Consider the following 42660-nt stretch of genomic DNA (forward strand, 5'->3'; position numbering starts at 1 on the left):
CTCACCCTCGTCCGCGGCGACCTGCGCTCCGCCGCCGACGCCATCCGCCTCTCCCGCCGCACCCTGACCACCATCAAGGGCAACCTCTTCTGGGCTTTCGCCTACAACGTCGCCGCCCTGCCCCTGGCCGCCACCGGACTCCTCAACCCCATGATCGCCGGCGCCGCCATGGCCTTCTCCTCGGTCTTCGTGGTCGGCAACAGCCTGCGGCTGCGGAGCTTCAAGGCCCGCTGAGCCGCTGGCCGAACTGACCGGTCCGGCCCGGGAAACCCCTCCCGGGCCGGACCGGTCAGTTTCCGAGAAGCCGCCGCAGCCGCTCCGTTCCTAGGATTGGGGACGTCAGCAGGGAGCAGGAACGGGAACGGGAGGACCGGTCATGGCGGAGAAGCACGAGGGTTTCACGGCGGACGAGCGCGCGGCGATGAAGGAGCGCGCCAAGGAGCTGAAGGCGGAGTCCAAGCGGGCGTCGGCGGCGGCGAAGGCGGCCGAGGCGGAGCAGGACCTGCTGGAGAAGATCGCCGAGATGCCGGAGGAGGACCGGGTGCTGGCCCAGCGCTTCCACGCGATCGTCACCGAGGTCGCGCCGCAGCTGGCCCCGAAGACCTGGTACGGCATGCCCGCGTACAACAACGCGGACGGCAAGCCGGTGTGCTTCTTCCAGAGCGCCGCCAAGTTCAAGTCCCGGTACGCGATGATCGGCTTCAGCGACAACGCCGCGCTGGACGACGGCGAGATGTGGCCCACCTACTTCGCGATCGCCGGCCTGGGCGAGGCGGAGGCGGCCCGGGTCGCCGACCTGGTGAAGCGCGCGGCCTCCTGAGACCGAGTGGCGATCAGCGCCCGGCGAGCAGCCCGTTGAGGGTGCCGTAGTCGAGCGAGTCGGCCAGCGCGCCGTACGTGCCGGGGCCGAGCAGTTCGGCGGCGGCCCGGTGCGCGGCGGTGTACGCGGCCTGGGCGAGCGCGGTGCCCAGGCTGATCCGGCGGACCCCGGCGGCGGCGAGTTCAGCGACGGTCGGGCCGCCCGGGACGGCCATCGCGTTGACCGGCAGCGGGGACGCGGCGGTCAGCTCCGCCAGCGCGGCGAGGTCGAGCAGGCCGGGGACGAACAGCGAGTCGGCCCCGGCCGCCGCGTACGCCTCGGCGCGGCGCAGCACCTCCGCCGGGCGGCCGTCCGCCGGACCGATCCCGAACAGGTGAACATCGGTACGGGCGTTGACCAGCAGCCCGGGCAGACCGGCCTCGGCCGCGGCCGTCCGGGCGGCGCGCAGCCGGGCGGACTGCTCGGCGACGGTGAACAGCGGCCCGCCGGGCGCGGCCGAGTCCTCCAGGTTGACGCCGACCGCGCCCGCCGCGACCACCGCCCGGACGGTCTCCGCCACGTCCGCCGGGTCCGGCCCGTAGCCGCCCTCGACGTCGGCGGTCACCGGGACGTCCACGGCGGCGGCGATCCGGCGCACCAGCTCGGCCATCGCCGCCCGGTCCAGGCCCTGCCCGTCGGCGCGCCCCGCCGACCAGGAGACGCCGCCGCTGGTGGTGGCGATCGCGGACGCCCCGGCCGCGGCGACCACCGCCGCGCTGCCCGCGTCCCAGGCGTTCGGAAGCAGCAGCGGCGCGTCGGCGGCGGCCAGCGCGCGCAGGGCGGCGGCGTGCTCGGCGGAACGGGCGGGGAGGGTGCGGTGCGACATGCGGGACTCGCTTCCGGTGCGGTGCTCGGGAGGGACGCGTCCATCCTGGCGGACCCGGTCGCGCCGGGCCGACCGATTAAGCTGGGGCCGAATCGACCGAGGGGGTGGCGGGGTGCGGACCGGTCTGCCGCTGTCGGTGGGCGACCTGGCGCTGACCAGGTTCGCGCTCTCGCCGATGTGGGAGGTGGTCGCCGCCTTCCGCGCGCTGGCCGCCGACCCGGTGCCCGCGCCGCACCGCCGCTGGGCCGCACAGGTCCGGCCGCGGCTGGCCGCCGCCGGACTGGACCGGGGGTGGCTGGCCGAACTGGTCCCGCCGCACGGGCACCTGCCGGACTTCCTCAACCCCGTCCCGGACGAGCCGGTCGCCGACCTGGCGACCGAACTGGCCGCCGTCCGGGCCACCGGCCCCGAGCTGCTCCGGCACGACCTGGACTGCCTGCGCGCCGACCGGAACGGGCGGGCCGGCGCCCGGCTGCGCGTGCTGGAACGCGCGCCGGAGCAGGCGCTGCGGCGGATCACCGCCGAGGTCGAGGCGTTCTGGCAGCTCGCCCTGGCCCCGTACTGGTCGCGGATCCGCGCGGTGCTGGAGGCGGACGTCCTGCGGCGGGCCCGGACGGCCGCCGAGCGGGGCAGCGCGGCGATGCTCGGCGAACTGCACGGGACGGTGCGCTGGGCGGACGGCACCCTGCACCTGTCCGAGCGGCACTGCGCCGTCACCCGGATCGCGACCGGCGCCGGCCTGCTGCTGGTGCCCTCGGTGTTCGCCTGGCCCCGGCTGCTGACCCGCACCGTCGCCCCCGACCCGCCGCAACTCTGCTACCCCGCGCTGGCCGCCGCGACCGTCTGGGAGCACCGCCCCGGCCCGCGCGCCGAGGCGCTCGCACCGGTGCTCGGCCGCACCCGCACCCTGCTGCTGGCCGAGCTCGACGTCCCCGCCTCCACCACCGAACTCGCCGCCCGCTGCGGCCTGTCCGCCCCGGCGGTCTCCCAGCACCTCACCGCGCTGCGCACCGCCGGCCTGGTCTCCTCGCACCGGGCCGGGCGCTGCGTGCTGTACGCCCGGACGGCGGTCGCGGACGGCTGGCTGGGCTCCCTGCCCTGAGCGCTAACTCCCCTCGTACGCGCGGAGGGTGAGCAGGGCGGACAGGGTGACGCCCGGGCGGGCCTCGTTCTCGGTGGCGGCGGACCAGCGGGCCCAGTTGATCGGCCAGCCGCCGTCCGGGAGTCGGCGGGCGGCGAGGTGGTCGAGGCCGCGCTCGACCTCCGCGTCGGTGAACCAGGCGCGGGCCAGGCTGTCCGGGCGGGGCGCGTAGTCGTGCGGGAGGTGGAACTCGCCGGGCGCGTAGCCGGGGGCGAGGCGGACCTGCTCGGGGCGCTCCGGGTCGAGCAGCACCAGCTGCTGGTCGCGCACCAACTCGCCGATCCGGACGGCCTGTTCGGCGGCCCAGCCGCGGTCGGGCACGGCGTCCAGGAAGCCGACGGCGGTGATCACCTCGTACGGGTGGGTCACCTCGATCGCCTCGATCGCGCGGCGGCAGAACGCCTCCGCGCCGGTCAGCCAGGGGTGCTGCAGTCCGGCCCGGAGCAGCGGGGCGGCGATCTGGCCGGTGGAGAGCAGTTCGGCGGGCGGGTCGTCGGCGATCGGCAGGAAGGGCGGGTGCGGGTAGCGGCGCAGGCTGGGCAGGACGGCCGGGACGCCGCCGTCCCCGGTGGTCAACGCGGCTGCCCAGTCGCAGAGTTCGGTGCCGCGCGGGCCGTTCAGGGCGCCGGCCTCGGCGAGGATCCGGGCGGCGGCACCGGCCGCGAGGGGCTGGGCGGCGGGGCCCCGGACGTCCGGCTCCAGGCCGTAGGCCCAGCCGCCGTCCGGGGTGCGGTAAGCGTCCAGGGCGGCCAGGACGCCCGCCGGGTCGGGGGCGGGGCCGAAGAGGTGGGCGAAGCGCCGCTGTTCGAGGACCCGGCCCGCCGTCCACAGGTAGTCGGCTGCCCGCTCGATCGTGCTGTCGTCGATGCGTGCCATGGCCCGACCGTACGGGCCGGGAAGAACTTTCGCGAGGACCGATGAGTTTCGCCCGGGCGGTCCGTCTTCTCCTGTGACAGCATCGCGCAGCACCCGCGGGGCGCGTGGAACGAACGGAGTCGCCAGATGAGCACCGAGCAGAAGGCCACGGGACCGGCCAGCTACTTCCCCTCGATCGAGAAGAAGTACGGCCGCCCGATCGCCGAGTGGCAGCAGCTGATCACCGACTCGCCGCTCACCCGGCACATGGAGCTGGTGGGCTGGCTGAAGTCCGAGCACGGGCTGGGGCACGGCCACGCCAACGCGCTGGTCGCGTACCACCTCGCCACCGCCAAGTGACCGCCGACATCCAGCAGGGAGTGGGAATGACCGAGTACGTGACCTCCGCCGACGGCACCCGCATCGCCTACCAGGTGGCGGGTGGCGCCGGACCGGCCGTGGTGATCGTGGACGGCGCGATGTGCCACCGCGCGTTCGGCCCCTCCGGCGGGCTGGCCGACGAACTCGCCGGGGCGCACCGGGTGTTCAGCTACGACCGGCGCGGGCGCGGCGGGAGCGGCACGGGCGGGCCGTACGCCGTGCAGCGGGAGGTGGAGGACCTGGCGGCGGTGGTCGCGGCGGCGGGCGGCCGGGCGACGCTGCTCGGCCTGTCCTCCGGCGCGGCGCTGGCGCTGCGGGCGGCGGGCGCGGACATCGGGGTGGAGCGGGTGGTGGCGTACGAGCCGCCGTTCAGCACCGACGACGAGCAGCGGGCCCGGTTCGCGGAGTACCGGGCGGGCGTCGAACGGGACGTCCTGGCCGGCGAGCCGGGCGAGGCGGTGGCCCGGTTCATGGCCTTCGTCGGCTCCCCCGCACCGGTGGTCGCGCAGCTGCGCGAGTCGCCGGCGTGGCCGGCCTTCCTGGCGGTGGCGCCGACCCTGGTCAACGACGCCGAGGTGCTGGACGGCGCGGAGGGCGCGCCGGTGCCGACCGCCCTGCTGGCCGGACTGCCGGTGCCGGTGCTGGTGGCCGACGGCGAGCTGAGCCCGGCCCTGCTGCGCGACGCGGCCGCCGCGACGGCCGCCGCCGCGGGCGCGGAGCACCGCACCCTGGCGGGGCAGACCCACGAGGTCGCGCCGGACGTGCTGGGGCCGGTGGTGGCCGGGTTCGTCGCCCGGGGCTGAACGGCCCGGGGCTGAGCGGCCCGGGGCTGAGTGGCCCGAGGCTGAGCGGCCCGGGGCTGACGGTGCGAGCATCCGGGCGAGCGGGCCAGCAGGCAAGCGGGTGGGCGTCAGGGTGCGTCGACCAGGCGGCGCAGCAGACGGCTGAGTTCGTCTCCGTCGAGGGCGGGCGAGCCGTGGGCGGCGGGGGCGAAGAAGGCCCGGTCGACGGCCTCGACCGCCGGGATGGCGGCGCGGGCGAGGGCGACGCCGCGCGAGGTGATGCGCAGGCGGCGGGCTCGGGTGTCGTCCGGGTCGGTGGTGCGGTCGAGCAGGCCCTTGGCCTCCAGCTTCCGGACCACCTGGGAGGTGGTCCGGACGTCGGTGCCCGCCTGGGCGGAGAGCTCCTGCTGGTTGGGGGTCTCGCCCCGCTCGTTGAGCCACCAGGCGCAGGAGAGCAGCACGAACTGCGGGTGCGTCAGGTCGTGCGGGGCCAGGGCGGCGGCGACCTCGCGCTGCCAGCGCAGGGTGGTGTGCCACAGCCAGAAGCCGGGGCTGTTCGCCGGGCCCTCGACCAGTCCGTCCATGCCGCTCTCTCCTTCGTCCTTCTGCTGCGTGCGCTTCGTCGTTCCGGCCGGGCGGCCGTGGTCAGGCGGTCCGTTCGGCGCGGGCGAGCAGGGCGGCCATCGCCTCCGGGAAGTCCTCGGTGATCATCGGGCCGAGCTCGGGGCCGAGCCGCCCGGCGTCCGGGCCGGTGATCTCCAGGCGGTGGACCACCCGGGTGCCGCCGCCGGGGAGGGCGGTGAGGGTGTGCGAGAAGTCCAGCACGGCACCGCCGAACTCGGTGCGGTCGGCGTAGGCGCGGCCGGGCTCGATCCGGGTGATGACGGAGACGATCGGGTCCTGCCCGACCGGGGTCATCGTGACCGTGCCGCCGACCTCGAACGGGCCGTCCAGGGCGACGGCCTCCATCGAGGTGTCCCAGTCCGTCCAGTTGTCCAGGTCGCCGAGCACGGCCCAGACGGCGTGCGGGGCGGCGGTGGTCTCGGCGGTGTACTCGTGCTGCCACATGGCGGTTCCCCTCGTTCGGCGTGCTGCCGACTCGTCTCCCGAATTCATCTACGCGGAGATTATCCCTGCAGGGATCATCTCCGCAAGGGAGCGGCGCGCACGGCGGGCAGCGGCCCGGAAAGGCACTGCACCGGTTTCCCCCGCCCTGCTACGGTCGGGACGAATCCGCCCCGCCCGAACCGTTGCGACCGAGGAGAACCGACTCCGATGCATGATGCCCGCGTCCTGATCGACCTGGGGGACGAAGCCGTCCGGCTCCTGGCACGTCGTGGCTACCAGCTCGACCTGTCCGCGCTGGAGGCGCTGCAGTCCCGCCGCAACAGCGGCATCCAGGCCGGTGACGAGCTGCGGGCCCGCTCGAAGCAGGTGGCCCAGGAGGTGCAGCGCACCGCCAAGCAGGGCGGGGACGTCGGCGAACTGAAGGAGACCGCCCGGGCGCTCAAGGAGCAGGTCCAGCAGAACGAGGCGGAGCTGGAGCAGGTCCAGCAGGAGCTCACCGACCTGCTGCTGACCATCCCCAACCTGCCCGACGACGAGGCCCCCGACGGCTTCTCCGACGCGGACGCCCGCGAGCTGCGCCGGGTCGGCGAGCCGCCGCGCTTCGACTTCGCCCCCAAGGACCACGTCGACCTCGGCGAGGCCATGGGCATCCTGGACTTCGGCCGGGCCGCCAAGCTCTCCGGTTCGCGCTTCAGCGTGCTGCGCGGCGCCGGTGCCGCCCTGGAGCGGGCCATCTCGTCCCTGCTGCTGGACGTGCACACCCGCCGGCACGGGTACGTCGAGCACGCCGTGCCGTACCTGGTGAACCGGCGCACCATGACCGGCACCGGCCAGCTGCCGAAGTTCGAGGAGGACCTGTTCAAGACCGGCGTCGCCGACCGGGACCTGTTCCTGATCCCGACCGCCGAGGTCCCGCTGACCAACCTGTACGCGGACGAGATCGTCCCGCCGGCCGAGCTGCCGCTGGCGCTCACCGCCTACACCCCGTGCTTCCGCTCGGAGGCCGGCTCCTACGGGCGGGACACCCGCGGGCTGATCCGGATGCACCAGTTCTCAAAGGTCGAGATGGTGCGGATCTGCGCCGCCGAGCAGGCCCGGGAGCAGATGCAGCTGATGGTCTCGCACGCCGAAGCCTGCCTGCAGGAGCTCGAACTCGCCTACCGCGTCGTCGCGCTGGCGGCCGGCGACACCGGCTTCTCCGCGCAGCTGACGTACGACCTGGAGGTGTGGCTGCCCGGGCAGGAGACCTACCGGGAGATCTCCTCGGTGTCGGACTTCGGCACCTTCCAGGGCCGCCGGGCCGGCATCCGCACCCGGGACGAGAAGGGCAAGCCGACCCCGGCCGCCACCGTCAACGGCTCGGGCCTGCCGCTGGCCCGCACCATCGCGGCGGTGCTGGAGCAGCACCAGCAGGCGGACGGCTCGGTGCTGCTGCCCAAGGCCCTGCACCCCTACCTGGGCTTCGCCCGGATCGGCGCGGACGGCACGCCCGCCGCGGAGTAGCGGAACGGGCGACCGGGCCGGGAGCGCCGGCGGCGCTCCCGGCCCGTGACGTTCACCCCCCGGCGGGAATCCGGGCGGTCACCCGCCAGCCCGGCCCGTCCGGACCGGCCGTCAGTTCGCCGCCGAGCGCGGCGATCCGCCCGCGCAGCGCGTCGAGGCCGGTGCCGCCGCCCGGGCGCGGGTGCGGGTGGGCGGGGCCGCCGTCGGTGACGGTGGCGGTGAGGCCGGTGCCGGGGGCGTGGGCGAGCACCACGGCGACCCGCCGGGCGGCGGGGGCGTGCCGGCGGACGTTGGTGAGCGCCTCCAGCACCGCCCGGTAGCCGGCGTCCTCGACGGCGGGCGGCAGCGCGGGCAGTCCGGCCAGGCCGTGCAGTTCCGGCGGGGTCGGGAAGTGGCCCAGCAGTTCCGGGAGTTCGGCCAGGGCGTGGTGGCGGGGCGCGGCGCCGCCGGGGTCCCGCAGGGCGTCCAGGGTGTGGTCCATCGAGGCCAGGGCGCGCTGCCCGGCGGCCTCCAGCCGGGCCAGCAGCCGGGCGTTCTCGGCCGGGTCGTAGCCGCCGCCGAACCGCGCGGCCTGCACCTCCAGCAGGATGCCGGTCAGCTCGTGGGCGACGTAGTCGTGCAGGTCCCGGGCGACGGCCAGCCGCTGTTCGCGGCGGGCGTCGTCGACCGCGCGGGTCCGGCGCTCGTCCTGCCGCCGCAGGTACAGGCCGGTGCCGACGGCGGCGGCGACCGGGGCGGCGGCGAGGAACACCCCGGCGACCGAGGCGTCCAGCGGGGCCGGCTGCCGGAGCGCGAACCGCAGCGGCAGCACCAGGGCCGCGCCCGCCCCCAGCCCGCCGCCCCACCAGGCCCGGCGGCCCGGCAGGGCGCGGACCGCGCGGACGGTGAGCGCCAGCAGCGCCGCGTACTCGACCGGCATCCAGAGCAGGGTCAGCCCGTTCCGGCCGACGTACGCCAGGTCGACGGCGAGCGACAGTCCGGCGGCGCCGAACACCGCCCGCGGGCGGCCCGGGACGGCGAGGGCGAGCACGGCGGCGGCGGTCAGCGCCGGGATCCAGGCCGGCCACGGTCCGAACGGTGCGGGCGCGAGCAGCAGCAGCACGGCGACGGCGAGCAGCGCCCGGCGGGTGGTCACGGCAGGTCCGTCAGGTAGCCCAGTTCGAAGGCCCGCATCGCCACGCCGACCCGGTTGCGGACGCCCAGCTTGCGCTGCACGTGCGCGACGTGCGTCTTCACCGTGCCCGCCGAGATGAACAGCGCGGCCGCGATGTCGGCGTTGGTGCGGCCCCCGGCGACCTCCCGGACGATCTCGATCTCGCGCGGGGTGAGCGGCTCCGGCAGCGGTTCGGCGTCCGGGCGGCGGCCGGTGACGTGGCGCAGCAGCCGGACCGTCACGGACGGGCTGATCAGGCTGTCCCCCGCCACCGCGGCGCGCACCGCCTCGACCAGCAGGGCCGGCCCGGAGCGCTTGAGCAGGAAGCCGGACGCGCCGCCGCGCAGCGCCGGGTACACGTACTCGTCCAGGTCGAAGGTGGTCACCACGACCACCCTGACCTGCGGGTCGGCGCCCGGCCCGCACAGCTGCCGGACCACCTCCAGGCCGTCCATCCGGGGCATCCGGACGTCGACCAGGGCGACGTCGGGGCGCAGCGCCCGGGCGGCCTCGACGGTGGCGACGCCGTCGCCCGCCTCGCCGACCACTTCCAGGTCGGGCTGGGTCTCCAGGATCCGCCGCAGGCCCCGCCGCACCATCTCCTGGTCGTCGGCGATCAGCACCCGGATGGTCACCCGGCGGATTCTGCCACAGGGATGCGGCGCGCCGGGCGGGGTAGCTGACAGGGCGTTAACGTCGACGGATGGGAGAGGCGGCGAGGGTGGAGCAGCCGGCGAGGACGGTGTGGCTGGCGCGGGCGGCGATCGGTTGCGGGCTGGCGGCGGTGCTGCTGCTGGCGGCGGGGGCCGGCCTGCGCGGGGCGCTGGTGGTGGCGGTCGGGGTGGCCGCGCTGGCGCTGATGGCGGTCGGCGGGTGGTGGGCGCTGTCGCGGCGCGGGCCGCTGCGCTGGCTGGGGGCGCTGCTGGCGGTGGCGGCCCCGGCGGGCGCGGTGGTGCTGTACGTCGGCGGCGGGACGTGGCCGTGGGTGCTGGGCGCGGTGGCGCTGTGGGCGGCCGGGCTGTGGCTGGGCCGGCTGGCGCTGCGCTCGGCGCAGCGGACCAGGCGGGTCCCGGAGCGGGAGGTCGATCCGCCGCGCAAGGCCGTCCTGATCATGAACCCGAAGTCCGGCGGCGGGAAGGTCGAGGAGTTCCGGCTGGCGGAGCGGGCCCGGGAGCTCGGCGCGGAGGTCGTGCTGCTGGACCCGGACGCCCACCAGGACGTGGCGGAACTGGCCGAGCGGGCCGTGGCGGACGGCGCGGACCTGCTGGGCGTGGCGGGCGGCGACGGCACCCAGGCGCTGGTCGCCCAGGTCGCGGCCCGGCACGGGCTGCCGTTCCTGGTGGTCTCGGCGGGCACCCGCAACCACTTCGCGCTCGACCTCGGCCTGGACCGCGACGACCCGGCCCGCTGCCTGGACGCGCTGACCGACGGCGTGGAACTGCGGGTCGACCTGGGCGAGGTCGCGGGCCGGGCCTTCGTCAACAACGTGTCGTTCGGCACCTACGCGGAGATCGTCCAGAACCCCGAGTACCGGGACGCCAAGACCGCCACCATCCTGGCCATGCTGCCCGACCTGCTGGTCGGCTACGCGGGCGCGCGGTTGAGCGCCGAGGCGGGCGGCGAACGGCTGGAGCACCCGCAGGCCGTCCTGGTCAGCAACAACCCGTACGACGCGGGTGACCTGCTCGACCCCGGGCGGCGCTCCCGGATGGACCGCGGGTGCCTGGGCGTGCTGGGCGTGCGGGTGGACGGCGCGGCGCAGGCCGCGGACCTGGCGCTGCGTGGTACGAGTGCGGAGGCGGTGACGGTGCTGGTCGGCCGCGAGGTGCTGGTCACGGCGGACGTGGCGAGCATCCCGGTCGCGGTGGACGGCGAGGCCCTGGAGCTCGACGTGCCGGTGCGCTGCGTCATCCGGCCCGGCGCGCTGCGGGTGCGGGTCCCGCGCGACCGGCCGGGCACGGTGGCCCCGGCCCCGAACCTGAAATGGAGTCGCCTGGCGCACCTCGCGTCGGGCCGGACGGAGACGAACGGCGGTGCGCGGTGAGGACGTTGACGCGGTGGGTGCTGGCTGGACAGCGCGTGGTCGCGGACCTGTCGGCGGTGGACGAGGCGGTGTACGTCGCGGTGGCCGCGACCCCGACGCCGACCCTGGACCTGCGGCTGCGGCAGCTCTCCACCACCGCGAACCACTCGAAGATCTCGATCGCGGTGGCCTGCGGGCTGGCCCTCGTCCCGGGACGCCCGCGGCGGGCCGCGCTGGTCGGGCTGGCCTCGGTGGCGACGGCCTCGGCGGCGGCGAACCTGCTCGGCAAGTCGCTGGCCCGGCGCCAGCGGCCGGACCGGGTCGCGGGCAAGGTGCCCGAGGCCCGGCACGTGCCGATGCCGGAGTCGGCGTCCTTCCCCTCCGGGCACACCGCGTCCGCCTTCGCCTTCGCCACCGGGGTCGCCTCCCGGCTGCCGTGGGCCGCGGCACCGCTCGGCCTGCTGGCCGCCTCGGTCGGCTACTCCCGGGTCCACACCGGCGTCCACTACCCGGGCGACGTGGTCGCGGGGGCGCTGCTGGGGACGGTCGCGGGGAGCGTGGTCGCGGGCATCGACGAGTGGTGGCCGGGCGGCTGAGACCGGCGGACGCGCGTTCGGGGGCCGGCAAGAACGGCGAGAAGCGAAATCAGGGGCCCGGGGAACGGCGGGGCCGTGCTGCTGACGGCCGGAGCCCGTCGAAGTGTTCGTGCTGCTGCGTGCCGTAAACAGAACCATGAGCAGATGCGCGCTCCGGCAGTGAACCGTCAGCAGACCGGGCCCCGCCGTTCCCCGGGCCCCTGGTGGTGGTCGCTCTCCGTCACTTGAGGTCGGCGGCCAGGGCCGTCAGGGTCTCGCCGAGGGGGCGGTCGAGGCGGACGGCGGCCAGGTCGTCGGCGCGGGTGGTGCCGCGGGTGACGATGGCGACCGGCTTGCCGGTCTTCGCGGCGTGCCGGACGAAGCGCAGGCCGGACAGCACGGCGAGCGAGGAGCCGAGGACGAGCAGGGCCCGGCCCTCGTCCACCAGGCGGTAGCACTGCTCGACCCGGTCCTTGGGGACGTTCTCGCCGAAGAACACCACGTCGGGCTTGAGGACGCCGCCGCAGGCGGTGCAGGAGGCGACCACGAACGAGGCGACCAGGGCGTCCGGGAGTTCGACGTCGCCGTCCGGGTTGATCCGCGAACCGGCGTCCCGGAAGGACGGGTTGAGGGCGGCGAGGCGTTCGTCGAGGGCGCTGCGGGGGGTGACGGCGGCGCAGTCCAGGCAGATCACCCGGTCGAGGCCGCCGTGCAGTTCGACGGCGTCGGCGGTGCCGGCGGCCCGGTGCAGGCCGTCCACGTTCTGGGTGATCACGGCGCTGATCCGGCCCGCGTCGCGCAGCCGGGCCACCGCGAGGTGCCCGGCGTTCGGGCGGGCCCGGGAGATCACCGACCGGCCGGCGTGGCTGCGCGCCCAGTAGCGGCGGCGGGCCGCCTCGCCCGCGACGAACTCCTGGTACGTCATCGGGGCCCGGTTGCGGCGCACGCCGTCCGGCCCGCGGTAGTCCGGGATGCCGGACTCGGTGGACAGCCCGGCCCCGCTCAGCACCACCACTCCGCCGCCCGCCAGCAGCCGGCCCACCTCGGGGAGTCCGTCCTCGTGCACGCTCATGCCGTCCATTGTGGAACGCCCGGAACGCGAACGGGGCACCCGCACGGGAACCCGGCGGCCCAGGCAGTACCCCCACGCACCGCCCGGGCCGCCCCGGGTGCGGACGCTCCGGCCCCCACAGCCCGAACTTCCGCTGCCTCCTTTGTACTTCCATTCACCACCTGCGCAGAAGACGCCTACGGACCTTTCTTGGGAGCGCTTCCACGCAGCCACCGCGCGCCGGGCGGACGCCACCGCCCCGCGACCGCCCCGGCCGCCCCGGCCGCCCGCCCGGCGGCCGCCCGCACCGAGCACCCCTGCCGGACGCCCCCGGGGGCACCTCCTCCCGGGCAGCACGAATCACCAACTCACTTTGTAGAGAAGCAAGTTGACTGCTCGACCGGAAGCGGTTCGAATGGTTCCGGAACTTGTCAGACCGAGTCCTCAGCACCGCCCCGGGAGCGACACCATGCACGTCACGCTGTTCCGCCAGGTCCGCCCGTTCGGCGGCCCGGTCACCGACCTGGTCGCCGTCGACGGCGTCCTGGCGGCCGGACTCCCGCCGGGCGCCGAACCGTCCGCCGTCGTCGAGGGCGGCGGCCGGATCGCGCTGCCGACGCTGGTGGACGCGCACGTCCACCCGGACAAGACCACCTGGGGCGAACCCTGGTACAGCCGCCGTCCGGCGCACGGCCTGCCGGAGTACGTGGCCGCCGACGTCGAGCTGTACGAGCACCAGCGCGCCCCGGTCGGCGAGCGCGCCCACCGCCTGCTGGCGCACGCGGTGACCCGCGGCACCCGGGCGGTGCGCGCGCACGTGGACGTCGCCCCCGCGTACGGCCTGGCCGGGGTCACCGGCCTGCGCGAGGCCGCCGAGCGGCTGGCCGGGAAGCTGGACGTGCAGTCGGTGGCGTTCCCGCAGCACGGCGTGGTGCGCACCCCCGGCGCGGCCGAGCTGCTCACCGAGGCGGCCCGGACGGGCCTGGTGGACGCGGTCGGCGGCATCGACCCGGCCGGGTTCGACGGCGGCGGCCCGGACGGCCGCGAGCAGCTCGACCTGCTGTTCGGCCTGGCCGAGCGGTACGGCGTGCTGCTGGACGTGCACCTGCACGACCGCGGCCCGGCCGGGCTGGGCCCGCTGCGCGAACTGGCCGCCCGGACGGTCGCGGCCGGGCTGCAGGGCCGGGTGACCGCCAGCCACGCGTTCTGCCTGCCCGAGCTGCCCGCCGCCGCGCTCGGCGCCACCGCGGACGTGCTGGCGGCGGCCGGGATCGCGCTGACCACCGTCGCCCCGTCCGCGCACCAGGTGCTGCCGTTCCGCGAGCTGCGCGCCCGCGGCGTGCGGGTCGGCCTCGGCTCGGACGGCGTCCGGGACTCCTGGAGCCCGTACGGCAACGCCGACATGCTGCACCGGGCCCACCTGCTCGGCTGGACCACCGACGCCCGCACCGACGCCGAACTGACCGACTGCCTGGAGCTGGCCGCGCACGGCGGCGCCGAGCTGCTCGGCCTGCCGAGGGCCGCCCTGGTGCCCGGCGCGCCCGCCGACTTCCAACTGGTGGACGGCGAGTGCGTGCCGCAGGTGGTGGTGGACCTGCCGCCGCGCGAGCTGGTGGTGAAGGCCGGCCGGGTGGTCGCCGAGCACGGGAGGCTGCTGGACTGAGACGCGCCGCAGCGGCGGTGGCCGCCCTCCGCCGGGGCCGGCCGCCGCCGTCCGCGCGCCCGCTCAGTCGCGTTCGACGTCGACCTCGGTCAGCCGGGCGAACCGCTCCGGGTCGGTGCGCCGGATCCGCCGGGCGACCTGCCAGCCGACCGCCGCGACCACCGGCAGCGGCACCAGCAGCAGCCAGTTCACCAGGCCGGTGCGCCCGGTCAGCAGGTCGAAGTTGAACAGCGCGAGCACGGCCAGGACGGCCAGTCCGGCGGCGGCCAGCAGCGGCGCCCAGACCACCCGGAAGGCCGACATGCCGCGCCGGTCCGCGCGGAAGAACGCGAACACCGCGACCGCCGCCAGCGCCTGCATCACCATGATGCCGAGCACGCCGACGCTGTTGGACCAGAGCAGCACCACCAGGTACGGGTCGACCGCGAGCACCGCGCCCAGGCCGATCACCAGCGCGTTGAACGCCGACTGCACCAGCACCGCCCGGCCGGGCGACCCCGTCCGCGGCGACACCCGGCCGAGCCCGCGCGGCAGCAGGCCCTCCCGGCCCAGCGCGTACAGGTAGCGGGCGGCGGCGTTGTGGAAGGCCAGCGCGGAGGCGAACGCCGACACGATGATCAGCACGTGCATGGTGTCCGACAGCCACAGCCCGACGAACCGCTCGGCGGCCCGGAAGGTCAGGTCGGGGCCGCCGTCGGCGCGGGCCTGCGCGACCGCCTCGTCGGTGCCGTAGGCACCCATCACGATCCAGGTGCCCAGGGCGTAGAACACCGCCAGGAAGCCGATCGCGACGAAGGTGGCGCGCGGCACGCTGCGGGCCGGGTCGCGGGCCTCCTCGGCGTAGATCGCGGTCGCCTCGAAGCCGGTGAACGCGCCGATGACCAGCACGAACATGCCCGCCACCCCGGCCTGGGTGAGCAGCGAGGGGTCGAAGGAGACCGGGTCGAGCGCGGCCGTCCCCCGGTCGGCCAGCACCCCGCCCTCCATCAGCAGCAGCGACAGCACCTCCAGCACCAGCGCCACGCCGAGCACCTTCGCCGACAGCGTGACCTTCAGCCAGCCGAGCACGCCGACCACGACCACGCACGACCCGGACAGCAGCCACCAGGGCACGTGCGCGCCGGTGCGCTGCTCGATGTGGTCGGCCGCGAAGTAGCCGAACGCGGCCGCCACGCCGGGAGTGATCAGGTTGTAGCTGACCACCGCCACGTAGGCGGTGACCACGCCGAGGGTCCGCCCCAGCCCGCGCGCCACGTACGCGTAGAACGCGCCGGCGTTGCGCACGTACCGGCTCATCGCGGTGAACCCGGCGGCGAACAGCACCAGCAGCGCGCCCGAGATCAGGTACGCGGCCGGGGCGGAGGCCCCGCCGACGCCGATCGCGAACGGGGCGATCCCGGCCAGCACGGTCAGCGGCGCGGCCGCGGCGACCACGAAGAACACCAGGTCGGTGGTGCCGATCAGGCCCTTGGCCAGCCGGCCCGGGGCGGCGGACGGGTCGGGCGGTCCGGCCGGGGCGGCGGCCCGGTCCGCGGAGGGGGTGAGGGTCACGGTGGGGGGTCCTTCCGGGGGTGCTGCGGATGTGCGTGGGGGAACTTCGCTACTGCGCAAGGCCGTTGACGCGGTCCAGCACGGTGCGGCCGCGGTGCAGCACCAGCAGCCGCTCGGGGTGCGCGGCGACGGCTTCGGGCACCGAGTGCGCGGCGACGGCGACCAGGTTCGCGGGCCGCCCGACGGCGATCCCGTACTCCTCGACGCCGAGCGCCCGGGCGGCGTGACCGGTGGCCAACTCGGCTGCCAGCAGCAGTTCCTGATCGGTCATCAGCTCGCCCTGCAGCCCGATGACCGTGGTCCGCTCCAGCATGTCGCCGGTGCCGTACGGCCACCACGCGTCGCGGATGTTGTCGGAGCCCGCGAACACCAGCACGCCCAGCTCGTGCAGCAGCTTCACCGGCGGCATCGTCCGGGCCGGGCCGTTGGTCAGCACGGCCACTCCGGCCGAGGCCAACGCCGAGGCGGTGCGGGTGAGTTCGGTCCCGGCCAGCTGTCCGAGGCAGTACGCGTGGCTGACCGCGACCTTCCCGCCCAGGCCCAGCGCGGCGGTCCGCTCGGCGATCGCCCGCAGCTGCACCGCGCCGACCTCGCCGCCGTCGTGCAGGTGGACGTCGATGCCCGCGCCGTGCCGCTCGGCCAGGCCGAAGATGACGTCCAGCTGGCCGTCCACGTCGTCGTCGAAGCCGAACGGGTCCAGTCCGCCGATCAGTTCGGCGCCCTCGCGCAGCGCCGCGTCCAGCAGGTCGGCCACCCCGGGCTCGGCGACCACGCCGCTCTGCGGGAACGCCACCAGCTGCACGTCGATCAGTTCCCGGACCCGCTCGCGCGCCTCCAGCACCGCGTGCAGGTGGTCCAGCCCGGTGTCCGGGTCGACGTCCACGTGCGAGCGGACGAAGCCGGTGCCCAGCGCGGCCATCCGGCGGGCCAGCGCCTCCGCCCGGTCGGCCACCGGGGTGTGCGCGGCGACCTCGCGGCGCAGCGTGCGCTCGGAGGCGATCTGCTCGCGCAGCCCGCCGGTGGCGCGGTGCGGCTGCCAGGGCGCGCCGAGGAAGGTCTTGTCGAGGTGGGCGTGCCCGTCGACCAGCGCGGGCAGCAGCAGCGCCCCGTCCAGCACGGCCCGGCCGGGACCCGGTTCGGGGCGCTCGCGGCCGGCCGGGGCGGGGGCGATCCGCGCGATCCGGCCGTCGGCGATCCGCAGGTCGGCCCGGGAGCCGTCCGGGAGGGTGGCGTCCAGCAGGAGGTGCGGGCCTGGCGGGAGGGCGGTCACGGGCGGGCTCCGGTGCTCGTGGGGGCGGGTGAGCCGCCAAGGTATCTGGTATACCGAATACCAGACAAGGGGACGGCCCGCATCGATCTGGAATGATCTGATCTACTGCCCGCGCCTCCGCCCGCTGCCGCCTGGAGCCACCCGATGACCGACACCCTCGGCGACGCCCACCAGTCGCTGGCGGACCTCGTCTACGTCCAGCTGCGCGAGCGGATCATCGAGGGCGAGTACCCCGCCGGGCAGCGCCTGGTCGAGCGCGAACTCGCCGACGGCATGGGCGTCTCCCGGATCCCGGTCCGGGAGGCCATGCAGCGCCTCGAACGCGAGGGCTTCCTCACCGTCCAGGCCCGCCGCGGCGCCGTCGTCGCCGACTTCGGCCCCGAGGAGGCCGAGCACTTCTTCGCGGTCCGCGAGTCCCTGGAGGCGCTCGCCGCCAGCCTCGCCGCCCGGAACGCCACCCCCGCCGGCGTCCGCGGCCTCGAACGCGTCCTGGCCCGCACCCGCAGGGCCGCCGAGGCCGGTCGGCTGCGCGAGACCGTCAGCCTGAACGCCGACTTCCACCGCGAGATCGTCGAACTCTCCGGCAACCCGCTGCTGCGCGACATGATGGCCCCGCTCGACGGCCGCCTGCGCCGGCTGTTCCGGCTCACCTCCGACGACGAGACCAGCCTCCCGATGTGCACCGAGCACCAGCAGCTGCTCGACGCCATCCGGGCCCGCGACCCGGAGACCGCCGCCGCCCTCGCCCGCCACCACGTCGCCGGCACCCGCGCCTTCGCCCGGCAGGCCCTCGGCGGGTAGCCCCCGGGGCCCGCGACGCCCACCCGAACTGCGCGAATGGCCGCGTAGTCCCCACCTCGGCACACCCCCTCCTCATATGATCGGAGCGACATGCGTCATCCTTGGTGGTGAGTAGCACTGCCCATGACACCAGCAGGAGGAAGCTCGTGGACGACGTTCTGCGGCGCGCCGCGCTGTTCGCGGCACTCGACGACGACCAGGCTGCCGAGCTCCGCGCTTCCATGACCGAGGTGACGCTCGCCCGCGGTGAGTCGCTGTTCCACGAGGGCGACCCGGGCGACCGGCTCTACGTCGTGGTCGAGGGCAAGGTCAAGCTGCACCGGGCCTCCCCCGACGGCCGCGAGAACATGCTCGCCGTGCTCGGCCCCTCCGAGATGATCGGCGAACTCTCCCTCTTCGACCCGGGCCCGCGCACCGCCACCGCCACCGCCCTCACCGAGGTCAAGCTCCTCGGCCTCGGCCACGGCGACCTGCTCCCGCTGCTGCACGCCCGCCCCGAGGTCTCGATCGCCCTGCTGCGGGCCATCGCCCGCCGCCTGCGCCGCACCAACGACGTGATGTCCGACCTGGTCTTCTCCGACGTGCCCGGCCGCGTCGCCAAGGCCCTGCTCGACCTCTCCCGCCGCTTCGGCGTCCCCTCCGACGAGGGCATCCACGTCGCCCACGACCTCACCCAGGAGGAGCTCGCCCAGCTGGTCGGCGCCTCCCGCGAGACGGTCAACAAGGCCCTCGCCGACTTCGCCGGCCGCGGCTGGCTCAAGCTGGAGGCCCGCGCGGTCGTCCTGCTCGACGTCGAACGGCTCTCCCGCCGCTCCCGCTAGCGCGGAGCCGCGGGGCGCGGGGCGCGGGCAACCGCGCGCACGAGCACGAACGCACCGCGAGGTCGCGAGGAACGGCGAACCACTGCCGTCGTCGCGGCCTCGTCGGCGTTCCGCCCCCGCTGCGCGCGGTTCCCCGCGCCCCGGTCTCACGCCTCCGGGATCAGGCCCCGGTCGGCCAGGTACGTGAGCTGGGCCCGGACCGAGAGCTCCGCCGCGGGCCACAGCGCCGGGTCGACGTCCGCGTAGACCCGGGCGACCACCTCGGCGGCGGTGCGGCAGCCGGCCTCGACCGCCGTCTCGACCTGGGCGAGCCGGGCCGCGCGGTGGGCCAGGTAGTAGTCGACGGCGCCGAGCGCGTCCGCCAGGACGGGCCCGTGGCCGGGCAGGACGGTGCGCACGCCGTGCTCGGCGGCCATCGCGTGCAGCCGGCGCAGCGAGTCGAGGTAGTCGCCCAGGCGGCCGTCGGGGTGGGCGACCATCGTGGTGCCGCGGCCCAGGACGGTGTCGCCGGTGAGGATCGCGCCGTCCGCGGGCAGGTGGAAGGTCAGCGAGTCGGAGGTGTGCCCGGGGGTGGCGACCACCCGCAGGTCGAGGCCGCCGACGTCCAGGCGCTGCCCGCCGTGCAGGCCCTCCTCGCCGAGCCGCAGCGCCGGGTCGAGGGCGCGGACGGGGGTGCCGGTGAGTTCGGCGAACCGGGCGGCGCCCTCGGCGTGGTCGGCGTGGCCGTGGGTGAGCAGGGTGAGGGCGATCCGCTTGCCCTGCCGTTCGGCGGTGTCGACGATCCGGCGCAGGTGGGCCTCGTCGAGCGGGCCGGGGTCGACCACGGCGGCGAGGTCGGAGCCGGGTTCGGAGAGCAGCCAGGTGTTGGTGCCGTCCAGCGTCATCGGGGACGGGTTGGGGGCGAGCAGGCACTGGGCGCGCGGGGTGGCGGCCCCGCCGACGGTGTCGGCGGGGTCGCCCGGAAGCGGGCCGCTCACGCGGTGCCCGCCGTACTGCGGCTGCCGGTCACACCGCGTCCCGTTCGGCGCGGCTGAGGCTGCGCAGCGGGAGCGGGCGGACCAGGGGGCGACCGGGCAGGTCGCGGGTCAGCAGGCGGACGGTCTCCCGGGGCGCGGCCTCGTCGCAGGCGGCGGCGCGGGGGGTGACGGTACGGGTGGGCGTGGCCGGGGTCCGGCGAGCCACGTCGTTGTGGGCCATCGGAGTCTCCTTCCGAGGTCAGGACGGTCGGTGCGGTTGTTCGGTCAACGGTACGGGCCGACGCGGGCCCGTCCCGGAACGGGTGGTCCGGCGGGGCCGGTGATCGTTCCGGGGGAAGGTTCTCACGCCGGGAACACTCCGTCGATAGTCAGCTCGTCATACCCGTTCCAGCGCACCGTCATGCGGTCCCCGGAGACCTCCGCCCGCCCCAGCACCGGCACCACCGCGCGGGCCGCCGCCGCGGCGGGCAGCCCGGCCGCGGAGCGCAGCGGCAGCAGCTCGCGCAGCACCGTAATGGTCGGCGGCAGCATCCCGAACCCGCCCGACTCGAACCCGGCCACCGCCTCGGCGGGGGTGAGCCAGGCGACCCGGTCGGCCTCCCCGACGGTGTCCGCGGCGCTCTGCCCGGTCGGCAGCGCCGCCGCGAAGAACCAGGTGTCGAAGCGCCGCTCCTCGAACTCCGGGGTGACCCAACGGGCCCAGGGCACCAGCAGGTCGCTGCGCAGCACCAGCCGGTGCTCGGTCAGGAACTCGGCCAGCGACACCTCGTGCCGCTCCAGCGCGCCCCGCTCGGCCGCCCAGTCCCGGGGCTCCACCAGGGTGTCCGGGTCCGGCCCGGCCAGCAGCACCCCGGCCTCCTCGAAGGTCTCCCGGACGGCCGCGCACAGCACCGCGCACGCGGTCGGCTCGTCCACCCCCAGCCGCCCGGCCCACTCGGCGGGCGACGGCCCGGCCCACGGCGGGCGCACCTCCCGGTCGCGCGGGTCCACGCCGCCGCCGGGGTAGGCGTACATGCCCCCGGCGAAGGCCATCGTGGTGCGCCGCCGCAGCAGGTACGCCTCGGGGCCGGCCGCGCCCTCGCGCAGCAGCACCACGGTGGCGGACGGCTTGGGCGGCACGGGGGTGAGCTCCCCGGCGGCCAGGGCGCGGATTCGGGCGGGCCAGGACGGCGGCATCTCCAGCATGTTCACGGATGTTAACCGCAGCCGCCGCCCGGGGACGGCCCGGCCACCGCGCGGGCGGGCGGCCCCCGCGGCACCGGCCCGCCGCCACCGCCCGGCGCGCACGCGAGGGGCCCGCCACCGCGAACGGCGACGGGCCCTGTGCGTCAGGGGGTCCGGGTCAGTCCCGGACCCGCACCGTCAACTCGACCTCGACCGGCGCGTCCAGCGGCAGCACCGCCACGCCGACGGCGCTGCGGGCGTGCACGCCCTGCTCGCCGAACACCTTGCCCAGCAGCTCGCTGGCGCCGTTGACCACGCCGGGCTGGCCGGTGAAGTCGGGGGCGGAGGCCACGAAGCCCACCACCTTGACGACCTGCTCGACCCGGTCCAGGTCGCCGAGCACCGACTTGACCGCGGCCAGCGCGTTCAGCGCGCAGACCTGCGCCAGCTCCTTGGCGTCCTCGGCGGTGACCTCGGCGCCGACCTTGCCGGTCACCGGGAGCTTCCCGCCGACGAACGGCAGCTGACCCGAGGTCAGCACGTGCGCGCCGTCGCGCACCGCGGGGACGTACGCGGCGACCGGGGCGGCGACCTCGGGCAGCGTCAGCCCGAGCTCGGCGAGCCTCTGCTCGACCTGGCCCATGCCCTACTCCTTCTCGCGCTTGAGGTACGCGACCAGCTGCTCCGGGTTCGGCCCGGGGACGACCTGGACGAGCTCCCAGCCGTCCTGGCCCCAGGTGTCGAGGATCTGCTTGGTGGCGTGCACGAGCAGCGGCACGGTGACGTATTCCCACTTGGTCATGGGGGTGACTCTAGCCGCCCGGGCCGGTGTGAGGTGGGACACAAAGCGGGCATGATTCACCGGGGTCGCCGGGGTGCTCCCGGCATCCGGTCCCCGCGCTGGTTACCCTCGCGGTGGGGGCAGCCCCGGACCGACCGCCGGGGACGGCGACGGACAGCGACGGACGGAGAGCGGGCGTGGCGGGCAGCAGCGGCACTGCGGGGCCGACCGAGCAGGCACCGCCGCGGGAACCCGACTGGGAGGGCGTCCGGCTGCACGTGGTCAGCGGGAAGGGCGGCACCGGCAAGACCACGCTGGCCGCCGCGCTGGCCCTGGCGCTGGCCGCCGACGGCCGCCGCACCCTGCTGATCGAGGTGGAGGGCCGGCAGGGCATCGCCGAGCTGTTCCAGATCGCCGCGCTGCCGTACGAGGAGCGCCGGATCGCCACCGTGACGCCCGCCCAGCTCGGCCTGCCCGGCAAGGGCCACGGCGAGGTGCACGCGCTGGCGATCGACACCGAGCAGGCGCTGCTGGAGTACCTGGAGATGTTCTACAAGCTGGGCCGGGCCGGGAAGGCCCTGCAGAAGGTCGGCTTCGTGGACTTCGCCACCACCGTCGCCCCGGGCGTGCGCGACGTGCTGCTCACCGGCAAGGCGTGCGAGGCGGCCCGCCGCAAGGGCCCGGACGGCCGCCGCCGCTACGACGCGGTGGTGATGGACGCCCCGCCCACCGGCCGGCTGACCCGCTTCCTGAACGTCAACTCCGAGGTCGCCGGCCTGGCCCGGATAGGGCCGATCCACTCCCAGGCGCAGGCGGTGATGCGGGTGCTGCGCTCCCCGGAGACGGCGGTGCACTTCACCACCCTGCTGGAGGAGATGCCGGTGCAGGAGACCGTGGACGGCGTCGCCGACCTGCGCGAGTCCGGCCTGCCGGTGGGCGGCGTGCTGGTCAACCTGGTGCGCCCGCCGATACTGGACGCGGCGGCGGTGGCGGCGGCCGACGGCGACCACCGCGAGGAGGTGGCGCTGGCCCTCGGCGAAGCCGGCCTGGGCGGGCGCTCGCGCAAGCCGGAGACCGTCCGGGCGAACGTGGAACCGCTGCTCGACCCGCTGCTGGAACAGGCCCGGGAGCACGCCGAGCGGGTCGAGCTGGAACGCGCCCAGCGCGTCGAGATCCAGCAACTCAAGCTGCCCACCTACGAGTTGCCGCTGATCAGCGAGGGCATGGACCTGGCCGGGCTGTACCGGCTGGCGGGCGAGCTGAAACGGCAGGGAGCGGCGTGAGCACGGACGGGCTGGAACGGCAGGGAGCGGCATGACCGGGCTGGACATCGACACCCTGATCGACGACCCGGCGACCCGGATCGTGGTCTGCTGCGGCTCCGGCGGCGTCGGCAAGACCACCACCGCCGCGGCGATCGGCCTGCGCGCCGCCGAGCGCGGCCGCCGCGTGGTGGTGCTGACCATCGACCCGGCCCGCCGGCTGGCCCAGTCGATGGGCCTGAGCGAGCTGGACAACACCCCGCGGGTGGTCGGGGGCACCCGCGGCGAGGGCGAGCTCCAGGCCATGATGCTGGACATGAAGCGGACCTTCGACGAGGTCGTGCTGGCCCACGCGGAGCCCGACCGGGCCAAGGCGATCATGGAGAACCCGTTCTACCAGTCGCTCTCGGCCGGCTTCGCGGGCACCCAGGAGTACATGGCGATGGAGAAGCTCGGCCAGCTCCGCGCCGAGGACCGCTGGGACCTGATCGTGGTCGACACCCCGCCGTCCCGCTCCGCGCTGGACTTCCTGGACGCGCCCAGCCGCCTCGGGTCGTTCCTGGACGGCCGGGTGATCCGGCTGCTGACCGCCCCCGCCAAGGTCGGCGGCCGCTCCGCGATGAAGTTCCTCAACGTCGGCATGGGGCTGCTCACCGGCACCCTCGGCAAGATCTTCGGCGCCCAGCTGCTCAGCGACATCCAGACGTTCGTCTCCGCGACCGACTCGATGTTCGGCGGCTTCCGGGAGCGCGCCGACCGCACCTACCAGCTGCTCAAGGCCGAGGGCACCGCGTTCCTGGTGGTCGCCGCCCCGGAGCGGGACGCCCTGCGCGAGGCCGCCTACTTCGTCGACCGGCTCGCCGCCGACGACATGCCGCTGGCCGGCCTGGTGCTCAACCGGGTCCACACCACCGGCGCCCCGCAGCTCACCGCCGAACGCGCGCTGGCCGCGGCCGAGGCCCTGGAGGAGAACGGCACCCCGCACGCCACCGTCGAGGCCGAGACCCTGGCCGCCGGACTGCTGCGGCTGCACGCCGAACGGGTGCAGATCATGACGAGGGAGCGGCGCACCCGCAACCGCTTCGCCTCGGTCTACCCGGACGTGCCGATCGTCGAAGTGGCCGCCCTCCCCGGCGACGTCCACGACCTGGACGGCCTGCGGGCCGTCGGGGACCGGCTCGGCTCCCCCACCGACCGCCCCGACGACCCGTCCGGCACGTGATCCTGACGAGCCGTCAGACCGCCTGGGCGTAGTCCCGCAGGACCACCCCGGTCGCCAGCGACTCCTCGTACTCGGTGCGCGCGGTCTCCAGCAGCCGGCGCCAGGAGTCCACGGTCGGCCGACGGCGCAGCAGCGCCCGCCGCTCGCGCTCCGTCATCCCGCCCCAGACGCCGAACTCGACCCGGTTGTCGAGCGCGTCCGCGAGGCACTCGGTGCGCACCGGGCACCCGCTGCACACCGCCTTGGCGCGGTTCTGCGCCGCCCCCTGCACGAACAGTTCATCCGGATCGCTCGTGCGGCACGCCGCCTGCGCGCTCCAGTCGTCCACCCAGCCCATCCCGGCGCCGTCCTCTCCCGATTCGGGGCTCCCCCACGGCGGCAACGGCATATTCACCGTTGCCAGTTGAGGACGTTACGGAAGAACGGGACGACGCAACAGCCCCTGTGTGCCCAATTCGCATGACCCGATCGGACTATGGGTGTCCGGCAGCTCACTCGTTGGAGTGACCGCAGGTCGGGGGCCTTGTCGAGGCCGGAAGGGGCGCTTTCGTCACGGTGCGCGACAGCAGCCCGCTCTGCACCCGTCCGGATCACGGACATAGCGCCGCGAATCGGACAAAGCTCATCACTCACAAGAGTGATGACGATGAACAGAGCGAAGCTGTCGCAGTTCTGTGACAAGCGTAGGCGAACACCTGCCCCCCTGTACGGGATTCCGCGACGTAGGGTTCTCCCCATGGCACCTTCGCGATCCACTGGCTCCTTCATGGACAAGGCAGGGCACGGCGTCAAGTTCCTGGGCGGCTCGGTCCTGGCCGGCGTCCTGGTCGCCGGAATGGCGCTGCCCGCGGTCGGGGCCTTCGGCCTGACCGCCAAGGACACCGCGGAGTCGTTCGACAACATCCCCGACGACTTCAAGCAGCCCACCCTGTCCCAGGCGTCGATGATCTACGACGCCAAGGGCGGCCTGATCGCCAAGGTGTACGACCGCGACCGCACCATCCTCACCGCCGAGCAGATGGCCCCGGTGATGCGCCAGGCCCAGGTCGACATCGAGGACGCCCGCTTCTACGAGCACGGCGCCATCGACCTCAAGGGCGTGCTCCGCGCCGCCACCAAGAACGCCGAGTCCGGCACCACCGCGCAGGGCGCCTCCACGCTCACCCAGCAGTACGTGAAGAACGTCTTCGTCGAGCAGGCCGGCGACGACCAGGCCGCCTTCCTCGAAGCCACCAAGAAGAGCCTGGGCCGCAAGATCCAGGAGCTCAAGTACGCCATCAAGCTGGAAGAGGACCTGACCAAGGACCAGATCCTCACCAACTACCTGAACATCACCTTCTACGGCCACCAGGCGTACGGCGTCGAGGCCGCCGCCAACCGGTACTTCAGCAAGAGCGCCAAGGACCTCACCGTCCCCGAGGCCGCGATGCTGGCCGGCCTGGTCCAGAACCCCACGGCGTACGACCCGATCGCCCACCCGCAGGCCGCGCAGACCCGCCGCAACACGGTGATCAACAAGCTGCTGGAGTACAAGCACATCACCCCCGAGCAGGCCAAGGCCGCGCTCGACGCCCCGCTCGGCATCAAGTACTCCGAGCCGCAGAACGGCTGCATCACCGCGCAGAACGGCATGGGCTTCTTCTGCGACTACGTGCGCCACGTGATCAAGCAGGACCCGGCGTTCGGCGCGACCGCGGCGGACCGCCAGAAGCTCTGGGCGCAGGGCGGGTTGAAGATCAACACCACCATCGACCCGGACAAGCAGGCCGCCATGTACAACGCGGTCACCAAGAAGGTCTACGTGACCGACCCGGTGTCCGCCGCCGGCAGCATGGTCGAACCCGGCACCGGCAAGATCCTCGCCATGGCGCAGACCCGCCCGTACGGCCTGGACACCTCGAAGAACCAGACCGTGCTGAACCTCAACGTCGGCGCGTCGATGGGCGGCGGCAGCGGCTTCTCCCCCGGCTCGACCTTCAAGCCGGTCGTGGCCGCGGCCGCCCTGGAGTCCGGCATCCCGATCAGCCAGGAATTCTCCTCGCCCAACGAGATGGTCTACCCCAAGATGACCACCTGCGACGGCACCACCAGCAACCCCAAGAAGGAAGCGCTGACCAACGAGTCGCCCAGCGAGGTCGGCCCGTACAGCCTCCAGGTCGCCATGCAGAAGTCGGTCAACACCTACTTCATCCAGCTCGAAGAGCAGATGGGCCTCTGCCCGGTCAAGCAGATGACCGACAAGCTCGGCCTGAGCACCCTGGCCAACGGCACCCAGATCCAGCAGATCGCCTCGATGACGCTCGGCACCCAGGAGGTCAGCCCGCTCCAGATGGCGAGCGCCTACGCGGCCTTCGCGGCCCGCGGCCTCTACTGCTCCCCGACCGCGCTCACCGCGGTCACCGCCTCCGACGGCAAGCAGCTGAAGGTCCCCGACGCCAACTGCAACCAGGCGATGTCCCAGACCACCGCCGACGGCATCAACACCCTGCTGCTCGGCGTCACCGAGAAGGGCACCGGCTCCGCCCTCGGCCTCGACGACGGCCGCCAGATCGCCGGCAAGACCGGCACCACCGACGAGCGGTTCGCGGCCTGGTTCACCGGCTACACCCCCGACCTGGCCACCTCGGTCTGGCTCGGCGGCGTCGGCGGCAACGTCTCGATGAAGAAGATCCGCATCGGCGGCCTCTACCGCCCCGCGGTCTACGGCGCCGACGGCCCCGGCCCGATCTGGCAGCAGGCCATGAACGACGCCCTCGACGGCAGCGCCCCGGTCAGCTTCCAGCGGGTCGACATCCCGCAGCCCACCCAGTCCCCCACCCCCGGCGACAGCCCCTCCACCCCCTCCGGCGACAACGCCCAGGGCGGCAACAACGGCACGCCCAACGGCGGCAACAACGGCTGGCCGAACGGCGGCACCACCGACGGCGGCCTGGTCAACGGCGGCATCACCCTCCCGCCGGGCACCGTCGCCGGCAACACCGGCAAGCCGGGCCGCCACTGACCCCGGCCACCCGGCCATACGGCCACACGCACGGAGCCGCCCGGGCGGAGGACCTCTCCTCCGCCCGGGCGGCTCCGTCTTCGCGGTCTTCGTCTTCGCGGTCTTCGTCTTCGCGGTCTTCGTCTTCACGGTCTTCGTCTTCACGGTCTTCGCGGTCTTCACGCACCGACCGCACGGCGACCGGACGGCGCGGCGGCCGACCGGCAGGCGACCGGCGGCCGACCGGCCTCAGCCCGCCAACGCGGCTTTCACGGCGGCGGCCACCCGGCCGCCGTCCGCCTTCCCCTCCACCTGCGGACGGACCAGCTTCATCACGGCCCCCATGCCCTGCGGGCCGCTCGCCCCGGACTCGGCGACCGCGGCGGCGACGATCGACGCCAGCTCCTCGTCCGTCAGCGGCTTCGGCAGGAACCCCGCCAGCACCTCGCCCTCGGCCCGCTCCCGGGCCGCCTGCTCGACCCGGCCCGCGCCCTCGAAGGCGTCCGCCGCCTCCCGGCGCTTCTTCGCCTCCTTGCCGATCACCTGCAGCACCTCGGCGTCGGACAGCTCCTTCTTCTGCTTGCCCGCCACCTCCGCACTGGTGACCGCGGACAGCGTCAGCCGAAGGGTGGACGAGCGCAGCTCGTCCCGTGCCTTGATCGCAGCCGTGAGGTCCTCCTGCAGCTGCTCCTTGAGCGTAGTCATATCTTCTTCATATCCTTCAGCCGTGGACGATCTCAACCAGTTTTCGCAGTTTCCGCAGGTCAGCCGGGACGAGATCCGGGCGCGCAAGCTCGCTCGGATGACGGAAGCCACCGGGGTCGCAAGGCGCTCCCGGGCCGACTGGGCAGGCGAGTCAGCAGCGATCTACTGCCGGATCTCCCACGTCAACGACGAGGATCAGACCGGCGTCGAGCGCCAGGAACGAGTATGCCGTGACATCGCCGAGCGGCTGGGGCTGACCGTCCAGGACGACCACGTGTTCGTGGACAACAACCGGTCAGCCTGGAAGCGGGACCGGAAGCGGCCTGGATGGAACGCCCTGCTCGACGAGGCCCGGGAGGGCGGCGTCCGGCACATCCTGACCTACCACCCGGACCGCCTCATGCGGCAGCCCCGCGACCTCGAAGAGCTGCTCCAGATCTCGGACGATCACGACATCACCCTCCACGGCGAGGCCAACCAGCGGAACCTTGCCGACCCCGACGACCGCTTCTTCCTGCGGATCGAGGTCGCCCACGCCTGCCGGTCCAGCGATGACACGTCCCGTCGGCTCAAGACGGCGTTGATCGAACGCGCCCAGGACGGCAAGCCCCACACCGGCAAGCGCCGCTACGGGTACGACAAGAGCGGGACCACGATCATCCCGGCCGAGGCCGAGATCGTGCGAGAGATTTACGAGCGCTACCTGAACGGCGACACGATCACCACCATCGCCCGCGATCTGAACGGCCGGAAGCTACCAACCGCGCTCGGAGGCGAGTGGAACGCCGCCAACGTGACCGTCGTACTGCGCAGCCGCCACGTGGCCGGGCTTCGCGTCTTCCGGGGCGAGGTCATCGGTGCCGGAGAGTGGCCCGCGATCATCAAGCGCGGGCTGTGGGACGAGGTGCAGGAGCGCCGGACGCTGCGCGCTCCAGCCGGGCACGGAAAGCAGGCTCCCAAGCGCTACTACCTTCTGCGGGGCATCGTCACCTGCAAGAAGTGCAGCACCCACATGAAGGGCAGCGGGAGCAAGTACCTCTGCAACCGCGGTTCCCGCGTCGACTCCAAGCGGTGCTACCGAACCATCAGCGCAGAACCGCTGGAGAGCTTCGTCAGCGACGCCGCGATCAGGCTACTCACCAAGCTGGACGTGACTGGGCGGGACACGGCAACCGCGATCTCCGACACGGACCGCGCGGCTCTCGATGCCGACCGTCAGGAGCTGACCGAGCTCAAGGACATGTGGGAGAAGCGCGAGCTGACCACCCGCGAGTACCGGCAGATGAAGAAGCAAGTGGACGACCGGATCAGCGCGGTGGAGCGAAAGGCCGTGGTGCGGCCGGCAGTCGAGATCCTGGAAGGGCTGGTCGGACCCAATGCCGAGGCGAGCTGGAAGGCGCTGGAGAAGACCGAGGACTTCGCCCGGATGAACGCTGTGCTGCGGTTCCTGTTCGCCGCCGTGATCATCGGAGACTCACACGACCGCAAGAACCGCCTGGACTACGGCCGCGTCGACATCGAGCCGAACCCGCTCTGAGCTTGCTCAGCCGTCCCGCCGTTCCCGCTGCCGGACAATGCCATGCTCCGGGCGATCCTCGGAAGCGCCATCGTGTCTTTCCGCGACGGTGGAGCTTCAGCAGAGGAGACCATCCGGCAGACATCTGTCTACGGCTGGCACGAGGGCCCTCCAGGGTGAGGACGGGTGCCCCAGCTGCGACTCGCGAGGCGGACCTCCGAAGACCGGCAACCGCGGCTGACCCCGCCGAACATCGGACGCTGACGGCCTCCTCTGGCAGAGTGGTCGCCACCATCAGGCAGAATTTCGTGAGGAACCTTGTGAGCGCGCTCGGTAGCTTCATCTGGTCGATTGCTGACAAGCTTCGGGGCCCCTACCGCCCCAACCAGTACGGGACAGTGATCCTCCCGTTCACCATCCTGCGGCGGCTCGACTGCGTGCTCGAACCGGATCGAGCCGCGGTACGGGAGCTGGCTGCGCGGTACGAGAACCCAATCCGGCTCAAGGTCGAGGTCAAGAAGCTCACGGGACGGCAGTTCTACAACACCTCCAACTACGGGTTCGCGAACCTGCTTGCCGACGCGGACGGGCTGGCGGACAACCTCACCGACTACATCGACCGGTTCTCCAGCGACGTGGACGTGTTCGAGTACTTCGACTTCAAGAAGGAGATCCTGGCCCTGGAGAAGGCCGGACTCCTGCGCGAGATCGTCCAGTCCTTCAGCGGCGTAGACCTTCATCCCGAAGTGGTGTCCAACTCGGACATGGGCGATGCGTTCGAGTACATCATCCGCAAGTTCAACGAGGCCGCGAACGAGACCTCCGGGGACCACTACACGCCACGCGACGCGATCCGGTTGTTGGTCGACTTGCTCTTCGCTGACAAGGATGTCGACCTCTCCGAGGGCGACATCATCCGGTCGCTGTACGACCCCACCGCAGGCACCGGCGGCATGCTCTCCCTGGCCGAGGAGCACCTGCTCGCGCACAACCCTGGAGCCAAGCTGGCCCTGTACGGCCAGGAGTACAACCCGCAGTCGTACGCCATTTGCAAGTCCGATCTGCTCGCCAAGGGCCACGACACGACGAACATCGCCTTCGGGAACACCCTCACCGAGGACGCCTTCAAGACCCGCCAGTTCGACTATTGCATGTCAAACCCGCCCTACGGAGTGGACTGGAAGCAGTACGCCAAGGCGGTACAGGAGGAGCGCACCTCAGCTGGCCCATACGGCCGCTTCGCACCGGGCCTCCCCGCGACCTCCGACGGCCAGATGCTCTTCCTGCTGCACCTGGCCCACAAGATGCGCGCCCCGGAAGACGGCGGAGGTCGAGTCGGCATCGTCATGAACGGCTCGCCCCTGTTCAACGGTGCCGCCGAGTCCGGCCCCTCCAACATCCGCCGATGGCTGATCGAAAGCGACCTGGTCGAGGCGATCATCGCACTGCCGACCAATATGTTCTTCAACACCGGCATCGCCACGTACATCTGGATCCTCAACAACACCAAGCACCCCGACCGCCAGGGCAAGGTCCAGCTCATCGACGGCACGTCGTTCTGGACCAAGATGCGCAAGAACCTCGGAGCCAAGGGACGCGAGATCAGCGACGCCGACCGCGCCGAGGTCGTGCAGTTGTACGCCGACTTCGAGACCGCTGACCCCGATCTCTCCAAAGTGCTGCGCAACGACGAGTTCGGCTACTGGACCATCACTGTCGAACGTCCTCTACTCGACGAGGACGGCAGGCCTGTCCTCCACCGCAAGGGCAACCCGAAGCCCGACTCGAAAAAGCGTGACACCGAGAACGTGCCCTTCACCTACGGCGGCTCAGTTGCTGGCGCGGAAGGGCTGCACGAGGTCGTCCAGGGGTACTTCGACGCGGAGGTGAAGCCGCACGTCCCGGACGCCTGGATCGACTGGTCCAAGACCAAGACCGGCTACGAGATTCCCTTCACTCGCCACTTCTACAGGTATAGCCCGCCCCGCCCTCTCGCCGAGATTGACGCTGACCTGGAGAAGCAGGTCGCCAAGATTATCGATCTTCTGCGCGAGGTGGAGGGATGAGCGGCTCGATTCGCCTCAAGTGGCTGCTCTCAGAATCGGACCTGCGAGTCGGGGTTGAAGCCGAAGAGTTCCCCCTCCTGTCGGTGTCGATCAGTTGGGGCGTTCGGCGGCGGGACGCGGCGGGCACGACCACCACGCGGGCCGCAGCGGAGGACCTCTCCAACTACAAGATCTGCCGCGCGGGAAACCTCGTCATCAACCGCATGCGCGCGTTCCAGGGGGCCCTAGGCATCGCACCCGAGGATGGGATTGTCAGCCCGGACTATGCGGTGCTGGAAGTTGCTCCCAGGATCAATCGACGTTGGCTGAGCTACTTCCTGACCAGCAGTTCCACAGTGGCAACCATGGCTAGTCTGGTGCGAGGCATCGGCGGAACAGAGGCTGGGAACGTTCGAACTCCCCGGCTGAACATTGCCGACCTACTGTCGATGGAAGCACCTCTTGTCTCTGCAGAGGAGCAGGTCGTCATCGCCGACTACCTTGACCGCGAGACGGCGCGTATCGACACGCTCATCGAGGAGCAGCAGGTCCTTGTCAGACTGCTCGCTGAGCGCCGTATTGCTGTCATGGCAAGCCCATTCGGTCAGGCACATCCCACGGCGCCGCTCGGCTCGGTGCTTGAGGAACTGATCGATCACAGAGGAAAGACGCCTGGCAAGGTTGGGGACAAAACGGACGACTTCACCGACGAGGGTGTTCCAGTCGTCTCAGCCATCCATATCAAGAACGGAGAGATTTCCTGGGCTGAGCGTGAACGGTTCGTCCCCTACTGGATGTTCGAGAAGTGGATGCCAGTTCGGCTACGCGCAGGAGATGTTCTTCTCACATCGGAAGCACCGCTGGGGAATGTTGCACAGGTTCCCACTGACGCGCCTCTCGTATTGAGTCAGCGCCTGTTCGCACTTCGGGGCCGTGAAGATATTCTGGACTCCACCTACCTCCGATTCTTCCTTGAGAGCGACCGAGGTCAAGCTCTATTGCGGGATGGAGCAAGTGGGTCCACCGTTGCGGGTATCCGGCAGTCAAGATTGGTGCAGATTCCGGTACCAGTCCCCCCAATTAATGAGCAGCGCCGAGTTTCACAGCAGATCAGGGAGCAGATCACAAAGATCGACACGCTCATGGCCGAGACCGAGCGGTTCGTCGAACTCTCGAAGGAACGCCGCGCGGCGCTGATCACCGCTGCCGTGACAGGGCAGATCAACGTCCGAGAGTTGGCGTGATGGCTGATCACAACGAGGCCGTCTTCGAGAAGGAGATCTGCGAGCATCTCCGGGATCACGGCTGGCTGTACTCAGCGAACGACCACGACGGCGGGGAGTACGACCGAGAGCGAGCGCTGTTCCCAGCCGACCTGTTCGCGTGGCTGGAGGCGACGCAGAAGGCAGCATTCGGGAAGGCGTTGAAGGCGGCGGGGTCGCAGGCGAAGTTCCTCGACGTGCTGACTGCGGCGCTCGACCGGCCGTTGGAGCACGGCGGCGGGACGCTGAACATCCTGCGCAACGGGGTGCAGTACATCGGCGGCGGCCGGCTGAAGATGGCGCAGTTCCGTCCAGATACCTCACTCAACGCGACGAGCACCGCGCAGTACGAGGCGATGAAGGTGCGGGTGGTGCGGCAGGTGCACTTCTCGACCGCCGACCAGCGCAGCATCGATCTGGTGTTCTTTGTCAACGGGCTCCCGGTGGCCACGGTGGAGCTGAAGACCGACTTCACCCAGTCGCTGAACGAGGCGATCAACCAGTACAAGCACGACCGCAACCCACTGACGAACGGCCGCCCTGAGCCGTTGCTCTCCTTCGGGCATCGGGCTCTGGTGCACTTCGCCGTTTCGAACAACCTCGCGGCGATGACGACGAAGTTGGAGGGCGACAAGACCCACTTCATGCCATTCAACATCGGCTTCGACAGCGGCGAAGGCAACCCACCCGGCGCTGACGGCCGGTCGGCGACGGCATACCTGTGGGAGCGGGTGTGGGAGAAACACGCCTGGCTGAACATCGTCGGCCGGCTGATGATCGTCCAGGCCAAGGAGGAATGGGACGTCTCGACCGGCACCTCGGTGCGGCGTACGAGCATGCTCTTTCCGCGGTTTCACCAGTGGGAAGCCGTCACGAACATCGTGGACGCGGTGCGCGAGGAGGGCGTCGGGCAGCGGTACCTGATCGAGCACTCTGCCGGATCGGGGAAAACGAACACCATCGCCTGGACGGCCCACCGCCTGGCGCGGCTGCACATCGACAACCAGAAGGTCTTCGACTCGGTTATCGTCGTCGTGGACCGCACCGTGCTCGACACCCAGTTGCAGGACGCGATCCGGCAGATCGACGGCACCGGCAAGATCGTCGCAACCATCGGGCCCGAGGACGTCCGCAAGGCTGGCGCGAAGTCGAAGTCGGGCCTGCTGGCGCAGGTGCTGAAGAACGGCGAACTGATCATCGTCGTGACGCTGCAGACGTTCCCGCATGCCCTGGACGAGATCCGTAGCGACGCCGGTTTGAAGGGCAAGCGGTTCGCCGTCATCGCCGATGAGGCGCACTCCTCCCAGTCGGGCCAGATCTCCGCGAAGCTGAAGCAGGTGCTGACCTCCGAGGAGATCCATGAGATCGAGGACGGCGGCGAGGTCGACGCGGAGGCGGTCCTCGCGTCCGAGATGACGGAGCGGGCCGAGTCGGAGAACATCTCCTACTTCGCCTTCACCGCGACACCGAAGAGCAAGACTCTCGAACTGTTCGGCCGTAAGGGCGCCGACGGGAAGCCACGCGAGTTCCACCTGTACTCGATGAAGCAGGCCATCGAGGAGGGCTACATCCTCGACGTGCTGAAGGGCTATCAGAGCTACAACACCGCACTGAAGATCGCGGGCAAGGCCGGCAGCGGCGACGCTGATGGGGGCAAGGTCGAGGAGGCCACCGCCCGCAAGGGCCTGATGCGGTGGGTGCTGCTCCACCCAACCAACATCAGCCAGAAGGTGCAGATCATCGTCGAGCACTTCCACATTAACGTGGCCTACCTCCTGGAAGGCCGGGCGAAGGCGATGGTGGTGACCGGATCCCGCAAGTCTGCGGTGAAGTACAAGCTGGCCATAGACGCCTACATCGCCAAGCGCAGCGCCGAGGACCCCTCGTACAACTACCGCACCCTTGTGGCCTTCTCCGGCGGAGTGACGATGCCCGAGGACGAGACCTGGCACAGCGACTGGGGACCACAGCCGGACAAAGACGACGAGTACACCGAGGCCAACATGAACCCCGGCGCCGGATCGGATCTGGCAGCCGCGTTCAAGGGCCAGACCTACAAGATCATGCTGGTCGCCAACAAGTTCCAGACCGGCTTCGACCAGCCGCTGCTCTCGGCCATGTACGTCGACAAGAAGCTGCCGGGCATCACCGCGGTACAGACGCTCTCACGACTGAACCGCACCCACCGCACCGCGGGCGGCGAGCAGAAGCGTAAGACGTTCGTCATCGACTTCGCCAACGAGCCCGAAGACATCAAGGCTGCCTTTGAGCCGTACTTCAAGAATGCCTCCCTGGAGACCGAGACCGACCCGTACGTGGTCGTCCACCTGTCCAACAAGCTTGCCCAGCTCGGGATCTACACCGAGGACGACGTCCGCAAGGTCGCCGAGCTGTGGGTGACCCGGAAGGGCAACAACGCGCTCTCGGCAGCGATCAGCCCGGCGCAGCATGACTTCCGCCGCCGCTACGCGCGGGCGATCGAGGAAGAGGACAAGGTCACGCTCAACGAGCTTGACCTCTTCCGCAAGGACGTCTCCACCTACGTACGCCTCTACGACTTCATGTCCCAGATCGTCGACTACGGCGACGCCTACATGGAGATGTTGTCCATCTTCCTGCGGTTGCTGGAGAAGGTGATCGCCGAGTCCTCGTGGTCGGCCGAGGTCGACCTGTCCGACGTGGTGCTGGTCGGGGTCAAGCACAGCAAAGCTATCCCGGTCGACATCTCTCTCGTGGGTGACGGGCAACTGAAGGGCATCAGCGCCGCTGGCACGGGAGCGAAGAAGGACCCGAAGTACGTCGCGCTCCAGGTCGTCATAGACAAGATGAACGACCTTTTCGGCGCGGAGTCCTTCGCGGCCTCCCAGGTCCGGGAGTTCGTTCAGGGGCTCGTCCAGCGACTGCTCGCCAACACTGGCCTGGTCAACCAGACCAAGGCCAACACCAAGAAACAGTTCATGGAGTCGCCGGACTTCCAGGCAGCCGTTACTGAGGCAGTCGCAGACAACCAGGACGCCCACAACACGATGGCCGACTACTTCTTCACCGATGGGCCGGCCATCAACGCGATCATCATCGCCCTTGCGGACGCCTTCTACGAAGCAGCGACTGATCAGCAGGAGGAGGATTCTTAGGAGGTGGCGGCTCTCGTGTCCCGTACCAGCGGAAGCCGCTGCAACTCGGCAGTAGACCGCGTGTTACCCAGTTCAGGTTGAAGCGTGAGAGGGCCCCCAGCCGGTGGGGGCCCTCTCGCATGCTCACGCGGCCTTGGCCTCGGCAGACGGAGCGGTCAGCAGACTCGCGAGCCGCCGTGCCCCCTCTGGACTGATCTTGGTCGGGAAGTTGGCGCACACCCGGTCCAGGTGAAACGCACGTGCTGCCGCGTCGTCACACTGTCGAGAGGCAAGACGATCCACGACCCGAGGGGCGTCGGTCACTGCAAGTCCCCCTCCCGCTTGAGGCGCTGTGCGGCCTGGCGGTTGTGGCGGACGGTTTCGGCAAGGATTTCCTCACCGGGGCTGTAGCCGGTGGCGAGGAAGCGCCAGTCGGAGATGACGAGGGTGGTGTCAGGGTCGGTGGGCGGGTGGCCGGCACGGAGGCGAGCCTGTTCGGTCTGCCAGGTGCGGCGGGCGCCGCGGAGTGCGCCGAGGGTGGTGGAGTAGCGGCGGGACTTGGTGGAGAAGTGGCCACGGAAGCCGAGCATGTGGGCCCACTTCGTGAGCTTGAGTTCGGCGAAGTCGGGCGCGCTGCCCAGGTCCCAGCAGGTTCGGATCATCTGGCGCACGTGGCTTGCCACGTGGAGGTCGGCGAGGGGTTCGGCGAGGCCGGTCCCTTCGCACGGGGCGCATTCGTCGGTGAGGCCGCTGGGGGTGGGGATGCGTCCGCGCCCCTTACAGGGTGAGCAGTACAGGGGCCGGTCGACGGTGCCGGTGCCTTCGGCGGACTTGGTGGCGTACTTGGCGACGTACCCGGCCACGGCGGCGTCGGTGAGCGGGGTGTCGTCGCGGTCGGCGGTGTCGGGGCGGGTGATCTCGCGTACGTCGAGCTGTCGGCCCCAGCGCAGTTCGCGTTCGCCGATGGAGTCGCCAGTGACGGTGAGGGACACCTTGGGGGCGGCGTCGCGCACGGCGGTGGTGAGGAGGTCGACGGTGGCCCAGGCGGGCGGGGTGGTGGTGGAGCCTTCGGGGCCGTCGAGGCGGACGATGGCGTGGAAGTGGACCAGGCCGCGCTTTTGGAACTCGGCGACCTTGGCGAAGGAGACACGGCACTGCTCGCGCAGTTCGGCGAGGGTCAGGCCGGCGGCGTGGGCGACGGCGCGGCGGAGATAGGTGGTGAAGCGGGCCCAGAGGGCTCCGGCGTAGGCGTTGAAGAGGACGGCTCCGGCGTAGTCATAAGTGGCGGGGACCAGCGGGGTGCCGAGGACCGGGTGCCCGGCGGGGTGGAGGGTGCCGCAGCGGCAGGCGTGGGGCTTGCCCGCCTTGGTGGTGGGCCGGTTGTGGACCGGGCCGAACGAGGGGGCGGTGAGGGTGGCGAACACGCGGGGGTGCGTGCGCACGTTCTCGGGGGTGCCCTTGCCGCCGGAGAGTCCGGCGCGGATGAGTTGGTAGGTATCGGCGGCGTAGGTGCGAGAGCAGGACGGGCAGCGACTCGCGCGGCGGTTGCCGCAGGCGGTCAGGAGGCGGCCGAGGGGTTCGCTGTTGGTGGTGTAGTGCCGTACGGGCTCGCCGGTCGCGGTGTCGAACGTGGTGGTGTGGCCGACGAGTTGAACGGGCCGGGTGCAGCCCGCGAGGCGTTCGACGGTGGCTTCGATGCGGTCGAAGTCGTCGCGCTGGGCGTAGTGGATGAGTCCGCGGACCGACGGGGACACGATCCGGGCTCGGTCGAGTACCCGGTCCAGGACAGCGGTGGGGTCGAGGTCGGTCATGTGGTCTGTCCTTCCGGGCAGTTGAGCGGGTTCGGGGCATGGGGGTGCCGTCGCGCCGACCGGGCGGGGCGTGTGCGCGGTCGGCGCGCGGCGGGTGGGGCGGGGATCAGGCGGGGACGGCCGCGATCTGGGCGTGCACGGCATCGGCCAGATGCGCGGGGACGCCGAGGCGGGTGCGGAGCTGGGCCGCCGTGATCAGGTCGCCGGTGGTGGCGTGGTGGTCGCTGGCGATCCGGCGGGCTGCCGCCAGGAGAGGGCCAGGTACGTCCGGCAGGATCGGGGGCGCGGTGACCAGGGTGGGATCAGCGGCCGGAGCGGGCGCCGCAGCGGCGGGCGCGGGTATCGGCTCGGGCTGGTGGGCCGGGGCCGCCGTGGGCGGGGTCGGCGGGGTAAGCTCGACTTCCGGGGCCAGGGGCGGGGTGGCGTTGGGCGCGGCGAGCGGGGCGGCCGGTCCGGGGGTGTGCTCGGTGGGCGGGGTGGCAGGTCGGGCGTGTTGGTCAGGGGCGGTGTCCTTCGGGGTGGTGGGGGTGTGGAGGCGGGCGAGGAGGGTGGGGCCGACGGCTCCCCAGCCGAGGAGGAGGGTGGGGGCGACGGTGTCGAGGGCGGCGCGGCCCCAGTGGCCGGCGGCGATGGGTTCGGCGATGTTGAGGGCGAGGGCGAGGAAGCCACACAGGTGCATCAACCGCCGTGCGGGGGCTAGGTGTTCGGGGTCTGTGCCGCTCAGGGTGAGGTGGTGGAGGGCCACGAGGAGGCCGACGACGGACAGGTCGACCATGGGGCCGATCAGCGGGGCGATCGGGTGCGGGACGCCCAGGAGCAGGGCGAGGGCCCAGATGTTGCCGAAGGAGAAGACGAAGGCGAGGGAGGCGATGACCGCCATCACGACGGTGATGGTGTGGCGGGTGAGCTTGCCGGGGTCAGCCTGGCCGCGCCCGTGCGTGGCGGTGGCGGTCATCGCCAACTCCTCTGTGCGGTCTGCGGGTTGTGGCCATGAGGTCAGGCGGCCGGGTCGAGGTCGTCGCCCTTGAGGAGGTGGGGGCGGGTGAGCAGGTCGAGGAGCAGGTCGGGGTCGGCCGTCAGGTGGGCGGTGTCGGCGGCGACGCGGGCGGTGTCGGCGGGGTCGACGTAGGGGATGCGGACGCGGGTGAAGCCTTCGTGGCCCTGGCGGGCCATGGTGGCGACGCCGACGTAGCCAGGATCCTGCATCGTGACGGGGTTGGCGTCGGGCCAGTTGCGGATGTCCTCACCGAGGGCGGCGACCGCGGATTCGGTGGTCTTCTGCGCGAAGGACAGCGAAACGGGGCACACGTCGCGGATGAAGGTCGGGATGGCGTCGCCGGTGGGCTTCTGAGTGGCGACGATGACGACGATGCCGACGCTGCGGCCCTTCTTCACCAGGTCCTCGATGAGACGGGCGTTGTCGGACGTGAGCGCCGCGTACTTCTTCGTCGTCGGGTCGGAGCCCTTGTACTCGCGGAAGTAGGTGTGGGCTTCGTCGATGACCAGGACGACCAGCGGCCATGCCTTGCTCGGCCCCTTGGCCCACATGTTCGGCGTGCCCAGGACGCGGCGGATCGCGGAGGAGCGGGCGCGGCGCAGGTTCACGAGGCGGGTGAACAGCTTGTTCGCCGCTTCGAGGTCGTCGCCGACGAACGCGAACAGCCGGTCGGTCACGTCCGCGTAGTCGCCTTCGTGGGCTTCGGACACCTTGCCGTCGGCGACGGCGAACTGCACGGCGTCCGAGGGGGCAAGGGCGGCGATCAGCTTGTTGATCAGGCTGGTCTTGCCGTAGCCGGGCAGGCCGGCCACGCACACGCCGGGCACGTTGTCCATGCGCAGGACGGTGGCGAGGGCGTATTCGTCCAGGCCCAGGTCCCACACCGACAGGTCGGCCGGGGGCTTGCCGTTGGGGGTGAAGGTGTAGGGGATGAGGAGGGGTTCGTCCCGCACGGCGCGGATCATCAGGCGACCGGGCTTGTCGGGGTTGATCGAGACGCGGGTGCAGGCCCAGGCGTCGGCGAGGTGGTCGGCGTGCTTCTGGAACTCGGCGAGGCCAACCTTGGCCACCGTCTTCACCGTGACCATGACGCCGTACCGGTCGACCTTGGTGGACAGGGCTGGGGTGAGGATGCGCGGTTCGGGCTTGCCGCCACTGCCGTTGCCCGAGGCGGTGAGGGACTGCAGGAAGGTGGGGGTGCGGTCGGTGGTGACCAAGCCGAGGTTGCGGGCCAGGCGCGGCCAGGTCCGGCGTATGCGCCACGCCTGACGGATGCTGGCGCGGGTGGCCTTGTCGGCCGACAGGTACCGGCCGCAGATGACCAGCAGCCAGGCCAGCAGGACCAGCGCGATCGCACCGGCCGCGTACAGGAGCGGAGGCGGGATCGTCGCGGCCCCGAGCCCGGGGACGGCGGTGTTCATGGGAACTCCGGGGTATAGAGGAAGCGGAAGAGCGCTTGGCGGAGGTTCACCAGGTCCAGGCCCGCCGTGACGGGCGGGTAGCCGTGGGCTTCGAGGACCTTGGCCACGTCGAAGACCAGGCCGAAGGTGAATCGGGTGTCGGTACCCGGCACCGTCAGCGGGTAGAACGCCGGGCCGGGGACCGGGCCTGCGGACGAGGAATCCGCAGACCCGGAGCCACCGACAGGGCGGGCCGTCACGACGCGGCGACCGGCTCGGCAGCGGACGCCTTGCCCTTCGGCGCGGACGCGGGAACAGCGGCCACAGCCGGAACCAGGGCCTCGGCCCGGTAGGCGACGCCGGACTGCACCTGCCCGTTGAAGAGGTTCGCCCACGGGGTGGCGACCAGGCCGACCGGGCGGACAATCGCACCCGGGGTGATCCCGGCGTCGAGGCCGGTCTCCGGGACGGTCACCTTGATGAGCTGGGCGGTCGCCTCGAACGTCTCTAGGAGCTGGACCGTGTAGAGGGTCGCGCCACTCTCCCGGTCGGTGGCGACCTGGCCGGTGGCGGCGTCGGCGAGCTTCGGGACCGCCGGCACCGCGACGAGGTGGGTCGTGCCGGTCAGGTCGGGACGGATGGTGATACGAGCCATGAAGGACTCCAGATGAGAGAGGGGAGGTGCCGGTGAACTCCGACACCCAGGACAGTACACGCACGCATGGAACACCTGCAACACTCAAAACACTCGATACACGCGAGAGTCGCGCTACAGGTGGAACCCATGAGTGCGCGGGTGTATCAGCCGTGCGTGGGGGCCGCTACCGTGGAGGTATGACACTGCCGCTCGAAGACGACCAGCGACCGCCGTACATGCTCGCGGCCGAGGACCTGCGGCGGCAGATCACAGCAGGCAGGATCAAGCCCGGCGAGCGCCTGCCGTCGGCCCGCGCACTCCAGGAGCAGTACGGCCTGGCCAGCTCCACCGTGCAGAGCGCGCTCAAGCTGCTCAAGGACGAGGGGCTGATCTACTCGGTACTCGGACGAGGTAGCTACGTCCGGCCCCAGCCCAAGCCCCTCGGGAATCCCGCCGAAGAGGCGATGACCAATCCGAACCACCCGCACGCCGTCTTGAACCGCCGGAACGCCGAATGGTTGGAACGGATGCACGCCGCTACGGAGGCCGAGGCCGTCGCAGGTGATCCGGAGACGGACGAGAGCGGGCAGGCCGGCGCGGAGACCGTCGAGGTGTCCACCTCCGACCTCGCCGCCCTCGTTGAACTCGTCACCGGCCTGGCCGCTCAGGTGCAACAGGTCCAGCAGGAAGTGCGGGAGCTGCGGGCCCAGGTTGAGCAAGCCGAGCAATCCGCTCGTTGAGGTGGGCCACTTCCTCGTTGAGGTCGGCCAACTGCCCCCCAAGGTGGGCCAGCATTTCAATAAGGCGTCCGAATTCGCCGCACATCAGTACTCGTTCTCCCCGCATGTCGAACCTGCTCCGGTCGCCTCACTAAATCCAGCGGAACTCACCGGTTTTCTCACCGAACGCCTTCCTTGCCCGCAACGAATTCGCATCGGCCGCCGGTGAGAAAATCGGTGAGTTCCGCGACTGCCCAGCCCAGGACCAGCGGCCCCCCGGAGGACGGGTCTCCGAAACTCACCATTGCACCGCAGTGCCCCTGATGGCACACAGAGACAGGGCAGATCCCGGAGGGCGGGAGGAACGTTTCTTCTCTTCCCGTCATGCGGGATCCGCCGCAGCTACCCAACCTCGAGAGTAGCGGCCACTTCAAATCCGCGACCGGCCGGAAGAAGTTTCCTGGAAGAAACCGCGAGAAAGAACGAGAGCCAACGGGACGGAATGACACGGGGTGAGACGATCCGGCATGACGCATCTCACACCCTTCCTTTCCGTCGGCAAGCCCTTCCCGCAGCCGACTCCAAACGGCCGCTCGCCCCACAGTGCACTCCGATCCCCGGCTTGGTCCGGCCGGAGAACCCTGGTAGAGCCCACCGGCCTGTCCAGACCAGTACGCCATCCACAGCTTGTGGACAGACTTCACCGATCCCGCGCCCATATCCGACATCCGGCTCTTCCTCCCGTTTCGTCCTGGCAGTCCCAGGCGTCACCCCTAGAAGCCGCGCCGACAAAGCCGGTGTGACACGGCGGCCGGACCTTCTTCCTGCCGGACTCGCCGGAGCGATCAGGGGTGCGCGCGATCCATAGAGGTGCCCGCGGAGCAGCCGGTGTGACATCAAGATCGGTAGGCGCCACAGCGGCCCGGGAGCACGACCCGCTGCGCGCGGACGAACCACGCCGAGCGAGCGGGCCCAGGAGTGGAGTACGTAAGAAGTGAGCGGCGGAAGGCACCGCGGACTTCAGGACGCCGACGGCCCATCAGGGCAGCAGAGGACGGGAAGAGATTCGGCCGGCAGAGAGCGGCCGGCTCCAGGGAGACGAGGAGGGCAGGGGAGGCGGTGTTCAAAGTTTCATTACTGGATCAAGGGCGGCCCGCCAGAGGCGGGCCGCGCGCCGCCGCGTTTCCGCCCGCCGCTCCTGTCTCGCGCCCCGCTATGGGCGGCCCCGCTGGCGGCGCAATGCCCAGGTGGCGGGCGAGCTGGACCAGGGGAAGCCGGACAAGCGGTCCGGCCTGGCGTGGCCAGGGTCAAGGCCGATGGTTGCCCGCCGTTCGTTCGGGCCCCCCGCTGCTCGATGATCCGGGGCGGACGGAACCCGTCAAGCCCGCACCGCTCGCCGCCGTCGCCCCGCACAGGCCCGTACGCGCGGGCTTGACCGAACCCGCCCGCCCCTACTCTCGGCAGCTATCGGGCGGCCCGACCGGAGTGGTGCCCCGCCCAGCCCTGCCGCCATTGCTCTTCCACCGCGAGTGGCCAGCGAAGCGAAGCCTTGGCCAATCCCAGCGAATCGGCCACGACTGAGCGGATCACCGGATAGCGTCAGGCTGTCATCCGAGTGGCGCCATCCACTCCACCCGCCAGCAGGCACGATGCCTGAGAAAGTGTGGGGTAATTAGCTGATTACTGATCGTTGAGGTCGTCGGCGAGGCGGCGTGCTGCTTCGGTCTCGATGGGGCCGCGTGGCTC

The 42660-nt window shown here is 72.0% G+C and carries 40 protein-coding genes and 1 pseudogene; 20 read left to right on the top strand and 21 right to left on the bottom strand.

Annotation, left to right across the window (positions count from 1 at the left end):
- Both ACWEO5_RS21140 and ACWEO5_RS21145 read left to right on the top strand, forming a co-directional pair.
- A pseudogene (locus ACWEO5_RS21140) lies at nt 1-234 on the top strand (heavy metal translocating P-type ATPase); the annotation flags it as partial.
- A 142-nt stretch (nt 235-376) separates the two neighbouring features.
- Nucleotides 377-820 (top strand): iron chaperone, encoded by a 444-nt coding sequence (locus tag ACWEO5_RS21145; protein ID WP_452163838.1) that lies wholly within the window; start codon nt 377-379, stop codon nt 818-820.
- Between the two features lie 13 nt (nt 821-833).
- Here the strand turns inward: ACWEO5_RS21145 and ACWEO5_RS21150 are convergent, their stop codons facing one another.
- Nucleotides 834-1685, bottom strand: coding sequence for an isocitrate lyase/phosphoenolpyruvate mutase family protein (locus ACWEO5_RS21150; RefSeq protein WP_344549530.1), 852 nt, complete (start codon nt 1683-1685; stop codon nt 834-836).
- Between the two features lie 112 nt (nt 1686-1797).
- Between ACWEO5_RS21150 and ACWEO5_RS21155 the strand changes: the two genes are divergently transcribed.
- A complete protein-coding gene (locus ACWEO5_RS21155; RefSeq protein ID WP_452163839.1) occupies nt 1798-2787 on the top strand; it encodes a DUF5937 family protein in 990 nt (329 codons plus the stop codon).
- A 3-nt stretch (nt 2788-2790) separates the two neighbouring features.
- On the opposite strand, the gene ACWEO5_RS21160 is transcribed toward ACWEO5_RS21155, so the two are convergent.
- Nucleotides 2791-3702, bottom strand: a complete 912-nt coding sequence (locus ACWEO5_RS21160) for a hypothetical protein (RefSeq protein ID WP_452163840.1) — start codon at nt 3700-3702, stop codon at nt 2791-2793.
- A 126-nt stretch (nt 3703-3828) separates the two neighbouring features.
- On the opposite strand from ACWEO5_RS21160, the gene ACWEO5_RS21165 reads away from it, so the two are divergent.
- Together ACWEO5_RS21165 and ACWEO5_RS21170 are read left to right on the top strand one after the other, a co-directional pair.
- Nucleotides 3829-4041, top strand: a complete 213-nt coding sequence (locus ACWEO5_RS21165; protein ID WP_452163841.1) for a DUF4287 domain-containing protein — start codon at nt 3829-3831, stop codon at nt 4039-4041.
- Between the two features lie 26 nt (nt 4042-4067).
- Nucleotides 4068-4865, top strand: a complete 798-nt coding sequence (locus tag ACWEO5_RS21170) for an alpha/beta fold hydrolase (RefSeq protein WP_452163842.1) — start codon at nt 4068-4070, stop codon at nt 4863-4865.
- 107 nt (nt 4866-4972) lie between these two features.
- Here ACWEO5_RS21170 and ACWEO5_RS21175 read toward each other — a convergent pair whose 3' ends face one another.
- Together ACWEO5_RS21175 and ACWEO5_RS21180 are read right to left on the bottom strand one after the other, a co-directional pair.
- A complete protein-coding gene (locus ACWEO5_RS21175; RefSeq protein ID WP_344549535.1) occupies nt 4973-5428 on the bottom strand; it encodes a MarR family winged helix-turn-helix transcriptional regulator in 456 nt (151 codons plus the stop codon).
- Between the two features lie 61 nt (nt 5429-5489).
- Nucleotides 5490-5912 (bottom strand): SRPBCC family protein, encoded by a 423-nt coding sequence (locus tag ACWEO5_RS21180; protein WP_452163843.1) that lies wholly within the window; start codon nt 5910-5912, stop codon nt 5490-5492.
- A gap of 207 nt (nt 5913-6119) precedes the next feature.
- On the opposite strand from ACWEO5_RS21180, the gene serS reads away from it, so the two are divergent.
- The gene (serS, locus tag ACWEO5_RS21185) at nt 6120-7415 is read left to right on the top strand and encodes a serine--tRNA ligase (RefSeq protein WP_452163844.1); all 1296 of its coding nucleotides are present in this window, start codon (nt 6120-6122) and stop codon (nt 7413-7415) included.
- Nucleotides 7416-7467: 52 nt separating this feature from the next.
- Here serS and ACWEO5_RS21190 read toward each other — a convergent pair whose 3' ends face one another.
- Both ACWEO5_RS21190 and ACWEO5_RS21195 read right to left on the bottom strand, forming a co-directional pair.
- Entirely contained in the window at nt 7468-8550 is a 1083-nt protein-coding gene (locus tag ACWEO5_RS21190; RefSeq protein ID WP_452163845.1) for a sensor histidine kinase, read from the bottom strand.
- Nucleotides 8547-9203, bottom strand: coding sequence for a response regulator transcription factor (locus ACWEO5_RS21195; protein WP_344549539.1), 657 nt, complete (start codon nt 9201-9203; stop codon nt 8547-8549). The genes ACWEO5_RS21190 and ACWEO5_RS21195 overlap by 4 nt, the downstream gene beginning before the upstream one ends.
- Nucleotides 9204-9271: 68 nt before the next feature.
- On the opposite strand from ACWEO5_RS21195, the gene ACWEO5_RS21200 reads away from it, so the two are divergent.
- Nucleotides 9272-10612, top strand: a complete 1341-nt coding sequence (locus tag ACWEO5_RS21200; protein ID WP_452163846.1) for a diacylglycerol/lipid kinase family protein — start codon at nt 9272-9274, stop codon at nt 10610-10612.
- Nucleotides 10613-10629: 17 nt separating this feature from the next.
- Nucleotides 10630-11187 carry a phosphatase PAP2 family protein gene (locus ACWEO5_RS21205; RefSeq protein ID WP_452163847.1) on the top strand — a complete coding sequence of 186 codons (558 nt, stop codon included), beginning with the start codon at nt 10630-10632 and terminating at the stop codon, nt 11185-11187.
- Nucleotides 11188-11407: 220 nt separating this feature from the next.
- Here the strand turns inward: ACWEO5_RS21205 and ACWEO5_RS21210 are convergent, their stop codons facing one another.
- Nucleotides 11408-12247: an NAD-dependent protein deacetylase gene (locus ACWEO5_RS21210; RefSeq protein ID WP_452163848.1), complete on the bottom strand. Its 840-nt coding sequence runs from the start codon at nt 12245-12247 to the stop codon at nt 11408-11410.
- 439 nt (nt 12248-12686) lie between these two features.
- On the opposite strand from ACWEO5_RS21210, the gene ACWEO5_RS21215 reads away from it, so the two are divergent.
- Nucleotides 12687-13880, top strand: coding sequence for an amidohydrolase (locus ACWEO5_RS21215; protein ID WP_452163849.1), 1194 nt, complete (start codon nt 12687-12689; stop codon nt 13878-13880).
- 63 nt (nt 13881-13943) lie between these two features.
- Here the strand turns inward: ACWEO5_RS21215 and ACWEO5_RS21220 are convergent, their stop codons facing one another.
- Both ACWEO5_RS21220 and ACWEO5_RS21225 read right to left on the bottom strand, forming a co-directional pair.
- Nucleotides 13944-15431 carry an APC family permease gene (locus tag ACWEO5_RS21220; RefSeq protein WP_452163850.1) on the bottom strand — a complete coding sequence of 496 codons (1488 nt, stop codon included), beginning with the start codon at nt 15429-15431 and terminating at the stop codon, nt 13944-13946.
- A gap of 49 nt (nt 15432-15480) precedes the next feature.
- Complete coding sequence (locus ACWEO5_RS21225; protein WP_452163851.1) at nt 15481-16701, bottom strand: amidohydrolase family protein; 1221 nt, start codon at nt 16699-16701, stop codon at nt 15481-15483.
- A 144-nt stretch (nt 16702-16845) separates the two neighbouring features.
- Between ACWEO5_RS21225 and ACWEO5_RS21230 the strand changes: the two genes are divergently transcribed.
- Together ACWEO5_RS21230 and ACWEO5_RS21235 are read left to right on the top strand one after the other, a co-directional pair.
- Nucleotides 16846-17502, top strand: coding sequence for a GntR family transcriptional regulator (locus ACWEO5_RS21230; RefSeq protein ID WP_452163852.1), 657 nt, complete (start codon nt 16846-16848; stop codon nt 17500-17502).
- Nucleotides 17503-17648: 146 nt separating this feature from the next.
- Entirely contained in the window at nt 17649-18323 is a 675-nt protein-coding gene (locus ACWEO5_RS21235) for a Crp/Fnr family transcriptional regulator (protein ID WP_033220149.1), read from the top strand.
- Between the two features lie 146 nt (nt 18324-18469).
- On the opposite strand, the gene ACWEO5_RS21240 is transcribed toward ACWEO5_RS21235, so the two are convergent.
- From ACWEO5_RS21240 to ACWEO5_RS21260, 5 genes are all read right to left on the bottom strand, one after another.
- Complete coding sequence (locus ACWEO5_RS21240) at nt 18470-19300, bottom strand: MBL fold metallo-hydrolase (protein WP_452163853.1); 831 nt, start codon at nt 19298-19300, stop codon at nt 18470-18472.
- Nucleotides 19301-19328: 28 nt separating this feature from the next.
- The gene (locus tag ACWEO5_RS21245; protein WP_452163854.1) at nt 19329-19520 is read right to left on the bottom strand and encodes a hypothetical protein; all 192 of its coding nucleotides are present in this window, start codon (nt 19518-19520) and stop codon (nt 19329-19331) included.
- Nucleotides 19521-19642: 122 nt separating this feature from the next.
- Nucleotides 19643-20485, bottom strand: a complete 843-nt coding sequence (locus ACWEO5_RS21250; RefSeq protein ID WP_452163855.1) for an NUDIX hydrolase — start codon at nt 20483-20485, stop codon at nt 19643-19645.
- A 157-nt stretch (nt 20486-20642) separates the two neighbouring features.
- Nucleotides 20643-21107, bottom strand: coding sequence for a RidA family protein (locus tag ACWEO5_RS21255; RefSeq protein ID WP_344549550.1), 465 nt, complete (start codon nt 21105-21107; stop codon nt 20643-20645).
- Nucleotides 21108-21110: 3 nt separating this feature from the next.
- Nucleotides 21111-21266, bottom strand: coding sequence for a DUF4177 domain-containing protein (locus tag ACWEO5_RS21260; protein WP_014136749.1), 156 nt, complete (start codon nt 21264-21266; stop codon nt 21111-21113).
- Nucleotides 21267-21517: 251 nt separating this feature from the next.
- Here ACWEO5_RS21260 and ACWEO5_RS21265 point away from each other — a divergent pair, with 251 nt between their 5' ends.
- Both ACWEO5_RS21265 and ACWEO5_RS21270 read left to right on the top strand, forming a co-directional pair.
- Entirely contained in the window at nt 21518-22528 is a 1011-nt protein-coding gene (locus tag ACWEO5_RS21265) for an ArsA-related P-loop ATPase (protein ID WP_344549818.1), read from the top strand.
- Nucleotides 22529-22559: 31 nt separating this feature from the next.
- Nucleotides 22560-23729 carry an ArsA family ATPase gene (locus tag ACWEO5_RS21270; RefSeq protein ID WP_344549551.1) on the top strand — a complete coding sequence of 390 codons (1170 nt, stop codon included), beginning with the start codon at nt 22560-22562 and terminating at the stop codon, nt 23727-23729.
- 13 nt (nt 23730-23742) lie between these two features.
- On the opposite strand, the gene ACWEO5_RS21275 is transcribed toward ACWEO5_RS21270, so the two are convergent.
- Nucleotides 23743-24066: a WhiB family transcriptional regulator gene (locus ACWEO5_RS21275; protein ID WP_030919726.1), complete on the bottom strand. Its 324-nt coding sequence runs from the start codon at nt 24064-24066 to the stop codon at nt 23743-23745.
- Between the two features lie 399 nt (nt 24067-24465).
- Between ACWEO5_RS21275 and ACWEO5_RS21280 the strand changes: the two genes are divergently transcribed.
- Nucleotides 24466-26730 carry a transglycosylase domain-containing protein gene (locus ACWEO5_RS21280; RefSeq protein ID WP_452163856.1) on the top strand — a complete coding sequence of 755 codons (2265 nt, stop codon included), beginning with the start codon at nt 24466-24468 and terminating at the stop codon, nt 26728-26730.
- A gap of 228 nt (nt 26731-26958) precedes the next feature.
- On the opposite strand, the gene ACWEO5_RS21285 is transcribed toward ACWEO5_RS21280, so the two are convergent.
- Nucleotides 26959-27414 carry a GatB/YqeY domain-containing protein gene (locus ACWEO5_RS21285; protein ID WP_344549553.1) on the bottom strand — a complete coding sequence of 152 codons (456 nt, stop codon included), beginning with the start codon at nt 27412-27414 and terminating at the stop codon, nt 26959-26961.
- 22 nt (nt 27415-27436) lie between these two features.
- On the opposite strand from ACWEO5_RS21285, the gene ACWEO5_RS21290 reads away from it, so the two are divergent.
- From ACWEO5_RS21290 to ACWEO5_RS21305, 4 genes are all read left to right on the top strand, one after another.
- Nucleotides 27437-28951 carry a recombinase family protein gene (locus ACWEO5_RS21290; protein WP_452163857.1) on the top strand — a complete coding sequence of 505 codons (1515 nt, stop codon included), beginning with the start codon at nt 27437-27439 and terminating at the stop codon, nt 28949-28951.
- Between the two features lie 299 nt (nt 28952-29250).
- A complete protein-coding gene (locus tag ACWEO5_RS21295) occupies nt 29251-30996 on the top strand; it encodes an N-6 DNA methylase (protein ID WP_452163867.1) in 1746 nt (581 codons plus the stop codon).
- Complete coding sequence (locus tag ACWEO5_RS21300; RefSeq protein WP_452163858.1) at nt 30993-32219, top strand: restriction endonuclease subunit S; 1227 nt, start codon at nt 30993-30995, stop codon at nt 32217-32219. Before ACWEO5_RS21295 ends, ACWEO5_RS21300 begins: the two co-directional genes overlap by 4 nt.
- Nucleotides 32219-35371, top strand: coding sequence for a type I restriction endonuclease subunit R (locus tag ACWEO5_RS21305; protein WP_452163859.1), 3153 nt, complete (start codon nt 32219-32221; stop codon nt 35369-35371). The genes ACWEO5_RS21300 and ACWEO5_RS21305 overlap by 1 nt, the downstream gene beginning before the upstream one ends.
- A 299-nt stretch (nt 35372-35670) precedes the next feature.
- Here the strand turns inward: ACWEO5_RS21305 and ACWEO5_RS21310 are convergent, their stop codons facing one another.
- From ACWEO5_RS21310 to ACWEO5_RS21330, 5 genes are all read right to left on the bottom strand, one after another.
- Nucleotides 35671-37161 (bottom strand): replication initiator, encoded by a 1491-nt coding sequence (locus ACWEO5_RS21310; protein ID WP_452163860.1) that lies wholly within the window; start codon nt 37159-37161, stop codon nt 35671-35673.
- Nucleotides 37162-37267: 106 nt separating this feature from the next.
- Nucleotides 37268-38116: a DUF2637 domain-containing protein gene (locus ACWEO5_RS21315; RefSeq protein WP_452163861.1), complete on the bottom strand. Its 849-nt coding sequence runs from the start codon at nt 38114-38116 to the stop codon at nt 37268-37270.
- Nucleotides 38117-38157: 41 nt separating this feature from the next.
- A complete protein-coding gene (locus ACWEO5_RS21320; RefSeq protein ID WP_452163862.1) occupies nt 38158-39579 on the bottom strand; it encodes an FtsK/SpoIIIE domain-containing protein in 1422 nt (473 codons plus the stop codon).
- Nucleotides 39576-39731 carry a hypothetical protein gene (locus ACWEO5_RS21325; protein WP_452163863.1) on the bottom strand — a complete coding sequence of 52 codons (156 nt, stop codon included), beginning with the start codon at nt 39729-39731 and terminating at the stop codon, nt 39576-39578. The genes ACWEO5_RS21320 and ACWEO5_RS21325 overlap by 4 nt, the downstream gene beginning before the upstream one ends.
- 83 nt (nt 39732-39814) lie before the next feature.
- Nucleotides 39815-40213 (bottom strand): SCO3933 family regulatory protein, encoded by a 399-nt coding sequence (locus ACWEO5_RS21330; protein WP_452163864.1) that lies wholly within the window; start codon nt 40211-40213, stop codon nt 39815-39817.
- Nucleotides 40214-40392: 179 nt separating this feature from the next.
- On the opposite strand from ACWEO5_RS21330, the gene ACWEO5_RS21335 reads away from it, so the two are divergent.
- Together ACWEO5_RS21335 and ACWEO5_RS21340 are read left to right on the top strand one after the other, a co-directional pair.
- Nucleotides 40393-40935, top strand: coding sequence for a GntR family transcriptional regulator (locus ACWEO5_RS21335; protein ID WP_452163865.1), 543 nt, complete (start codon nt 40393-40395; stop codon nt 40933-40935).
- 1 nt (nt 40936) lies between these two features.
- A complete protein-coding gene (locus ACWEO5_RS21340; RefSeq protein ID WP_452163866.1) occupies nt 40937-41143 on the top strand; it encodes a hypothetical protein in 207 nt (68 codons plus the stop codon).
- The last annotated feature ends 1517 nt before the right edge of the window (nt 41144-42660 follow it).

The sequence above is a fragment of the Kitasatospora sp. NPDC004272 genome (assembly GCF_053603035.1).

Coding starts and splice junctions, on each gene's coding strand:
- ACWEO5_RS21215 (WP_452163849.1), top strand. CDS start 12,687: ATGCACGTCACGCTGTTCCGCCAGGTCCGCCCGTTCGGCGGCCCGGTC.
- ACWEO5_RS21285 (WP_344549553.1), bottom strand. CDS start 27,414: ATGACTACGCTCAAGGAGCAGCTGCAGGAGGACCTCACGGCTGCGATC.
- ACWEO5_RS21320 (WP_452163862.1), bottom strand. CDS start 39,579: ATGAACACCGCCGTCCCCGGGCTCGGGGCCGCGACGATCCCGCCTCCG.
- ACWEO5_RS21170 (WP_452163842.1), top strand. CDS start 4,068: ATGACCGAGTACGTGACCTCCGCCGACGGCACCCGCATCGCCTACCAG.
- ACWEO5_RS21330 (WP_452163864.1), bottom strand. CDS start 40,213: ATGGCTCGTATCACCATCCGTCCCGACCTGACCGGCACGACCCACCTC.
- ACWEO5_RS21275 (WP_030919726.1), bottom strand. CDS start 24,066: ATGGGCTGGGTGGACGACTGGAGCGCGCAGGCGGCGTGCCGCACGAGC.
- ACWEO5_RS21165 (WP_452163841.1), top strand. CDS start 3,829: ATGAGCACCGAGCAGAAGGCCACGGGACCGGCCAGCTACTTCCCCTCG.
- ACWEO5_RS21145 (WP_452163838.1), top strand. CDS start 377: ATGGCGGAGAAGCACGAGGGTTTCACGGCGGACGAGCGCGCGGCGATG.
- ACWEO5_RS21305 (WP_452163859.1), top strand. CDS start 32,219: ATGGCTGATCACAACGAGGCCGTCTTCGAGAAGGAGATCTGCGAGCAT.
- ACWEO5_RS21315 (WP_452163861.1), bottom strand. CDS start 38,116: ATGACCGCCACCGCCACGCACGGGCGCGGCCAGGCTGACCCCGGCAAG.
- ACWEO5_RS21260 (WP_014136749.1), bottom strand. CDS start 21,266: ATGACCAAGTGGGAATACGTCACCGTGCCGCTGCTCGTGCACGCCACC.
- serS (WP_452163844.1), top strand. CDS start 6,120: ATGCATGATGCCCGCGTCCTGATCGACCTGGGGGACGAAGCCGTCCGG.
- ACWEO5_RS21300 (WP_452163858.1), top strand. CDS start 30,993: ATGAGCGGCTCGATTCGCCTCAAGTGGCTGCTCTCAGAATCGGACCTG.
- ACWEO5_RS21270 (WP_344549551.1), top strand. CDS start 22,560: ATGACCGGGCTGGACATCGACACCCTGATCGACGACCCGGCGACCCGG.
- ACWEO5_RS21335 (WP_452163865.1), top strand. CDS start 40,393: ATGACACTGCCGCTCGAAGACGACCAGCGACCGCCGTACATGCTCGCG.
- ACWEO5_RS21175 (WP_344549535.1), bottom strand. CDS start 5,428: ATGGACGGACTGGTCGAGGGCCCGGCGAACAGCCCCGGCTTCTGGCTG.
- ACWEO5_RS21245 (WP_452163854.1), bottom strand. CDS start 19,520: ATGGCCCACAACGACGTGGCTCGCCGGACCCCGGCCACGCCCACCCGT.
- ACWEO5_RS21150 (WP_344549530.1), bottom strand. CDS start 1,685: ATGTCGCACCGCACCCTCCCCGCCCGTTCCGCCGAGCACGCCGCCGCC.
- ACWEO5_RS21255 (WP_344549550.1), bottom strand. CDS start 21,107: ATGGGCCAGGTCGAGCAGAGGCTCGCCGAGCTCGGGCTGACGCTGCCC.
- ACWEO5_RS21160 (WP_452163840.1), bottom strand. CDS start 3,702: ATGGCACGCATCGACGACAGCACGATCGAGCGGGCAGCCGACTACCTG.
- ACWEO5_RS21210 (WP_452163848.1), bottom strand. CDS start 12,247: ATGGACGGCATGAGCGTGCACGAGGACGGACTCCCCGAGGTGGGCCGG.
- ACWEO5_RS21310 (WP_452163860.1), bottom strand. CDS start 37,161: ATGACCGACCTCGACCCCACCGCTGTCCTGGACCGGGTACTCGACCGA.
- ACWEO5_RS21180 (WP_452163843.1), bottom strand. CDS start 5,912: ATGTGGCAGCACGAGTACACCGCCGAGACCACCGCCGCCCCGCACGCC.
- ACWEO5_RS21250 (WP_452163855.1), bottom strand. CDS start 20,485: ATGCTGGAGATGCCGCCGTCCTGGCCCGCCCGAATCCGCGCCCTGGCC.
- ACWEO5_RS21280 (WP_452163856.1), top strand. CDS start 24,466: ATGGCACCTTCGCGATCCACTGGCTCCTTCATGGACAAGGCAGGGCAC.
- ACWEO5_RS21230 (WP_452163852.1), top strand. CDS start 16,846: ATGACCGACACCCTCGGCGACGCCCACCAGTCGCTGGCGGACCTCGTC.
- ACWEO5_RS21200 (WP_452163846.1), top strand. CDS start 9,272: ATGGGAGAGGCGGCGAGGGTGGAGCAGCCGGCGAGGACGGTGTGGCTG.